The sequence below is a fragment of the Burkholderia cenocepacia genome (genome assembly GCF_900446215.1).
Taxonomy (GTDB): domain Bacteria; phylum Pseudomonadota; class Gammaproteobacteria; order Burkholderiales; family Burkholderiaceae; genus Burkholderia; species Burkholderia cenocepacia.
Genome location: NZ_UAQZ01000001.1, coordinates 57,672 through 113,744 on the forward strand (window position 1 = coordinate 57,672; position 56,073 = coordinate 113,744).

Annotated in this window: 52 protein-coding genes (2 of these 52 running past the window's edge); 27 read left to right on the forward strand and 25 right to left on the reverse strand. The window is 67.8% G+C overall.

Annotation, left to right across the window (positions count from 1 at the left end; all coding sequences use genetic code 11):
* Nucleotides 1-239, forward strand: the final stretch of a protein-coding gene (cobM, locus tag DTA15_RS00200; protein ID WP_006481714.1) for a precorrin-4 C(11)-methyltransferase. The gene continues 490 nt to the left of window position 1, outside the view; 239 of the gene's 729 nt are visible here — the last part of the coding sequence; the start codon falls outside the window, past its left edge; it ends in the stop codon at nucleotides 237-239.
* A 123-nt stretch (nucleotides 240-362) separates the two neighbouring features.
* Here the strand turns inward: cobM and DTA15_RS00205 are convergent, their stop codons facing one another.
* Complete coding sequence (locus DTA15_RS00205) at nucleotides 363-1,541, reverse strand: MFS transporter (RefSeq protein ID WP_012492618.1); 1,179 nt, start codon at nucleotides 1,539-1,541, stop codon at nucleotides 363-365.
* 130 nt (nucleotides 1,542-1,671) lie between these two features.
* On the opposite strand from DTA15_RS00205, the gene DTA15_RS00210 reads away from it, so the two are divergent.
* Nucleotides 1,672-2,175 (forward strand): MarR family winged helix-turn-helix transcriptional regulator, encoded by a 504-nt coding sequence (locus DTA15_RS00210; protein ID WP_006481517.1) that lies wholly within the window; start codon nucleotides 1,672-1,674, stop codon nucleotides 2,173-2,175.
* A gap of 88 nt (nucleotides 2,176-2,263) precedes the next feature.
* On the opposite strand, the gene DTA15_RS00215 is transcribed toward DTA15_RS00210, so the two are convergent.
* The 3 genes from DTA15_RS00215 to DTA15_RS00225 all read right to left on the reverse strand — a co-directional run bounded on the left by DTA15_RS00215 (nucleotide 2,264) and on the right by DTA15_RS00225 (nucleotide 7,192).
* Nucleotides 2,264-2,968 (reverse strand): glutathione S-transferase N-terminal domain-containing protein, encoded by a 705-nt coding sequence (locus tag DTA15_RS00215; RefSeq protein ID WP_034178376.1) that lies wholly within the window; start codon nucleotides 2,966-2,968, stop codon nucleotides 2,264-2,266.
* Between the two features lie 173 nt (nucleotides 2,969-3,141).
* Nucleotides 3,142-4,266 (reverse strand): porin, encoded by a 1,125-nt coding sequence (locus tag DTA15_RS00220; protein ID WP_006481520.1) that lies wholly within the window; start codon nucleotides 4,264-4,266, stop codon nucleotides 3,142-3,144.
* Between the two features lie 232 nt (nucleotides 4,267-4,498).
* The gene (locus DTA15_RS00225; RefSeq protein ID WP_012492620.1) at nucleotides 4,499-7,192 is read right to left on the reverse strand and encodes a winged helix-turn-helix domain-containing protein; all 2,694 of its coding nucleotides are present in this window, start codon (nucleotides 7,190-7,192) and stop codon (nucleotides 4,499-4,501) included.
* A 241-nt stretch (nucleotides 7,193-7,433) separates the two neighbouring features.
* Between DTA15_RS00225 and DTA15_RS00230 the strand changes: the two genes are divergently transcribed.
* From DTA15_RS00230 to DTA15_RS00285, 12 genes are all read left to right on the forward strand, one after another.
* Nucleotides 7,434-8,366: a universal stress protein gene (locus tag DTA15_RS00230; protein ID WP_012492621.1), complete on the forward strand. Its 933-nt coding sequence runs from the start codon at nucleotides 7,434-7,436 to the stop codon at nucleotides 8,364-8,366.
* 18 nt (nucleotides 8,367-8,384) lie between these two features.
* Nucleotides 8,385-9,365, forward strand: a complete 981-nt coding sequence (locus tag DTA15_RS00235; protein ID WP_006490884.1) for a quinone oxidoreductase family protein — start codon at nucleotides 8,385-8,387, stop codon at nucleotides 9,363-9,365.
* 10 nt (nucleotides 9,366-9,375) lie between these two features.
* Nucleotides 9,376-10,224, forward strand: a complete 849-nt coding sequence (locus DTA15_RS00240) for a TauD/TfdA dioxygenase family protein (protein ID WP_006490883.1) — start codon at nucleotides 9,376-9,378, stop codon at nucleotides 10,222-10,224.
* 130 nt (nucleotides 10,225-10,354) lie between these two features.
* Nucleotides 10,355-11,410 (forward strand): beta-keto acid cleavage family enzyme, encoded by a 1,056-nt coding sequence (locus DTA15_RS00245; protein WP_006490885.1) that lies wholly within the window; start codon nucleotides 10,355-10,357, stop codon nucleotides 11,408-11,410.
* 155 nt (nucleotides 11,411-11,565) lie between these two features.
* Nucleotides 11,566-12,894: an MFS transporter gene (locus tag DTA15_RS00250; protein WP_006483575.1), complete on the forward strand. Its 1,329-nt coding sequence runs from the start codon at nucleotides 11,566-11,568 to the stop codon at nucleotides 12,892-12,894.
* 31 nt (nucleotides 12,895-12,925) lie between these two features.
* Nucleotides 12,926-13,501, forward strand: a complete 576-nt coding sequence (locus DTA15_RS00255) for an RBBP9/YdeN family alpha/beta hydrolase (RefSeq protein ID WP_006483577.1) — start codon at nucleotides 12,926-12,928, stop codon at nucleotides 13,499-13,501.
* Nucleotides 13,502-13,811: 310 nt separating this feature from the next.
* Complete coding sequence (locus DTA15_RS00260) at nucleotides 13,812-14,978, forward strand: ABC transporter substrate-binding protein (RefSeq protein ID WP_006483573.1); 1,167 nt, start codon at nucleotides 13,812-13,814, stop codon at nucleotides 14,976-14,978.
* Between the two features lie 49 nt (nucleotides 14,979-15,027).
* Nucleotides 15,028-16,107, forward strand: coding sequence for an ABC transporter ATP-binding protein (locus DTA15_RS00265; RefSeq protein WP_006483571.1), 1,080 nt, complete (start codon nucleotides 15,028-15,030; stop codon nucleotides 16,105-16,107).
* Between the two features lie 49 nt (nucleotides 16,108-16,156).
* On the forward strand, nucleotides 16,157-17,038 hold the full coding sequence (locus DTA15_RS00270) for an ABC transporter permease (RefSeq protein WP_006483578.1): 882 nt from the start codon (nucleotides 16,157-16,159) through the stop codon (nucleotides 17,036-17,038).
* Nucleotides 17,038-17,961, forward strand: coding sequence for an ABC transporter permease (locus tag DTA15_RS00275; protein ID WP_006483582.1), 924 nt, complete (start codon nucleotides 17,038-17,040; stop codon nucleotides 17,959-17,961). Before DTA15_RS00270 ends, DTA15_RS00275 begins: the two co-directional genes overlap by 1 nt.
* Before the next feature lie 121 nt (nucleotides 17,962-18,082).
* Entirely contained in the window at nucleotides 18,083-18,526 is a 444-nt protein-coding gene (locus DTA15_RS00280) for a hypothetical protein (protein ID WP_006483570.1), read from the forward strand.
* A 218-nt stretch (nucleotides 18,527-18,744) separates the two neighbouring features.
* Entirely contained in the window at nucleotides 18,745-18,957 is a 213-nt protein-coding gene (locus tag DTA15_RS00285) for a hypothetical protein (RefSeq protein WP_006497261.1), read from the forward strand.
* A gap of 201 nt (nucleotides 18,958-19,158) precedes the next feature.
* Here DTA15_RS00285 and DTA15_RS00290 read toward each other — a convergent pair whose 3' ends face one another.
* Entirely contained in the window at nucleotides 19,159-20,124 is a 966-nt protein-coding gene (locus tag DTA15_RS00290) for a D-2-hydroxyacid dehydrogenase (RefSeq protein WP_006483568.1), read from the reverse strand.
* A gap of 258 nt (nucleotides 20,125-20,382) precedes the next feature.
* Here DTA15_RS00290 and DTA15_RS00295 point away from each other — a divergent pair, with 258 nt between their 5' ends.
* From DTA15_RS00295 to DTA15_RS00315, 5 genes are all read left to right on the forward strand, one after another.
* On the forward strand, nucleotides 20,383-21,573 hold the full coding sequence (locus DTA15_RS00295; RefSeq protein WP_012492624.1) for a CaiB/BaiF CoA transferase family protein: 1,191 nt from the start codon (nucleotides 20,383-20,385) through the stop codon (nucleotides 21,571-21,573).
* Between the two features lie 21 nt (nucleotides 21,574-21,594).
* Nucleotides 21,595-22,557 (forward strand): hydroxymethylglutaryl-CoA lyase, encoded by a 963-nt coding sequence (locus tag DTA15_RS00300; RefSeq protein ID WP_006483584.1) that lies wholly within the window; start codon nucleotides 21,595-21,597, stop codon nucleotides 22,555-22,557.
* A 34-nt stretch (nucleotides 22,558-22,591) separates the two neighbouring features.
* Entirely contained in the window at nucleotides 22,592-22,975 is a 384-nt protein-coding gene (locus DTA15_RS00305) for a VOC family protein (protein ID WP_006483580.1), read from the forward strand.
* Nucleotides 22,976-23,178: 203 nt separating this feature from the next.
* Nucleotides 23,179-24,006, forward strand: a complete 828-nt coding sequence (locus tag DTA15_RS00310; RefSeq protein ID WP_006483585.1) for an alpha/beta hydrolase — start codon at nucleotides 23,179-23,181, stop codon at nucleotides 24,004-24,006.
* Between the two features lie 95 nt (nucleotides 24,007-24,101).
* On the forward strand, nucleotides 24,102-24,995 hold the full coding sequence (locus DTA15_RS00315; RefSeq protein WP_006483569.1) for a LysR family transcriptional regulator: 894 nt from the start codon (nucleotides 24,102-24,104) through the stop codon (nucleotides 24,993-24,995).
* A 450-nt stretch (nucleotides 24,996-25,445) separates the two neighbouring features.
* Here DTA15_RS00315 and DTA15_RS00325 read toward each other — a convergent pair whose 3' ends face one another.
* Nucleotides 25,446-26,909, reverse strand: coding sequence for an MFS transporter (locus DTA15_RS00325; RefSeq protein ID WP_006483579.1), 1,464 nt, complete (start codon nucleotides 26,907-26,909; stop codon nucleotides 25,446-25,448).
* 818 nt (nucleotides 26,910-27,727) lie between these two features.
* Between DTA15_RS00325 and DTA15_RS00335 the strand changes: the two genes are divergently transcribed.
* Together DTA15_RS00335 and DTA15_RS00340 are read left to right on the forward strand one after the other, a co-directional pair.
* A complete protein-coding gene (locus DTA15_RS00335; RefSeq protein WP_006483567.1) occupies nucleotides 27,728-28,597 on the forward strand; it encodes an RNA ligase family protein in 870 nt (289 codons plus the stop codon).
* A 41-nt stretch (nucleotides 28,598-28,638) separates the two neighbouring features.
* On the forward strand, nucleotides 28,639-29,772 hold the full coding sequence (locus tag DTA15_RS00340) for an AAA family ATPase (RefSeq protein ID WP_006483574.1): 1,134 nt from the start codon (nucleotides 28,639-28,641) through the stop codon (nucleotides 29,770-29,772).
* Between the two features lie 62 nt (nucleotides 29,773-29,834).
* On the opposite strand, the gene DTA15_RS00345 is transcribed toward DTA15_RS00340, so the two are convergent.
* Entirely contained in the window at nucleotides 29,835-30,518 is a 684-nt protein-coding gene (locus DTA15_RS00345) for a hypothetical protein (protein WP_006493912.1), read from the reverse strand.
* 12 nt (nucleotides 30,519-30,530) lie between these two features.
* Entirely contained in the window at nucleotides 30,531-31,169 is a 639-nt protein-coding gene (locus tag DTA15_RS00350; RefSeq protein WP_006483583.1) for a hypothetical protein, read from the reverse strand.
* Nucleotides 31,170-31,349: 180 nt separating this feature from the next.
* Between DTA15_RS00350 and DTA15_RS00355 the strand changes: the two genes are divergently transcribed.
* From DTA15_RS00355 to DTA15_RS00365, 4 genes are all read left to right on the forward strand, one after another.
* Nucleotides 31,350-32,453, forward strand: a complete 1,104-nt coding sequence (locus tag DTA15_RS00355; RefSeq protein WP_006493910.1) for an NAD(P)H-dependent flavin oxidoreductase — start codon at nucleotides 31,350-31,352, stop codon at nucleotides 32,451-32,453.
* Between the two features lie 115 nt (nucleotides 32,454-32,568).
* Entirely contained in the window at nucleotides 32,569-32,940 is a 372-nt protein-coding gene (locus tag DTA15_RS00360) for a GFA family protein (RefSeq protein WP_006482256.1), read from the forward strand.
* On the forward strand, nucleotides 32,937-33,065 hold the full coding sequence (locus DTA15_RS38910) for a hypothetical protein (RefSeq protein ID WP_006493914.1): 129 nt from the start codon (nucleotides 32,937-32,939) through the stop codon (nucleotides 33,063-33,065). The genes DTA15_RS00360 and DTA15_RS38910 overlap by 4 nt, the downstream gene beginning before the upstream one ends.
* Nucleotides 33,066-33,175: 110 nt before the next feature.
* Nucleotides 33,176-33,631 (forward strand): MarR family winged helix-turn-helix transcriptional regulator, encoded by a 456-nt coding sequence (locus tag DTA15_RS00365; protein ID WP_006482257.1) that lies wholly within the window; start codon nucleotides 33,176-33,178, stop codon nucleotides 33,629-33,631.
* 52 nt (nucleotides 33,632-33,683) lie between these two features.
* On the opposite strand, the gene DTA15_RS00370 is transcribed toward DTA15_RS00365, so the two are convergent.
* From DTA15_RS00370 to DTA15_RS00390, 5 genes are all read right to left on the reverse strand, one after another.
* Nucleotides 33,684-34,400 (reverse strand): GNAT family N-acetyltransferase, encoded by a 717-nt coding sequence (locus DTA15_RS00370; RefSeq protein WP_006482265.1) that lies wholly within the window; start codon nucleotides 34,398-34,400, stop codon nucleotides 33,684-33,686.
* 168 nt (nucleotides 34,401-34,568) lie between these two features.
* Nucleotides 34,569-34,898 carry a DUF4148 domain-containing protein gene (locus tag DTA15_RS00375; protein ID WP_006493913.1) on the reverse strand — a complete coding sequence of 110 codons (330 nt, stop codon included), beginning with the start codon at nucleotides 34,896-34,898 and terminating at the stop codon, nucleotides 34,569-34,571.
* Nucleotides 34,899-34,971: 73 nt separating this feature from the next.
* Entirely contained in the window at nucleotides 34,972-35,298 is a 327-nt protein-coding gene (locus tag DTA15_RS00380) for a DUF4148 domain-containing protein (RefSeq protein ID WP_034178614.1), read from the reverse strand.
* A 63-nt stretch (nucleotides 35,299-35,361) separates the two neighbouring features.
* Complete coding sequence (locus tag DTA15_RS00385; protein ID WP_012492627.1) at nucleotides 35,362-35,688, reverse strand: DUF4148 domain-containing protein; 327 nt, start codon at nucleotides 35,686-35,688, stop codon at nucleotides 35,362-35,364.
* Nucleotides 35,689-35,756: 68 nt separating this feature from the next.
* The gene (locus tag DTA15_RS00390; RefSeq protein WP_012492628.1) at nucleotides 35,757-36,176 is read right to left on the reverse strand and encodes an organic hydroperoxide resistance protein; all 420 of its coding nucleotides are present in this window, start codon (nucleotides 36,174-36,176) and stop codon (nucleotides 35,757-35,759) included.
* Nucleotides 36,177-36,573: 397 nt separating this feature from the next.
* Between DTA15_RS00390 and DTA15_RS00395 the strand changes: the two genes are divergently transcribed.
* A complete protein-coding gene (locus tag DTA15_RS00395; protein WP_006482260.1) occupies nucleotides 36,574-37,893 on the forward strand; it encodes an MFS transporter in 1,320 nt (439 codons plus the stop codon).
* 56 nt (nucleotides 37,894-37,949) lie between these two features.
* On the opposite strand, the gene DTA15_RS00400 is transcribed toward DTA15_RS00395, so the two are convergent.
* The gene (locus DTA15_RS00400; protein ID WP_006482261.1) at nucleotides 37,950-38,837 is read right to left on the reverse strand and encodes a LysR family transcriptional regulator; all 888 of its coding nucleotides are present in this window, start codon (nucleotides 38,835-38,837) and stop codon (nucleotides 37,950-37,952) included.
* Between DTA15_RS00400 and DTA15_RS00405 the strand changes: the two genes are divergently transcribed.
* Nucleotides 38,836-40,173: an alpha-hydroxy acid oxidase gene (locus DTA15_RS00405; protein ID WP_006482266.1), complete on the forward strand. Its 1,338-nt coding sequence runs from the start codon at nucleotides 38,836-38,838 to the stop codon at nucleotides 40,171-40,173. The genes DTA15_RS00400 and DTA15_RS00405 overlap by 2 nt on opposite strands.
* A gap of 454 nt (nucleotides 40,174-40,627) precedes the next feature.
* Here the strand turns inward: DTA15_RS00405 and DTA15_RS00410 are convergent, their stop codons facing one another.
* The 11 genes from DTA15_RS00410 to DTA15_RS00470 all read right to left on the reverse strand — a co-directional run.
* Nucleotides 40,628-41,854 carry a dienelactone hydrolase family protein gene (locus DTA15_RS00410; protein ID WP_006482268.1) on the reverse strand — a complete coding sequence of 409 codons (1,227 nt, stop codon included), beginning with the start codon at nucleotides 41,852-41,854 and terminating at the stop codon, nucleotides 40,628-40,630.
* 50 nt (nucleotides 41,855-41,904) lie between these two features.
* Nucleotides 41,905-42,753, reverse strand: a complete 849-nt coding sequence (locus DTA15_RS00415) for an SDR family oxidoreductase (RefSeq protein ID WP_006482258.1) — start codon at nucleotides 42,751-42,753, stop codon at nucleotides 41,905-41,907.
* Nucleotides 42,750-43,388 (reverse strand): cysteine hydrolase family protein, encoded by a 639-nt coding sequence (locus DTA15_RS00420; protein WP_006493911.1) that lies wholly within the window; start codon nucleotides 43,386-43,388, stop codon nucleotides 42,750-42,752. Before DTA15_RS00420 ends, DTA15_RS00415 begins: the two co-directional genes overlap by 4 nt.
* On the reverse strand, nucleotides 43,385-43,921 hold the full coding sequence (locus DTA15_RS00425) for an aromatic-ring-hydroxylating dioxygenase subunit beta (protein ID WP_006491094.1): 537 nt from the start codon (nucleotides 43,919-43,921) through the stop codon (nucleotides 43,385-43,387). Before DTA15_RS00425 ends, DTA15_RS00420 begins: the two co-directional genes overlap by 4 nt.
* Nucleotides 43,921-45,258 (reverse strand): aromatic ring-hydroxylating dioxygenase subunit alpha, encoded by a 1,338-nt coding sequence (locus tag DTA15_RS00430; RefSeq protein ID WP_006491081.1) that lies wholly within the window; start codon nucleotides 45,256-45,258, stop codon nucleotides 43,921-43,923. The genes DTA15_RS00425 and DTA15_RS00430 overlap by 1 nt, the downstream gene beginning before the upstream one ends.
* 22 nt (nucleotides 45,259-45,280) lie before the next feature.
* On the reverse strand, nucleotides 45,281-46,240 hold the full coding sequence (locus DTA15_RS00435) for a PDR/VanB family oxidoreductase (RefSeq protein WP_006491091.1): 960 nt from the start codon (nucleotides 46,238-46,240) through the stop codon (nucleotides 45,281-45,283).
* Between the two features lie 102 nt (nucleotides 46,241-46,342).
* Nucleotides 46,343-47,326 carry an anthranilate 1,2-dioxygenase regulatory protein AndR gene (andR, locus tag DTA15_RS00440; RefSeq protein ID WP_006493918.1) on the reverse strand — a complete coding sequence of 328 codons (984 nt, stop codon included), beginning with the start codon at nucleotides 47,324-47,326 and terminating at the stop codon, nucleotides 46,343-46,345.
* 674 nt (nucleotides 47,327-48,000) lie between these two features.
* The gene (locus tag DTA15_RS00455) at nucleotides 48,001-50,721 is read right to left on the reverse strand and encodes a TonB-dependent receptor plug domain-containing protein (RefSeq protein WP_012492630.1); all 2,721 of its coding nucleotides are present in this window, start codon (nucleotides 50,719-50,721) and stop codon (nucleotides 48,001-48,003) included.
* Between the two features lie 638 nt (nucleotides 50,722-51,359).
* Nucleotides 51,360-51,506: a Tn3 family transposase gene (locus DTA15_RS00460; RefSeq protein ID WP_256597279.1), complete on the reverse strand. Its 147-nt coding sequence runs from the start codon at nucleotides 51,504-51,506 to the stop codon at nucleotides 51,360-51,362.
* Nucleotides 51,507-51,548: 42 nt separating this feature from the next.
* Nucleotides 51,549-54,722, reverse strand: coding sequence for a multidrug efflux RND transporter permease subunit (locus tag DTA15_RS00465; protein ID WP_012492632.1), 3,174 nt, complete (start codon nucleotides 54,720-54,722; stop codon nucleotides 51,549-51,551).
* A gap of 112 nt (nucleotides 54,723-54,834) precedes the next feature.
* Nucleotides 54,835-56,073: the 3' portion of an ABC transporter ATP-binding protein gene (locus DTA15_RS00470; RefSeq protein ID WP_006491093.1), read on the reverse strand. 396 nt of this gene lie beyond the right edge of the window; 1,239 of the gene's 1,635 nt are visible here — the last part of the coding sequence; its start codon lies beyond the right edge, outside the window; it ends in the stop codon at nucleotides 54,835-54,837.

Genomic DNA, 56,073 nt, shown 5'->3' on the forward strand with positions numbered 1-56,073 from the left:
GCGTGCGCCACCTCGCGCGCATCGTCGACGAAGTGCTGCCGCATTACGGCGCCGATTGCCCGGTGGCGGTGATCTATCGCGCGAGCTGGCCCGACGAGGAGCGCGTGACGGGCACGCTGGCCGACATCGTCGGCAAGGTGCAGGGCACGCAGATCGAGCGCACCGCGCTGATCCTGATCGGGCGCGTGCTCGACGCCGAAGGGTTCGCGGATTCGACGCTGTACGCGAGCGCAGGCTGAACACGCCAGCGCCGTGGAGCCGAGTATCTGGACGGGCCGCGAGGATATTGCCGGTGCGCGAGCGAGCATGACCGGGACGACACCGGGCATGCAGACGCCCGCGCCGCTGGTCCGCGGTGTCGCTCAGGCTCGCGCCATCTGCCGCACCCGTTTCGGCGCGAATCCGGCCGCGAGCACGAACAGCGCGACACACAGGCACGCCATCGCGATCCATGCGGGCGTCAGGTCGGCGAGATGCTGGCGCACGATGCCGGCCGCGAACGGGAACAAGCCGGCGATCAAGTAACCGATACCCTGCACGAACCCCGTCAGCGACGCGGCATCGGCCGGCGTCGCCGCATGGTCGACCGTGACGATCAGCGACAGCGGAAACAGCGCGCCGATTCCCGCGCCGACGAGCAGCGCGGCCGGCAATGCGAGCGCTTCCGGTGCGGCCAGCATCACCAGCAACCCGACGAACAGCGACGCGATCGCCGCATGCAGCGCGGGCCGGCGATCGGGCAGACGGTCGATCGTCGCGGAAATCGTCAGCCCCGCGACGACTTCCGCGAGCGTCACGCCGCCGAGCAGGCTGCCGGCCGCGGTCGGCGACCAGCCGAGCCGCATGTAGTACGGCGGCAGCCACGCGAGCACCAGCGTGTAAGCGCCGGTCGCGATGCCGAAGAACAGCGCGAGCCGCCATGCGCGCGGCGAACGCAACGGCCGCGCATTCGATACCGACGCCGGCCCGGCGGCAAGCGCGTCGCCACCGCGGCTCGCCAGCGGCCAGGCCAGCGCCGCGAGCGCCGCCGGCAACGCCCAGCCTGCAAGCGCGGCGAGCCAGCCCCAGCGCGCCGCGGCAAATGGTGCGATGACGCTCGCGAGCACCGCACCGCCCATGATCGACGTCGAGTAGACACCCATCGCCCCGCCGATGCGGGTTGCGAAATGCGCCTTCACGAAGCCGGGCAACAGCGCCTGCACCATCGCGATCCCGACGCCCGCGCAGCACGCACTCGCGAGCAGCAGCCACGCATGCTGCGCACCGACGCGCGACGCGCAAGCCAGCCCGATCAACGCGACACCGAGCCACACGCCGCCCGCGATCCCGGTGAGGCGCTGCAGGCGCCGCGCGCTCAGTGCGCCGAGCCCCATCAGCAGGATCGGGATCGTCGTCAGCAAGCTGGCCGCGCCGTCGCCGATCCCCGTCGCGCGCTGGATCATGTCGAGCAACGGGCCGACCGCGGCGAGCGCCGGCCGCAGGTTCAGCCCGACGAGCACGATCGCGGCGAGCCGCCATCCGGGGGAAGTGAAGCGATTCATTGCAAGGCCCTCTCTATCGGTACGTGGCTGCCAGCGAGGCGCCGCGCGTTTTTCAGGTAAAGTATCTCGACATCAAGATAAACGGTGATTTATCTCGACGTCAAGATAACTGGCAAGCCGAGGAGGGTTAATGGATCGAGCCGAGCATGCGCTCGCGCAATGGCGCGCCGAGCGTCCGGATCTCGACGCAACGTCGATGGTGGTGATGGGGCGGTTGCAGGAAGCCGCGCTCGTGATCGCGCGCGACCGTCTCAATCCGCTGTTCGCGCGCTACGGCATGCAGCCGGGCGAATTCGACGTGCTCGCGACGCTGCGGCGCAGCGGTGCGCCGTTCGCGCTGACGCCGACCGCGCTGTACGACGCGCTGATGATGTCGTCGGGCGGGATGACCGCGCGCATCGATCGGCTGCAGAAGGCGGGGTGGGTCGAGCGCCGGCCGAACCCGGCCGACGGGCGCGGCACGCTCGTCGCGCTGACGGATTTCGGGCGGGCGCTGATCGATGAAGCGGTTGTTGCGCACATCGACAACCAGCGTGCGCTGCTGGCGGCGCTGTCGGAGGCGGAACAGGTGCAGTTGTCGGAACTGCTGGGGAAGTTGCTGGCGGGGCTGAAAGGCGCAGCGGCGGACGCGTGACGCCGGCGCACCACGCGGGCAAAAAAAGCCCGCCGCGTAACGCGGCGGGCCCGAGCCGACGGCAGGCCGCACACGGCGGCCCGCTTGCTCAGCCGCGCGCCGGAATATTGAGCCCGCGCTCCACTGCCGGCCGCGCAACGAACGCGTCGAGCACCCGCTTGACGTGCCGGAATTCACTGAACCCGACCAGATCGCCCGCTTCGTAGAAGCCGACCAGATTGCGCACCCACGGGAAGATCGCGATGTCGGCGATCGTGTAGGTATCGCCCATCACCCACTGGCGGTTCGCGAGATGCGCGTCGAGCACGCCGAGCAGGCGCTTCGACTCGTCGACGTAGCGCTGGCGCGGGCGCTTGTCCTCATAATCGCGGCCGGCGAACTTGTGGAAGAAGCCGACCTGGCCGAACATCGGCCCGATGCCGCCCATCTGGAACATCACCCACTGGATCGTCTCGTAGCGGCCCGCGAGATCCTTCGGGATCAGCTGACCCGTCTTGTCCGCGAGATAGATCAGGATCGCGCCCGATTCGAACAGCGGCAGCGGCTGGCCGTCGGGGCCGTTCGGATCGATGATCGCGGGAATCTTGTTGTTCGGGTTCAGCGACAGGAATTCGGGCGAAAACTGGTCGTTCGTGTCGAAGCGCACGAGGTGCGGCTCGTACGGCAGGCCGGTTTCCTCGAGCATGATCGACACCTTGACGCCGTTCGGCGTCGGCAGCGAATAGAGCTGGAGACGGTCGGGATGCTGGGCCGGCCATTTTTTCGTGATCGGGAAGGCGGACAGGTCGGGCATGAAGGTTCGCTCGTCGAAGTGGATGATCCGCGCAGCGTTGCGCTGCCGCGCCCGAACACGTTCCACGGCGCGGCGGCGGGCCGGAGCGCGCCGAAAAACGCCCACTGTAGCCGATCCGCGGAATCGATGCAGGGCTCGACCGCGCGCCCCCGGTGCCGCCTCGCCCGACGCCGTCAGAAGTTGTGCCGCAGCCCGACCATCGCGGCCGTGGTGCCGACGCCCGGTGCGACCGGCTGCCCGTACACGAGCATCTGGTCCATCGTGCCGCGATTGTTCACGTGGCCGACCTGCGCATAGACCATCGTCCGTTTCGACAAGCTGTAGTCGGCCGCGAGCACGACCGCCGTCGAGCGGTTTTCGGAACGGTTGCGATCCTTCAGGTAGTACATGGCGGACGTGACCTGCAACGCGGGCGTGAAGCGATAGCCGACGCCGGCCGACAGCATGTCGAGGTTCACCTTGTCCGCATGCGACGGATTCCGGCCGTTGCCGTACGACGCCGACACCGAGAAATCGCGGATCGTGTATTTCGCGCCGGCGTAGACGAAGCGATTGTTGTCGACGCCGGTCGGCGCGACGCCCGGCGCCGGATTCGTGTCGTGACCGTTGTAGTAGACGGCCGACAGGTTCAGCCCGTCGTTCGCATACCTGAGCACGACCGATTCGCGCGTGCCGCCCTGAAACTGCCCGGCGACGCCGCCCGGCGCGTATTCGAGCGCGATCGACGCACCCGCGAACGTCGGCGACTGGTAGACGAGCGCATTGCTGTCGTACAGCGCGCCGATCGCGCCGTTGGTGCTCGTGCCCGGCCAGCCGGCGGCCGTGTTCAGGCCGAGCCACGCGGTCAGCACGCTGCCGAAGAACTGCGCATTGCGCACGTCGGTGTCGGCCATCGCGTAGATCATCGGCACGATCTGGCGGCCGGCCGTGAACGTGCCGAACGGGCCCGACACGCCGAGCGACGCGACCTGGTTGAAGATCGCGACGGCGCCCGGCGTGTCGCTCAGCTGCAGCTTGCCGGTACTGCTGTCGAACGAACCCTGCAGCTTGAAGTTGATCTTGTAGCCGCCGCCGATGTCCTCGCTGCCCCGGATGCCCCAGAAGCTCGAATAGATGCCGCCGTCCTTCATGCGGAACACCTTGCCGGTGTTCGGCGCGCTCGGGCTGAACGACGCGGCCGACGTGGTCTGGTACAGCAGGCCCGTGTCGATCACGCCGTACAGCGTGACGGAGGATTGCGCGTGCGCGAGCGCCGAACAGCCGGCAAGCGCCGCGAGCGCGGCCAGTTTCGTCTTCATCGAAGTCTCCAGAATCGTCATGGACCGGACGGGATCGAGCCCGGCCGGGTGAAGCGGGGAAGCAGCGGGGCAGGCGGGAACGCGCGACATGCGCGCCGCCGCGAGCCGTGCGGAAAGACTACGCAACGACGGGCGGCCGCTCCCCCCCATGCGCGGGGGGCAGGGTTGCGGAGAATCGAAACGGGGATGGACAGGCGACTGCGCAGCCGCGGGCGACGGGTTCAGGCCGGCATCAGGGCGCGCTTTCGAGCAGCCCGAGCACCAGCGCGCGGCGCACCGCATGCTTGCGCGAGCTGGCGTCGAGCTTGCCGAACAGGTTCTTCAGGTGCCATTTCACGGTTTCCTCGCCGACGGCGAGCGCGACCGCGATCTCCTTGTTCGACAGGTTGCGCGCGAGCAGCTCGAGGATCGCGCGCTCCTTCGGCGTCAGCACGACGCTCGGCACCGCGCGCGGGCTCGCCGCGCCGCGCGGGGCCGGCGGCACGATGCGCGGCTGCGGCAGCGCGTGCCGCGCGGGGCCGTCGCCGGCGGCCGCCTCGTCGCCGGCGCGGCGCGCCCAGTCGGCAACGGCCGGATGCGCGTCGGCGAGCGTGCGCGTGAGCCCGAACATGTCCGCGAGGTTCATCGCCTCGTCGAGCAGCGCACGGCCGCCGCGCCCCGACTGTTCGAGCGCGAACGCGCTGAGCGCCATGATCTCGATGCGCTCGCGGCCCATGCTCATTTCGCGGGCCAGCACGGCGGCTTCGTCGAGCGCCGCACAGGCGTCGTCCCAGCGGCGCGCGGCGAGCGCCGCGTACGCATGCGCGCTCGCCTGCAGCAGCACGACGGGGCGCCGCCACAGCGGCCCGTGCGCCGGAAATTCAACCGCGGCGATCGTGTCGATCCGCTCGACCAGCGCATGGCAGGTTGCCTCGCGGTAACGCGCCGCGTGAATGCGCACCTGCTCGGCAAGGCTCGCGACCGACAGGCGCGGCAGCCGGCGGGCAACGCCCATCGCGTCGAGCGCCTCCAGCAAATCGATCGCGCGATGCTCGACGCCGCGCAGCAACGCGATGCGCGCGGCCGTGCGATAGCCGAGCAGCACGGTGTCGGGCGTGCCCGCGTGTTCGAGCACGTCGAGCCGGTTCGCGAGCAACGCGGCGGCCTGGTCGACGCGATCGGCCTCGTACGCGAGCGCCGCGCACATCGCCGCGAGCATGCAGGTCAGCGGATGGCGCCGCCCGAGATCGGCTTCCGCGCGCGCCAGCGCCGGCGACAGCACGTCGTCCGCGAGCCGGATCTGGCCTTCGCGCAGGTAGGTCAGGCCGGTGATCAGCTCGCCCCAGCGCGCGACGTAGCCGAACCCGGCCGCCGTCTCGCCGCGTGGCGCCGCCTGCTGGAACCGGCGCGCCTGCGCCGGTTCGCCGACGATGATCGCGCGCGCCGACAGCCGGTTCGCGTGCATTTGCGCGAGCCACGTCGCCGCCGGCGGCATGAAGTCGGCCCACGGCTCGAACAGCGCGACGAAGCGGTCGATCTCGTCGGCGTAATACGCGGCCGCACTGAGGATCAGCGCGCATTCGTAGCGCATCGCGGCCGGCGTGCCGTCGTCGGCCAGGATGCCCGCGATCTGACGTTGCGCCTCGACATGGCGCTCGCCGAGCGCCAGCGCCCACGCGACCGCGATCCGCAGCGTCGGGCGCTTGTCGAGCTCCGTATCGGGCAGCAGCGCGAGCCAGTCGAGCACGTCGTTGATGCGGCCCTGCTTGATCGCATCCTCGAGACAGCGCTGCGCGAGCGCGTACGCGGTCTCGAACTGGCCGGCCGCGTACGCGTGGCGCGCGGCTTCCTCGGTCATCCCGTGCGTGTCGAGCCAGGCGGCCGCGCGGGCGTGCAGCGTGCTGCGCTCGGCGTCGGGACGCGCAGCCAGCCGATCGCGCAGCGTGTCGCGCACGAGCGGGTGCAGCCGGCACCAGTCCGAATCGTCCGACGCGGTGAACAGCGGCGTGTCGCGGGCGAGCCGCGCGAGGCGCTCGGACGCGTGCACGTCGTCGAGCAACGCCGAGCACAGCGACGGATGCAGCCGATCGGCTACGCTCGTGCGCGTCAGGAACGCGGTGTCGTCGGCCGACAGGTTCGCGAGCAACAGCTCGACGAGCCGGTCGCGCGTGCCGTCCACCCGTTGGGCGAGCGCGTCGACCGCCTGGCGCGGATCGGCCGAGCGCGCCATCGCGGCCATCGCGAGCTGCAGCCCGAGCGGCCAGCCGTCGACGCGCTCGAACAGCCGCGCGCACGCGTCGGCATCCACCCGTTGCGCGAAGCGCGCGCCGACCAGCGCGATCGTCTCGTCGAGCGTGAAACGCAGCCAGTCGGCGCCCGCCAGCGTGCATTGGCCGCCCGCGAGCAGGTCGCCGGCCGCGTGATCGAGCCCGCGTCGCGCGGCGACGACGACATGCAGGTTCTGCGGCGCGTTGTGCAGCACGTAGGTGAGCGCGTCGAGGCCGGCGGGCGGCAGCCGCTCCGCGTCGTCGACGATCAGCAGCGCCTCCATCGACAGTTGCGCGACCTCGGCCAGCCACGCGGTCAGGCCGTCGAGCGCACGCGCCGCGCCGGCCGGGATCAGCCGCCCGAAACCGGGCCGCGCGCAGCCGGTCCGCACCGCCTGCACGAGCCCCTGCAGCAGCCGCGGCGCGTCGTCGCGCTCGTCGGCCGACAGCCACACGACCGCGCGGCCGAGCGCGACGGTTTCGCGGCGCCATTGCGCGAGCAGCGAGGTCTTGCCGTAACCGGCCGGCGCCTGCACCAGCGTGACCGGGCGGCCGTCGAACGCCGGCGCGGCGAGGCTCAGCCGTGCGCGCGCGAGCAACTGCGCCGGCACGCGCGGCGCGGTCGTCTTCAGGACCAGTTCGGTGGGGGGCGCGTCGGCGCGATCGGGTGGGTGGGCCATCGGGGCAGCAGTGGAGTCCGGTGGGGCCGTGCGGGCCAGCGTCCGGGGTGGGCGTGCGGCAAGGATCGGTCGAACCGCGTTCGTGCGTCAATCCCCCCCGCGACGAGTGGGGCCGCCCCGGCGCGGCGTCGATAGCATGGGTTCCGATGCATGACGAACGCCACGAGGAGGGCACCCATGAAGATCGTATCGACCGGCGCGACGCGTAGCGCGCCGACCGCCGGCTGAGCGGAGCGACACGATGTACCGCCATCTGCTCGTGACGGTCGACGACGCGCCCGGCGGCATCGACGCGATCGGCGACGCGCTCGAACTGGCGCGCGCGGTCGGCGCGCGGGTCACGTTCGTGCTGCCCGCCGCCACGCCGGACTCGCGTTTATCCGGAGCGCGGCTGCCCGGACACGGTGCGAAAGTGGAAGCCGCCGCGCGGGCGCAGGGCCTGTCCCATGGGATCGCGGGGGCCGGCCATCCGGGGGCCGGCCATCCGGGGGCCGGCGACGCGTCGCCGGGCGTGCTGGCCGGCGAACTCGGCTGCGACCTGATCGGCGTCGCGGCGCTGCCGCCCGACGCCGATGCGGTGGCCCGCGCGCAGCGACGGCAGTTGCTCGCGACGAGCGGCGTGCCGGTGCTCGTCTGCCCGTCGCGGCGGGCGCCCGCCGCGGCGCGCGTGATCGCGCGCTGCCTCGATGCGCATCGCATGGCCGGTGGGCTGCTGCACGCGCTGGCGGCGCTTGGCGACGCGACGAACGAGCCGCATCGGCAAGCGGCCGACGCACGGCGCGCGCTGGCTGCGCTCGCCGCGCTGCAGAACGCCCGGTTCGGCACGGCCACCGAAGCGCGGCTCTTCGCGGCATTGCGCGTCCGTGCGGAGTGCGTCGCGGCCGAACTGGACGAACTCGACCGTCAGCGCCAGCGCGACACGCACGCCCTCGGCGCGCTCGCGCGGCTCGCCGAAGACGGGCTGCCGTCGGCCGCGTTCGACGCCGCGCTGGCCCGCTATGCGCACGGCGCGTTCGAGCAGATGGGGCGAATCGAAGGCGTGATTTTCCCGGCCGCGCGGCGCTACCTCGGCGACGCCGACTGGACCGGACTGGACGAACCCCCGGCGGACAACGCACCCGCGACGACGCCGGACACGAACGAACCCGCCGATGCGCGACGCGCATCGGACTGACGATTGACGGAGAACAAGATGGCACATGCAGTGCGATTCCACGAAACCGGCGGCCCCGACGTGCTGCGCTGGGAGGCGGTCGACGTCGGCGATCCGGGCGCCGGCCAGGTACGCCTGCGGCACGAGGCGGTCGGCCTGAACTTCGCCGACACGTATTTCCGCAGCGGCCTGTATCCGGTGCCGCTGCCGGCCGGCATCGGCGTCGAGGCGGCCGGCGTGGTCGAGGCCGTCGGCCCCGGCGTGACGAACGTCGCCGTCGGCGACCGTGTGACCTACACGGGCTTCCTGAACACGCTGGGCGCGTACAGCACCGAACGGTTGATCCCCGCCGCGCCGCTCGTCCGGCTGCCGGCCGGCATCGCGTGCGAAACGGCTGCCGCGATGACGATGCGCGGCCTCACGTCGGCCTACCTGCTGCGCCGCATCCATGCGTTCGCGCCGGGCGACACGATCCTGCTGCATGCGGCCGCCGGCGGCGTCGGGCTGATCGTGTCGCAGTGGGCGAAGCTGCTCGGGCTCAACGTGATCGGCACCGTCTCCAGCGAACACAAGGCCGCGATCGCCCGCGCGCACGGCTGCGACCACACGATCGACTACAGCCGCGAGGACGTCGCGAAGCGCGTGCGCGAACTGACGGACGGCGCCGGTGTCGACGTCGTGTTCGACAGCGTCGGCAAGGACACCTTCGAAGGCTCGCTCGATTCGCTGAAGCGGCGCGGGCTGATGGTGTGCGTCGGCACCGCGTCGGGCCCGATCCCGCCGTTCGATCCGCAGCGTCTCGCGATGAAGGGCTCGCTGTACCTGACGCGCCCGGCGCTGGCCGACTACATCGCCGATCCGGCCGAGAAGAACGACCTGGCCGGCGAGCTGTTCGCGCACGTCGCGGCCGGCCGCATCAGGATCGAGATCAACCAGCGCTATGCGCTGCAGGACGCCGCGCACGCGCACCGCGATCTCGAATCGCGCAAGACGACCGGTTCGTCGGTGTTCATCGTCTGAGGAGGCGCGCATGCGAGTCGAACCCCTGACCTGCGCGATCGGTGCGGAACTGCTGGACGTGAGCCTCGCCGACGCCGTGCACGACGACGGCCTGTTCGCCGAGATCCGCGCGCAGTTGCTGCGGCATCGCGTGCTGTTCCTGCGCGACCAGGACATCACGCGCGCCGAGCACGTCGCGTTCGCGCGGCGCTTCGGCGAGCTCGAGGATCATCCGGTCGCCGGCAGCGACCCCGAGCACCCCGGGCTCGTGCGGATCTACAAGTCGCCCGACCAGCCGAACGACCGCTACGAGAATGCGTGGCACAGCGATGCGAGCTGGCGCGTGGCGCCGCCGTTCGGCTGCGTGCTGCGCTGCATCGAGGGTCCGCCGGTTGGCGGCGACACGATGTGGGCGAACATGGTGCTCGCGTACGAGCGCCTGCCGGACCACGTGAAGCAGCAGATCGCCGACTTGCGCGCGCGTCACAGCATCGAGGCGAGCTTCGGCGCGGCGATGCCGGTCGACAAGCGCCTCGCGCTGAAGGCGCAGTATCCGGACGCCGAGCATCCGGTCGTGCGCACGCATCCGGAAACCGGCGAGAAGGTGCTGTACGTGAATGCGTTCGCCACGCATTTCACGAACTTCCACACGCCGGCGCGCGTGCGCTACGGGCAGGACGCGAACCCCGGCGCCGGCCAGTTGCTGCAGTACCTGATCAGCCAGGCTTATATCCCCGAATACCAGGTGCGCTGGCGCTGGAAGAAGAACAGCGTCGCGATCTGGGACAACCGCAGCACGCAGCATTACGCGGTGATGGACTACCCGCCGTGCGTGCGCCGGATGGAGCGCGCGGGCATCGTCGGCGACGTGCCGTTCTGAGCGCCACCGCGCGCCGATCGATTCGCCACCCGAGACACGACGCGCCGGGCTCGCCGCCCGGCGTGGCGGGGTACGCACGCCGGTACGGCCTCGTACGCCCGAACCACAACGATTCCCACTGGAGGACGACATGCAATTTCTCGACGATTCGCTGCACCCGGAAAACCAGGACAAGGTGGTCATCACGGTCGCGCCGTACGGCCCCGAATGGATGCCCGCCGATTTTCCGGAAGACATTCCGGTGACGATGGACGAGCACGTGCAGAAGGCCGTCGACTGCTACAACGCAGGCGCGACCGTGCTGCACCTGCACGTGCGCGAACTCGACGGCAAGGGCAGCAAGCGGCTGTCGAAATTCAACGAACTGCTCGGCCGGCTGCGCGAAGCGGTGCCGGACATGATCCTGCAGGTCGGCGGCTCGATCTCGTTCGCGCCGGAAGGCGACGGCGCCGAAGCGAAATGGCTGTCCGACGACACGCGCCACATGCTCGCCGAGCTGACGCCGAAGCCCGACCAGGTGACGGTCGCGATCAACACCGTGCAGATGAACATCACCGAGCTGATGAGCCGCAAGGACATCGCCGGCACGTCGCTGAACGAGGCCGCGCTGTGGGACGCCTATCGCGAGATGACGGTGCCCGCCGGCCCCGGCTGGGTCGACGAACACCTGCGCCGCCTGCAGGCGGCCGGCATCCAGCCGCATTTCCAGCTGACCGGCATGCATGCGCTCGAAACGCTCGAACGGATCATCCGGCGCGGCGTCTATCGCGGCCCGCTGAACGTCACGTGGGTCGGCATCGGCGGCGGCTTCGACGGCCCGAATCCGTACAACTTCATGGAATTCGTGCGGCGCTGCCCGGACGGCGCCTGCATCACGCTCGAATCGCTGATGAAGAACGTACTGCCGATCAACACGGTCGCGATGGCGCTCGGCCTGCATCCGCGCTGCGGGATCGAGGACACGATCATCGACCAGAAGGGCAACCGGATGACGTCGGTGCAGCAGGTCGAGCAGTGCGTGCGGATCGCCCGCGAACTCGGCCGCGAGATCGCGACCGGCAAGGAGGCGAAGGCGATCTACCGGATCGGCGTGCAGTACGACGGCGTCGACGAAACGCTCGCGCAGCTCGGGATGGCGCCGAACCGCCGGCCGGGCCAGGTGAGCGTGCCGCTGCGCGCGGCCTGACGCGCAGCGCCCCGGGCGGCCGCGAGCGCCGCCCGCCGATCGAGGTGGCGCGGCACCCATCCTCGCGCGACGCGCGAGGGCTAGCTCCGGGACACGGAGCGGGGCCGCGCAAGCCGCGCCGGCGCATTGCCGCCCCGGTGCCGGAGGAGACACGCATGTTGATTCATCACATCGAGCCGTCGCTGCAGGACCGGACGGCCACCGAGCGGCGCGCGCCTGCGTATGCGTGGCTCGTGTTCGGGCTGACCGTCGGGCTGCTGCTGTCGGACTACATGTCGCGGCAGGTGCTCAACGCGGTGTTTCCGCTGCTCAAGCACGCATGGGCGCTGTCGGACACGCAGCTCGGTTCGCTGTCCGGCGTCGTCGCGCTGCTGGTCGGGCTGCTGACGTTTCCGCTGTCGGTGCTCGCCGACCATTTCGGGCGCGTGCGCAGCATCGTGCTGATGGCCGCGTTGTGGAGCGTCGCGACGCTCGGCTGCGCGCTGTCGACCAGCTACGCGGAAATGCTGGTCGCGCGCGGCCTCGTCGGGCTCGGCGAAGCCGCGTACGGCAGCGTCGGCGTCGCGCTGATCCTCAGCATCTTTCCGGCCCGGCTGCGCGCGACGCTCACCGGCGCATTCATGGCCGGCGGCGCATTCGGTTCGGTGTTCGGGATGGCGCTCGGCGGGCTGGTCGGCGCGCATCTCGGCTGGCGCTGGTCGTTCGGCGTGATGGCCGCGCTCGGCATCGTGCTGCTCGTCGCGTACCGCTGCGTCGTGACCGAGCGGCGGCTCGCCGCGTACCGCGTCGAATCGTGCCGGCGCGAGGCCGACGCGCCGCGCGATCTGCGCGGCAGCGTGCGGGCGCTGATGTCGGGACTGTTCGCGTCGCGCTCGGTGATCTGCGCGTATCTCGGCAGCGGGCTGCACCTGTTCGTGCCGGGCGCGCTGTTCGCGTGGCTGCCGAGCTACCTGAACCGCTACTACGCGATGGCGCCCGACCGCGCGGCCGTGCTTGCGGCCGGCTTCGTGCTGCTCGCGGGCGTCGGGATGGTCGGCTGCGGCATCGTCACCGACCGCGTCGGCCGGGCCGACGGCTCGCGCAAATGGCTGACCGCGATCACGTATTGCGTGCTCACCGGCGTGTGTCTCGCGGTCGCGTTCCGGTTGCCGCCCGGGCCGCCGCAGCTCGCGCTGATCTGCGCGGGCATGCTGGTCGGCGCGGGCGCGTCCGGCGCATCGGGCGCGATGGTCGCGAACCTCACGCCGGCCGCGATCCACGCGTCGGCGTTCGCGACGCTCACGCTCGCGAACAACCTGCTCGGCATGGCGCCGGGTCCGCTGCTGACGGGATGGGCGGCCGATCGCGCCGGGCTCGTCGACGCACTGCAATGGATTCCGGCCGTGCCGCTCGCGGCGGCCGTGCTGTTCGCGATCGGACGCGCGAGCTATGCGGCCGATCTCGCGCGCGTCGAACGCGAACGGCGCGCGACACGACTGTCCTGAACCTTCTTCCTGACCGCTTCCTGGAGGCTGCATGACCCTGGCGACCGCCCCCACCATCCTGATCGTGCCCGGCTTGCGCGATCACGTCGAAGACCATTGGCAGACGCATCTCGAACGACGTCTGCCGAACGCACGCTCCGTCGCGCCGCTCGACGCCGACAAGCTGAGCCGCGCCGCGCGTGTCGCGGCACTCGATGCGGCGCTGGCCGCGATCGACGGGCCGGTGATGCTGGTCGCACACAGCGCGGGCGTGATGATCGTCGTGCACTGGGCGCGGCAGGCCACTCGCGCGATTCACGGGGCGCTGCTCGCGGCGCCGGCCGATCTCGATACGCCGATGCCCGCAGGCTATCCGACGCCCGGCGCGCTCGCCGCGCACGGCTGGACCCCGGTGCCGACCGGGCCGCTGCCGTTTCCGAGCATCGTCGCCGCGAGCCGCAACGATCCGCTCGCGCGCTTCGAACGCGTCGAGACGCTGGCGGCCGGGTGGGGCAGCCGGCTCGTCGATCTCGGCGAGGTCGGGCACCTGAACCCGGCATCCGGCTACGGCGAGTGGCACGATGCGGAGCGGTGGATCGGGGAAGTGGCGACGCTTCGCGCGGCCTGACGGAAGATCCATCCGCCGTGCGCCGGCCCGACCGGGGCGGCGCGCGCCTGCCGGGGGCCGCCCTGGGCGCCATGCGACCCGACGCGATACCGTTTCGCCATGCGCTGAGATACGACGTCTTAACACGCCGCACCACGCGACCCCACGATCCCCGGCAAGCCGGTCGCCACACAATTCCTTAACAAACGGAAGGTTTTTGTCAGGGAAAGTCCCGCCCCGCAATCCGTGGTTTTTTGTTGACCGACATCGTATAACGCCGTCATGATTTCCTGACAAGAAAGGTCCCATCCACCGACCGAAGTGAGGAGACATGAACACCACCCCGATCGCTCGCCGTGTCCGCCGGATCGCACTCGCCCTGGGCTTCACGCTGTCGGCCGCCGCGGCCGTGGCGGCCCCCGTATCGCTGAACATCGTCGACGTGGCCGGCAACCTACAGCTCACGCAGAAGGCCATCGAGGCGTTCAAGGAGAAGAACCCGACCCTCGTGTCGAACGTCACGTTCACGAATGCGCCCGCGCCGCAGTTGCCGGGCAAGATCAAGGCGATGCAGGCGGCGGGGCGCTCCGACATCGACCTCGTGCTGACGGGCACCGACGCGCTGGCCGCCGGCATCGAGCAGAACCTGTGGCAAAAGCTCCTGCCCGACAACGCGGGGGCGCTCCCCGGCGTGCTCGACAAGTACGCGCCGGGCCCGCGCAAGATGCAGGATCTCGCGCAGGGCTACGGCCTCGAAGTCACCTACATGCCGGCCGGCCCGCTGCTCGAATACAACCCGGCGAAGGTCAGCGACCCGCCGAAGACGCCCGACCAGTTGCTCGCGTGGTGCAAGGCGCACCCGAACAAGCTGATCTATGCGCGCCCGGCGAATTCGGGCCCCGGCCGCACGTTCCTGATGGGGCTGCCGTACGTGCTCGGCGACAAGAATCCGCAAGACCCGATCAACGGCTGGGACAAGACCTGGGCGTTCCTGAAACAGTTGAACGATTGCGTGCCGTATTACCCGGGCGGCACGTCGGCGGTGATGAAGGAGCTCGGCGAAGGCACGCGCGACATGACCGTGACCGTCACCGGCTGGGACCTCAACCCGCGCGCGCTCGGCATCGTGCCGGCCGAATTCAAGATCCAGGCGTTCGACAACATGACGTGGGTAAACGACGCGCACTACATGGTGATCCCGAAGGGGGTGCCGAAGGAAAAACTGGACGTGCTGTTCAAGCTGATGAACTTCCTGCTCGAACCGGCGCAGCAGGCGATGACCTACGACGACGGCTACTTCTATCCGGGCCCGGCGGTGAAGGGCGTGACGCTCGAAATGGCGCCCGCCCACAGCCAGGAAGTGATCAGGAAATTCGGCCGCCCCGAATACGCGAAGCTGCTCGCCGACCGTCCGCACGTGCAGCCGCTCAACGCGCAGGCGATGGTCGCCGCGTTCCAGAAATGGGATCGCGAGATCGGGTCGCAAAAATCGAAATGACGCCTGAACCGGCGGGCGCCGCGGCGCCCGCGTCGATGGAGTTCGCGCAATGAAGCACAGTTTCGAACGGTTGCGGCTCGACGGTGTATGCCGCAGTTTCACCAATACGGAAGGCGCGCAGGTCGCCGCGCTGAACGGGCTCGACCTCGAGATCCGGCGCGGCGAGTTCATCGCGCTGCTCGGCCCGTCGGGCTGCGGCAAATCAACCGCGCTGAACTGCATCGCCGGGCTGCAGCCGCTCACGCGCGGCGGCATCTGGCTCGACGACGTGCGCATCGACGTGCTGCCGCCCGAGCGGCGTGGTTTCGGGATGGTGTTCCAGAACTACGCGTTGTTTCCGCACATGTCGGTGCTCGACAACGTCGGCTTCGGCCTCAAGATGCGCGGCGTGCCGAAACAGGAAACGCGGCGGCGCGCGCAGCAGGCGCTCGAACTCGTGCAACTCGTCGGCCACGAGGGCAAGCTGCCCGGGCAATTGTCGGGCGGGCAGCAGCAGCGTGTCGCGATCGCGCGTGCGATCGTGATCGAGCCGCCGCTCGTGCTGATGGACGAGCCGCTGTCGAACCTCGACACGAAGCTGCGCATCGAGATGCGCGCGGAGATCCGCCGCATCCACACGCAGCTCGAACGCGCGACGATCTACGTGACGCACGACCAGGACGAGGCGCTGTCGATGGCCGACCGCATCGTCGTGATGAAGGAGGGCGTCGTGCAGCAGGTCGCGTCGCCGAAGGACGTCTACACGCGCCCGCACAACCTGCATGTCGCGCGCTTCATGGGCTATCGCAACGTGCTGCCGTTTACGCTCGCAGGAATGGCTGGCGAGTACGTGAACGTCACGTCGGGCGGCGTGCGCCTCACCGGTGTGCCGATGGCCGGCTTCGACGCGAAGGAGGTCGTGGTCGCGCTGCGTCCGGACGACATCGAGCGCGCGGAAGCCGTTGCCGACAACGCGTTCGACGCGACCGTCGAGACGGTCGAATACGGCGGCCGCGACTCGCTGATCCGCGCGATCACGCCGTTCGGTGCGGTCTGGGCCCGTATGGCCGGCGAGTTCACGGAAGGTGAACCGCTGCGGCTGCGCGTCGCGCCGGCGCGCACGCTGGTCTATGCGGGAGACGTCCGATGACCGGATTGCGCCAACCGGCATGCGCGGCGACGTCGCGCCCGGAGGCCGCATGAGCACGCTCGCGACCGGCGGCGCGCCGCGCGACGCGAAAGCCTGGCTCGTCACGCCGGCGCTCGCGTTCATCGCCGCGCTGTTCATCTATCCGTTCGCGTACGGCCTCGTGCTGTCGTTCCAGCCGACGAACGCGACGAACGGCGGCGGCGCGCTCGCGAACTACGTGCAGTTCTTCACCGACACCGCGATGTGGCCGACCGTGCTCGTCACGCTGAAGCTCGCGGTGCCGGCGACGCTGCTCAACGTCGGCATCGCGGTGCCCGTCGCGTTCGCGCTGCGCCGCAATTCGCCGTACCAGAAATTCGTCACGACGCTGCTCGTGATTCCCGTCACGCTCGGCACGGTGCTCGTCGCGGACGGGATGCTCACGTATTTCGGGCCGAACGGCTGGTTCCCGCAGGCGCTGCAGGGGCTGCACCTGTACACCGACGAAGTGCGCCTCACGCACAACTACTGGGGCGTGCTGCTGTCGCTGATCGTGTCGGGTTTTCCGTTCGCGTTCCTGCTGATGCTGTCGTACATCAGCGGCATCGACCCGACGCTCGCGCGCGCGGCCGCGACGCTCGGCGCGAACCCGTGGCAGCAGTTCCGGCAGATCTACCTGCCGCTGCTCGTGCCGGGGCTCACGATGGCCGCGTGCCTGTCGTTCGTGCAGGCGTTCTCGGTGTTTCCGTCGGCCGTGCTGCTCGGCGCGCCCGCCGGGCCGACCCGCGTGATCTCGATCGCGGCCGCCGAAGCCGCGTTCGAAAGCTACGACTATTCGCTCGCGTCGGCGATCGCGATCGTGATGGGTTTCGTGCAGTTGCTGGTGGTCGCGTCGATGCTCGGCGCGCGCCGCTTCTTCTATACGGGCGCGGTGACGGGAGGCAAGGGCTGATGGCGACCGACAATCATGCCGCTCGCACGTGGCCGCCGAAACACGATGCGCCCGACGCGCGGCCCGTCGACACCGGAAAACCGCAGCGGATGAACAACCACCTCGCCGGCCGCGCATGGAAGGCGCTCGTCTGGGGGCTGATGGCGTTCTTCCTGCTGAACGTGATGCTGCTGATCGCGACCGTCGCGGTGAACTCGGTCGCGACGCGCTGGTTCGGCACGCCGTTGCCGCAGGGCTTCACGCTGCGCTGGTATGCGAAGGCGTGGGAAGACTTCCAGCTCGCGAGCGTGCTGTGGGTGACCGTCGAGGTCGTCGGCGCGGTCGTGCTGCTGTCGATCGCGCTCGGCGTGCCGGCCGCGTATGCGCTCGCGCGCGTGCAGTTCCGCGGCAAGCGCTTCGCGCTGCTGGTGTTCCTGCTGCCGCTGATGGTGCCGCCCGTCACGTACGGGATTCCGATGGCGACCGTGATGTACAAGATCGGACTCGCGGGCACGCTGCCGGGCGTGATCCTCGCGAACCTGGTGCCGGCGCTGCCGTTCGTGATCCTCGTGATGACGCCGTTCATCGAGCAGATCGATCCGAACCTCGAAGCCGCCGCGCGCATCTTCGGCGCGAACACGTGGCGCTATTTCCGCTACGTGCTGCTGCCACTGCTGGTGCCCGGCATGCTCGCGGCCGGGCTGCTCGTGCTGGTGCGCACGATCGGGATGTTCGAGCTGACGTTCTTCACCGCGGGCCCGAGCACGCAGACGCTCGTCGTCGCGCTGTATTACGCGGTGTTCTCGACCGGCGTGCGCGCGCCGCAGTCGATCGACGCGATGGCGATGATCTACATGGCCATCACGCTCGTATGGGTCGTGATCGCGCTGCAGTTCGTCAGCCCGACGCAACTCGTGAGCCGCGTGAAGCAGGAGCGGCAGTAGGCGAGGGCGTCGCACGATCGCGCCGGGCCGCCGGGCAGCGTGCAATTGGTTACAAATGGATACCGCGCACGACCCGGGGACGTTGCAGACTACGCGGCGTTCACCCGATCGACGGATATCCATGAAGTTTCATACGCTGCTGACACTCGCCGGCGCCTCGACGCTGCTGGCCGCCTGTAACCTGCTTCACGACGGCCCCGGATCGAGCGACGTCGACGCCGCCGTGCGCCGCGCGCTCGAAGCGGAAAACCACGGCGGCCTGAACGCGCTGTTCGGCCAGCCGCTGCCCGTATCGGCCGACGTCGTGTCGGCGAAACCCGACGGCGACTGCAAGAAGCTCGGCGATCGCACGTATTCGTGCGACGTCGTGGTCACGTGGCGCAACGCCGATTACTCGCCGTCGCGCGCGAACCTGACCTTCGTGAAGGCGGCCGACGGTTCGTGGCAGACGTCGGGCGTCGACGCGGCGCTCGTGACGGGTACCGCGAAGTCGCTGATCGACCATATCGGCAAGGCGTGGCCCGGCAACGCGGCGAGCGGTGCGTCGGCGTCGGCGTCGGAGTGACGTGACGCAGCGGGCCGGTAACGCGTCGGCGGCAAGCCGCTTTCTCGTCCTCGAGCCAGCCCGCCTCGGCCTTGCCGGCCGCCCCGGCCGCATGTCCTGAAAAAAGGGCGCAATCTTCGGTTCCATCTCGTTTGAACGCATCCTCGGTATGCGGGCAGGGTTATAGGGAAAACCCTTATCTCAAGGTATAATTACGGGCTGAGAGAAAGGTCCACACCATGCCTGAACGTTTCCAAACCCTTGAAAAATTTGTGTTTTCCCTCGTCGTGATGTCCGCCGTCGTGTGCTCGGCCTTCCTTGCGTACGAGCGTCACCCCGAGATCAAGATCGCGCTGCACGAAGGCGAAGCGCTGATGCGCGAGAGCGCGAAGTACTCGGTCATCTGCTCGCCGTCCAAGGTCGATCCTTGCGTCGAGATGTCCGCTTACTGAGCGTGCTTTCCGCTTTTCGGACCTGCGCGACATCACTGCCGGTCTGAATACCCTGAAGTCGTCTCGTCACGTATTCGGAAACCCGCAGCAAGACAGCGCGAATGCACGAACCCGTTACGTGCCGGGTCGCTGGCGTAAGCAGCCCCGCATCCTGTCGGCCCCGCTTCGAGCAATCGAGCGGGGCCGTTCCGTTTGTACGTGTCACACGACGTGCCGCGGCTCGCCGTCGGCGAACGCGGCGACGTTGTCGACCAGTTGATCGGCCAGCGCCTGCATCGCCTCGTCGCTCGCCCACGCGACGTGCGGCGTCAGGATGAACGCCGGATGCGACAGGATCGCGTGAAACGGATGCGCGGCCGGCAGCGGCTCCTGCGTGACCACGTCGAACCCCGCGCCCGCGATCTGCCCCGACTGCAATGCGTCGACGAGCGCGCTTTCGTCCACGAGCCCGCCGCGCGCGGTATTGATCAGCAGCGGCCGGCGCGCCATCCGCGCGAATGCGTGCGCGTCGATCAGGTGCCGCGTCGCGGGCGTGAGCGGGCAGTGCAGCGTGATCACGTCGCTGTCGCGCAGCAGCGTGTCGAGCGGTACATGACCGTCACCCGCTGCGTCGCCGTGCGCCGCGAACAGTACCCGCATGTCGAGCGCACGCGCGATGGCGGCCACCGCGCGCCCGAGTACGCCGTCGCCGACGATCCCGAGCGTCAACCCGGCCAGGTCGCGAATCGGATGATCGAAGAAGCAGAACTGTCCGCTGTCGAGCCAGCGCCCGGCGCGCACCGCGTCGCGGTAAGCGACGAGGCTGCGGCGCAGCGCGAAGATCAGCGCGAACGTGTGCTCGGGCACCGTGCGCACCGCATAGCCGCGAATATTGCTCACGACGATCCCGCGCGACGCACACGTATCGAGATCGACGATGTCGGTGCCGGTCGCCGCGATCGCGATCATCCGCAACTGCCGCGCGCCGGCGAGGGCCGTCGCGTCGAGCCGTACCTTGTTGGTCACGACGATGTCCGCGTCGCGGATGCGCGCCGCGACTTCGTGCGCGGCCGTCCGGTCGAACGTCTGCCATGCGTGCGGAAACGGAAACGGCTTCAGCACCGTCTGCGGCGACAGCGTCGCGCGGTCGAGGAACACGATCTTCGCGGGAGAGGAAACGGAAAACATGGCGGGTCTCGCTGGCAAGCGCCGGTGGCGCGGAACGGCATCGATTGTGCCGGCGGCGCGCGCGCCGTCGTTTGACCGTTGCGCGAGCGCGCTTTCCCGCAAGGAAAGGCTGACGCCTCGCACATGGCCGCCGCCGTGCTCGCGCCAACGCGCACCTTTCCGTTTCGGAAAGGCTGGTTGACCATCGATCGATTTTCGCCGGGCGCGAACGCGGTCATGATCGCCGTCATCGACAACACGATTTCATCGGAGACAGTCATGACACGCCCCCTGGACGGCATCCGCGTGCTGGAGCTTGGCCAACTGATCGCCGGGCCGTTCGCGGGCCGGATGCTCGCCGAATTCGGCGCGGACGTCATCAAGGTCGAGCCGCCCGGCGTCGGCGATCCGCTGCGCAAATGGCGGCTGCTGCACGACGGCACGTCGGTCTGGTGGGCCGCGCAGTCGCGCAACAAAACCTCGCTCACGCTCGACCTGCGCACGCCCGAAGGGCAGGACGTCGTGCGCCGCCTCGTCGCCGACACCGACGTGCTGATCGAAAACTTCCGGCCCGGCACGCTCGAGGGCTGGGGGCTCGGCTGGGACGCGCTGTCCGCGATCAACCCGAGGCTCGTGATGCTGCGCGTGTCGGGCTTCGGGCAAACGGGCCCGTATCGCGACCGCCCCGGCTTCGGCGTGATCGCCGAGGCGATGGGTGGGCTGCGCCACCTGACCGGCGAACCGGGCCGCACGCCGGTGCGCGTCGGCATCTCGCTCGGCGATTCGCTGTCGGCACTGCACGGCGTGATCGGCGTGCTGCTCGCGTTGCGCCATCGCGAGCAGCAGGGCGGCAAGGGGCAGGTCGTCGACGTCGCGCTGTACGAATCGGTGTTCAACCTGATGGAAAGCCTGCTGCCCGAATATGCGGCGTTCGGCGCGGTGCGCGAGCCGGCCGGCAGCAGCCTGCCCGGCATCGCGCCGACCAACGCGTACCGTTGCCGCGATGGCAAGTACGCGCTGATCGCCGGCAACGGCGACAGCATCTTCCGGCGCCTGATGGAGCTGATCGGCCGCCCCGATCTCGGCCACGATCCGGCGCTCGCGCATAACGACGGACGCGTCGCGCAGGTCGCGCGCATCGATGCGGCGATCGGCGAGTGGAGCGCCCGCCACGACCTCGACGACGTGCTCGCCGCACTGAACGACGCGCGCATTCCGTCCGGACGCATCTACGACGTGGCCGACATCGCGGCCGATCCGCACTACCGCGCGCGCGACATGATCGTCGACGCCGCGCTGCCCGACGGCACGCCGGTGCTCGTGCCGGGCATCGTGCCGAAACTCGACGCGACGCCCGGCCGCATCGAGCGGCCGGCGCCCGCACTCGGCGCGGATACCGACGCGGTACTCGAATCGCTCGGCATCGACGCGGCGACGCGCGACGACTGGCGCACGCGCGGCGTGATCTGAAACGGCCACCGGAACGAAGACATGAACCTGCATCCGCACCGACTCCATCTCCACGAAGTCGCGACCCGCGACGGTTTCCAGAACGAAGCGGCATTCGTCGACACCGACGACAAGATCGCGCTCGTCGACGCGCTGAGCGCATGCGGCTACGCGAAGATCGAGGTCACGTCGTTCACGTCGCCGAAGGCGATTCCCGCGCTGCGCGACGCGGAAGCCGTGATGCATGGCATCGCGCGCGCACCGGGCGTCGTCTATACGGTGCTCGTGCCGAACGTGCGCGGCGCCGAGCGCGCGCTGTCGTGCGGTGTCGACGAGGTGAACCTCGTGATGTCGATGAGCGAAAGCCACAACCGCGCGAACCTGCGGATGACGCGCGAGCAGTCGTTCGCGCAATTGCGCGACGTGATCGACGCCGTGCGCGGCACGGGTGTCGCGATCAACGTGTCGCTGTCGACCGCGATGGGCTGCCCGATGGAAGGCGACGTGCCGGCCGAAACGGTGCTCGCATGGATGCAGCGCTTCGCGGAGCTCGGCGTGCACGGCTTCACGCTGTGCGACACGACCGGCATGGCGTTCCCGTCGCAGGTGCGCGATTTGTCCCGCCGCGCACGCGAGCGCTTCGGCGCGCTGCAGCTCACGCTGCACTTCCACAACACGCGCGGGATGGCGCTCGCGAACACGCTGGCGGCGCTCGACGCCGGCATCGACCGCTTCGACGCGTCGCTCGGCGGGCTCGGCGGCTGCCCGTACGCGCCGGGTGCGACCGGCAACGCGTGCACCGAGGAACTGGTGCACATGCTCGAGCTCGACGGCTACGATACGGGCATCGACCTCGCAGCCGTGCTCGCCGCGTCGGCACGGCTACCCGCGCTGATCGGGCACGACGTGCCGAGCCAGATCCTGAAGGCCGGCCGCCGCTCGGACCTTCATCCGCCGCCGCGCGCCGACGCCGGCGACATGCTCGCGCAACGCGCTTTCTCGTGAATCATGAACCACCACAGGAACAGGAGCGAATTCCATGGCACTGATTGACCACCTCGATCATCTCGTGCTGACCTGCGTCGATCCGGAACGGGCCCGGCATTTCTACACCGAGGTGCTGCAGATGCAGCTCGAAACCTTCGGCGCGGGCCGGCTCGCGTTCCGGTTCGGCAACCAGAAGATCAACCTGCACGTGCGCGGCGCGGAGTTCGAGCCGAAAGCGCATGTGCCGGTGCCCGGCGCGCTCGATCTGTGCTTCATCGCGTCTGTGCCGCTCGACGACGTGATCGCGCACCTGCGGCGCGTCGACTGGCCGATCGTCGAAGGGCCCGTCGAACGCACGGGCGCGACGCAGAAGATCCGTTCGATCTACGTGCGCGATCCCGACCTGAACCTGATCGAAATCTCCGAGCCGATCTGACCCGTCGGATGCGGTTGCGCGCACGCCGCCATATTCGTTCGCCGAAAGCGGACAGGCACGCGCCGCGCCCGCCGATTCCGGATAGCCGCGCGCGGCCGCGCTGCGGATAATGGCGCAACGGCGTCGGCCAGGCCGCCGCCTTCGCCGCGCGCTCGGGACGACCGTGCCGCGCGCTTCCGCAACCCGATCCAGGCGCTTCCCGAATGACGATCCTCTATCGCGGCATGGACCGCGCGGCGCTCGACGCCGCGTACCTGAACACGAAGGCCGTTCCCGATTTCCCCGCATTGCTCGCGTCATGCCAGGCGCGCAGTGCGGCGCTGTACGCAGCGACGCCCGGCCGCCGCGACCTGCGTTACGGCGCGCAACCCGCGCAGCGTTTCGACTGGCTGCCGTGCGGGCAGCCCGACGCGCCGCTGTTCGTGTTCATCCACGGCGGCTACTGGCAGCACTGCACGAAAGAGGATTTCGCGTATGCGGCGAGCGGACCGCTCGCGCGCGGCTACGACGTCGTGCTCGCCGAATACACGCTCGCGCCGGTCGCGACGATGACCGATATCGTCGGCGAGACCGGCGCGCTGCTCGACCATCTCGCGGCCGACCGCGACGGCCTCGGCATCGCGGGGCGGCCGATCCATCTGAGCGGCCATTCGGCGGGCGGCCATCTGACGGCGATGCATCGCGCGCACCCGGCCGTGGCGTCGGCGCTTGCGATCAGCCCGCTCGTCGATCTCGAACCGATCGCACTGTGCTGCCTGAACGACAAGCTGCAACTCACCGCGCACGAAGTCGACGCATACAGTCCGCTGCATCACATCGGGCCCGGCGCCCCGACCGTCGTGGCGGTCGGCGAGGCCGAACTGCCCGAACTCGTCCGACAGGCAGACGAATACGCGACGGCGTGCGAAGCCGCCGGCGAGCGGATCGCCCGCACGTGGCTGCCCGGCATGCAGCACTTCGCGGTGCTCGACGATCTCGCGACACCCGACGGCGCGATGCTCGCCGCATTGCACGCCATCGCGCCGCGTTAGCCGCGCCGTATCGCACGCGCACGGCCGGGCGTATGATCGGCGTCAGGCCGGCGCGATGGCGGCGTACCCCGCACGGCCTTCCAGGATTCCACGACATGGTGAACCCGCTTCATTTCGATCTGCAGTCGCTGCGCGTGTTCGCGCTCGTCGCCGAGCACGGCAGCCTGACGAAGGCGGCCGAACACGGCCAGCTCACGCTGTCCGCGGTCAGCAAGCGCATCGCCGAACTCGAAAGCGTGACCGGCAGCGCGCTGTTCGTCCGGCATGCGCGCGGCGTCGAGCTGACGCCCGCGGGCCGCGCGCTGCTCGATCATGCGGCGAAGGTGATCGAGCAGGTCAACCGGATGGCGCACGAGATGAGCGACTACGTCGCCGGCGTGCGCGGCCATATCCACGTCTGGACCAACACGTCCGCGATCGTCCAGTTCCTGCCCGCCGATCTCGCCGCGTTCCTCACCGACAACCCCGGCATCAAGGTCAGCCTCGAGGAGCGGCTGAGTCACGAGATCGTCGACGCGCTCGCGTCGGGCAAGGCCGATCTCGGCGTATTCGCGGACAACGTGCCGGCGCCCGGCATCGAACGGCGGCTCTACCGGCGCGACGAGCTCGTGCTGCTCGTGCCGCGCACGCACCGGTTTGCCGCGCGCGACGGCATCCGCTTCGCGGATACGCTCGACGAGGACTACGTGGGCTTGAGCGACGGCAGCTCGCTGCTCGCGCGCATGACCGACGCCGCGTTCGCGGCGGAGCGCTCGCTGAAGCTGCGGATCCAGGTATCGAATTTCGACGGTGTGAGCCGGATGATCGAGGCCGGGCTCGGCATCGGCGTGTTGCCGCGCGATGCGGTGACCGGCGAACGCGCGGCGCGGCTCGGTGTCGTGAAGCTCGACGACGCGTGGGCGACGCGCACGCTGTGGGTCGGCGTGAAAGCCGGCACCGTGCTGACGACCGACGTCGCGAAGCTGTTCGATTTCATGTCGGCGCGGTGAAGCGGAGCTGCCCGCGGTTAAAACGGTTCGGTGCGGGCGCCCGGGAACGCGATCATCGGTTCGCGTTCGAGCCTGTTTCAGACGTTCTGCTCATTTCCTCGAAAGGTTGTTCTGGGGCCGCCCAATGAACGAATCGAGCTACCGCATCATTATCGCCTTTGCCTGCGTAACTTATGGCATCGGGATATCCGCAATCATGGCATTTCTCCCGGAACGGATATTGGCTTTCTATTGCAGATCGAAGGCCTGGCGATGGTCGTACAAATTCTTTTACAACATGTCTCCGGAAGACATCATGTCGGCCACGATGGTTCGAATCACCCGATTCCAGGGGTGGGTGGGGCTGGTGTTCTGTACGGTCCTTATGCTGGGCCTCTTGTTCCGCCGGTAGCGGTGGCGTCGCCGGCTCGCTCATTCAGGAGCGCCATCTTCCCATACCCCACATCGCCGTCAAACCGGATTGATGTCGTCCTGGCTGCGCCGCGTGGTCAGCGGTCCGAGCACGCGCAGCGTGACGGCGACGATGCCAAGCGCGACCGAGATCACGCCGAACATCGCGCCCGCGCCGTAGTGGCCGAGCACCGGCAGCAGCACGAACGGCAGCGCGCCGCTGACGATGCGCGACAGCGCATAGGTACTGCCGATCGCCGTCGAGCGCACGCGCGCCGGGAAGATCTCGGCCTGGTACACGTGATACGCGTTGCTGAACACGTTCGACGCGCACGTCGTCAGGAATCCGAAGCCGACGATCAGCACGGTATTGCCCGAATACGCGAAGCACAGCCCGAACACCGCGATCGACAGGATCGACACGATCACGAGCGTGCGGCGCTCGATCCAGTTGAGCAGCGGAATCGACAGCAGCGAACCGATCGGGTAACCGATGAACGACAGCGCGATGAACAGCGTGCTGTCCGTCACGTCGAAACCGCGGCTTTTCACGACCGTGCCGGCCAGCGTACCGAATCCGTAATAGCCGAAGCCCTGGAGCAGGTGAAAGATCGCCAGCATCACGTAGCGCGCGCCGTACGGTTGGTGGCGCAGCAGCGCGATGCGCTCGCCGAGCCCGAGCGGCCGCTGCGGCTCGACCGGTGCCGCGAAGTGTTCGGGCACGCGCACGCCGGCGCTATCCGCGAAACGCCGCAGCGCCGCGTGCGCGTCGGCCGTGCGGCCTTGCGCGAGCAGCCAGCGCGGGCTTTCCGGCAGCCGGTGCTGAACGAACAGCACGTACACGGCGCCGAGGCTGCCGATCGCGAGGATGATGCGCCACCCGGCGACGCCCGCCACCTGCAGCGGGTTCAGCCACAGCGCGAGAAAGCCGACGAGCGGCACCGCGACATACGAAGTCGTGTAGGCCCACGCCGCGAGCCGCCCGCGCTTGTCCTTCGGCAGGATTTCGGACAGGAAGCTGTCGGCGACCGGATAGATCGCGCCGACGCCGATGCCCGTCAGGAACCGGCATGCCACGAGCATGTCGGCGTTCACCGAAAATGCACCGACCAGCGAGAACGCGCTGTACCACCCGAGCGTGAGCAGGAACGCCTTGCGCCGGCCGATACGGTCGGCCAGGCTGCCGAGGCACATCGCGCCGACGAACATGCCGATGAACGCGGACGCCAGCAATAGCTTGAAATCGGCGCTTTGCCGGCTCAGCCCGTATTCGTGCTGCAACGCGGAGCCGATCGTACTGACGAGAAAGATCTCGTACATGTCGAAGAACAGCCCGATGCCGATCACCCAGACGACGAACCGGTGCAGCGCACCGACCGGCAGATCGTCCATGAAATCGCCGAGCGTGACGCGGCGGCCGGGAAGGGCCGCTGCATCGGCGCCGGCGCCTGCTGAAGCGGCCGGCGGCCGCGCGGATTCAGGTCCGCCGGCATGGCCGCCGAGGTCGAGGGATTGGCTGTTCATCGTGTCTCCTGATTATCGATATGCCGGGGCGCGGGGCCCGGCCGTTCGCGACCGGCGTCACGCGCCGGCCGCGCGACGCGACGCGACGGCAGGCATCGCCGGACTCGTGCAAGCGCCGGTCATGCCGGCTGCGCCGATCGTCCGACACATGGTGGGCAAATCGGCGGCACGTGATAATTGCGGATGTTTCAAGCGTCCTTTCCTGAGCAGAAAGGGTCGGGCGCCCGCGGCAGCCCGTATTCGCCCGGCAGGCCGTTGCAGCCTGCGTGGCGGGCGGGGGCGTATCGAAAACGATGGGCCCCCCGCGCCATCCTGCGGGCCGGGAAAACCATGACGTCGGTTGCGTGGCCGCCGGCGCAACCGCCGCCGACGGCCACGCAACCGACGCAGCAAGCGAACGGCACGATGCCGGCGATCGCTTCGGCACCCGATGTGGCGAAAAACATACACATAGGATTCCGGATCATTCATGCATCGATCACGCGTGCGGCGCGTCGCAGCAGGCGCTCAACGCGTTCGAAAGGCCGTAACGAACTCGTCCGGTCGTGCTTGACACCGCCGGAATCGTTTCGTAGCATCCGCCTGCTTCATCCCTGAACCCTCATCGAATCGGTGATCCAAGTGCCCGCAATCATTCGTCCCTTCGCCTGATACGCCGACGACTGCCATCCCGGCCGCGTCGTCCTGCCCGGTTCCGCTCGCGCCATCGCGCCGGAACGGTGATCGCAGGGCCGCTGCCGGACTCGCACTGACACCGCAACGCACTCCTGTCCGTTCGTTCACGTCGTCGGCTTTTTCCCTGTTTCCGGAGAAAGACCATGACGCTGGATTTTCGCGCCTACGCGCAATCGCTCGACCTTGCACGCTACCCGCGCACGCCGCACCTTGAAGGTTCGCGCCTGCAGGACGGCGACGAAGGTCACGACCACGTTCCCTATCGCACCCTCGCGGGCGCGCACCTCGTCGTCGAGGAAAAGCTCGACGGTGCGAACACGGGCATCAGCTTCAGCCCGGCAGGCGAACTGCTGTTGCAGTCGCGCGGCCACTATCTGGCCGGCGGCGGCCGCGAGCGGCAGTTCGGCTTCGTGAAGACGTGGGCGGCGGCCCATGCCGGCTGGCTGCTCGAGCGCCTCGGCGATCGCTACGTGATGTACGGCGAGACGATGAGCAAGAAGCACGCGGTGTTCTACGACGCGTTGCCGCATCATTTTCTCGAATTCGACGTGTTCGACCGTGCGACCGGCCGCTTCCTGTCGACGCCTGCGCGGCGCGCGCTGCTCGCCGACGGCCCCGTACTGTCGGTGCCCGTGCTGTACGAGGGCGTGGCGCCGGCGCGGCTCGCGGACCTCAAGGCGCTGCTCGGCCCGTCGCTCGCAAAAACGCCGGACTGGCGTCACGCGTTCGAGCACACCGTGCGACGGCAGGGGCTCGACCTCGCGCGCGCGTGGCAGCAGTGCGACAAGTCGGAGCAGTCCGAAGGGCTCTACGTGAAGATCGAGACCGACGACACGACGACCGCGCGCCTGAAGTGGGTGCGCCACGATTTCGTGCAGGCGATTCTCGATTCCGCGCGCCATCACTCGGAGCAGCCGTTCATCCCGAACCTGCTCGCGCCGGGTGTCGACCTGTATGCACCGCGTCCGACGGTGACGTGGGGGCCGAGCCCGGCTGCGCATCCGAACCAATGAATGCGAAGCGGCCGCCTGCCGCTTCGACAGGAGTCTCGATCATGAAGTACGAACATCTGCAGGCGCTCGTGCCTGCGCCCGGCCGGCAGCCGGACTATCGCGCATGCCTCGCGGCGTTCCCCGCGCTGGAACACGCGAAAACCACCCCGCAGGAGCCCGCGCATCACGGCGAAGGCGACGTGTGGACGCATACGATGATGGTGATCGATGCATTGCTCGCGCTGCCCGGTTATCGGACGGCGTCGCGCGCCGATCAGGAAATCGTGTTCCTGGCCGCGCTGCTGCACGACATCGCCAAGTCGAGCACGACGGCCGTCGATCCCGTCACCGGTGCGATCGGTCATCCCGGCCACTCGCGCAAAGGGGCGATCGACGCGCGTATCGCGCTGTGGGATGCCGGCGTGCCGTTCGCGGTGCGCGAGGCCATCTGCCGGATGATCGCCGTGCACCAGGTGCCGTTCTTCGCGATGAGCGGCTCGCGCCGCGGCACGCCCGAGTTCATCGCGCGCGAGCTGTCGTGGCAGGTCAGCCTGCCGCTGTTGTGCCTGCTCGCCGAAGCCGACATTCGCGGGCGCATCTGCAACGACACGCAGCGTGTGCTCGACAATATCGAGCTGTGGCGCGAACTGGCGCGGGAGGACGGCTGTTACGGCCAGCCGCGTGCATTCGCCGACGCGCATACCGCACTCAGCTACTTCCGCGGCGCGGACGTGCATCCCGACTATCCGCTGTTTCGCACGCCGGGCTCGCCGGTCGTCGTGATGGCGGGCCTGCCGGCATCGGGCAAGAACACGTGGGTCGCGCGGCATCATCCGGATCTGCCGGTCGTGTCGTTCGACGATGCGCGCGATGCGTTGGGACTGCGTCACGGTCGCAACGAGGGCGCGGTCGCGCACCATGCGGTCGATGCCGCGAAGGCGTTGTTGCGCGACCGGCGGCCGTTCGTGTGGAATGCGACGAACCTGTCGCCGCTGATGCGCAAGAAGACGCTCGACCTGCTGTATGCATACGGCGCCGACGTGACGCTCGTGTACCTCGAACGGCCGCGCGCCGAACTGTTGCGCCGCAATGCGCGGCGCGACACGTCGCTGACGAACCGGGCGCTCGAGGCGATGCTGCTGCGCTGGGATCTGCCGCTGCCGACCGAAGCGCATGCGGTACGCTACGAAGTCTGACGGGCGATGTCGTCGTGCACGCCGGTACGCCGCCTGTCATCGCGGCGTACCGGCGGCGCACCTCATTTCAGTTCCGGATTCTGCTGCGTCGCGCACGCGCGCAGCGCGGCCACGCGCTCGCTGTCGCCGAGCTTCTCGAACAGATCGGCCATCTCCATCTGCGCGACCGGATCGCCTTCACGCGCCGCGCGCCAGCGCAACGACGCGATCATCCCCCTCACGCGTTCGCCGGGCGTTTCGCCGTCGTAGCCCGACATCGCCTGCATCACGTCCGCGAGCTTGTTGTATCCGGCCGGTACCTGATGCGCGAGCAGCCACGCGACCGCCGGCTGCGCGCCTTCCCAATCCTCGTCCTCGAGCGAACTGTTGACGAGTCGCGCCGCCGCGCGCCACGCGCCGAGCGACGCGGCTTTCGCGTACGCTTTGTCGGCATCGCGACCGCGCGACGACGGCGCCGCGTCGAACGCCGCCTGCGCAGCGGCCGACGGCGGCGGCACCGCGAGCTTCGTGCAGCGGAACGCGCCGTCATCGGGCGCGTTGCCGGGCAGACGGGCCCAGCGCAGCTGGTCCTTCAGCGCGCGATCGAGCGTCGGCCGCACGTCGCTTTCCTTCATCGACGCGAATACCCAGGAAGTGCGCACCTGGCGGGCGGCGTCCCAGTCGTCGTCGGCCACGGCGTGTTGCGCGAATGCCAGGCAAGCGGCCGCGCAGGCGATCCGGAGCAGTTGTCGTGCAGGGGATGTCATCGTGGACTCCCCTCAGCTCGCGATGACGATGAAGGCCGTCAACGCAATCGGGAACAGTGCGAGGCCAAGCAGGCCCAGCGCGCCGTCCGCCGCCATCGTGATCGGCGACAGGGCGAGCTTGGCGCCCTTGCCGAGTACCGATGGCCGCTCGATGACCTTGACGTCATACTCGTGATTGAACGCCTGCGGGAGTGACGACGGCGTGACGTCGTTCGGCTGGTAGCGCTTGCCGCTGATCGTACCGCTCTCCGTCAGCTGGTGGCGCTGGTCCTTGAAACCGTCCGCGAGCGCACGCTCGCGAAGCTCGGAGCCGGGAGGCGCATCCTCGCGCGCAAGCCGCAGCACGTAACGCCCGGAGATCGTATCGCCGTGCGTCTCGAAATCGTCGAAGTCGGTATACAACTTGGGACGGTAGGGTGCCGTGAGGTTGACGGCGAGGGCCGGCGGCACATCGAAAATGTAGTGATACTGCTTGCCGATCACGACGAGCTTTTTCCCGTCCGCGCTGATCAGGAACGCCGAGAGCGTTTCCCGGTATTCAGGGTCCTTCATCAGGCGATGGGTGACGGGCCCCAGGTCGGCGCTGGAACAGCCGGCCAGCATGCCGGACGCCGCCACGGCGGGCAGCGCGAGAAATGTTCTTCTTTTCATGGATGGTGTAATGGTGTTGTTCGTTATTCGGCCAAACCGCATGAATGTCGGGTGAAGCGTTCGACGAACGCTGCACGGTGACGGCCTTGGACGCGGTTTCGCCGTCCGCTATTCTAGGGATGAAACCGGCAATGCGATACGTGCGGCCGGCATTTCGGCTGCCACCAGGAGACCAGCACCATGCATCAACCGACCGACCGCCGGGCAACCCTGTTGCGCACGCTCGGCATCCGCGCGCCGATCGTGCAGGCGCCGATGGCCGGCGTCAGCACGCCGGCGCTGGCCGCCGCCGTCTCGAACGCGGGCGGGCTCGGCTCGCTCGGCGTCGGCGCAACCGATTCCGACGGCGCACGCAAGATGATCCGCGACACGCGCGCGCTCACCGACCGGCCGTTCAACATCAACGTGTTCTGCCACCGTCCGGCGCAAGCCGACGCGGCCGTCGAGCGCGCGTGGCTCGACTGGCTCGCCCCCGCGTTCCGCGCGTATGGCGCGACGCCGCCTGCATCGCTGTCGGAGATCTACACGAGCTTCGTCGCGGACCACGCGATGCAGGCGATGCTCGTCGAGGAAAAGCCGGCGGTCGTCAGCTTCCATTTCGGGTTGCCGTCCGCTGACGTGATCGCCGCGCTCAAGCGCGCGGGCATCACGCTGTTCGCCACGGCGACGAATCTCGACGAAGCCCGCCAAGTTGCCGCCGCCGGCATCGACGCGATCGTCGCGCAGGGCATCGAGGCCGGCGGGCATCGCGGCGTGTTCGACTCGACCGCGCACGACGATCGCCTCGGCACATTCGCGCTGACGCGCCTGATCGTGGGCGAATGCGCGCTGCCGGTGATCGCCGCCGGCGGCATCATGGACGGCGCGGGCATTGCCGCCGCGCTCGCGCTCGGCGCGCAGGCCGCGCAGCTCGGCACCGCGTTCGTCGCGTGCCCGGAGACGTCGATCGACGACGGCTACCGCCGCGCGATCCTCGGCGAGGCGGCGCACCGCACCACGTTCACGCACGCGATCTCGGGCCGCGTCGCGCGCGGCATCGCGAACCGGCTGACCGCGCTCGGCGACGACCCGCGCGCGCCGGCCACGCCTGCGTATCCAATCGCCTACGATGCGGGCAAGGCGCTGCATGCGGCCGCGAAAGCGCAGGGCGAATTCGGTTACGGCGCGCAATGGGCGGGGCAGGCGGCGCCGCTGGTCCGCGCGCTGCCGGCGGCCGAGCTGTTCGCGGCGCTCGAACGCGAAACGCGGGCGGCAATCGAGCGGATGCAGCACGTGCTGGACTGATCGCCTGCCGCGGATGTGCAATGTTCTGTATCCGCGCCGCGCGCGGATACAGTGCGATACAACGCCCGCGCGCGGCTTCGCTATAAAGCAGGCATGACCTCTTTCGGAGCCCGTCATGTCTGCCACCTGGTTCAAAGGGTCCTGCCATTGCGGGGCCGTCAAGTTCGAAGTCACGGCGGCCATTGCGCCGGCCGTCCGCTGCAACTGCAGCCTGTGCCGCCGGCGCGGCGCGCTGATGAGCCCGATGTTCGCCGCCGCCAACCTGACGATCGTCGAAGGCGAGGGCGCGCTGACCTGCTATCAGTTCAACACGCACACGGCCCGTCACTATTTCTGCAGCCGGTGCGGCGTCTATCCGTTCCACCAGACCCGCAAGGACCCGGCATGCTGGCGCGTCAATCTCGGCTGCCTCGACGGCGTCGATCCCTATGCGCTCGACGCGACGATCGCCGATGGGGCGAGCCTCTCGGTCGTGGAGGACGCATGAAACGCTGGCTGATGATCCTGCTGTTTGCCGCGGGCGGGCTCGCGACCGAAATCGCGCATCCGGTGCAGTGCACGTTACTGTCGGTCAGCCGTCAGCCAACCGGCAAGCGCCGCGAGCCGGGCTGAGCGAGCGCGGCGCGCGTCAGCCGATCGAGACCGATTATCATGCCTCCGATAAAATCGCATGCGATATATAATGCGTTGTCTGCGACCGTTCGCGTCGCTGGAGGAAGTCCATGAAACCGACCGAAACCCCGTCGCCCGCCGCGCCGAAGCTGTCCGAGTTCCTGTGCTTTGCGATCTACTCGGCGAACCTTGCGTTCGGCAAGGCGTACAAGCCGATCCTCGACGAGCTCGGCCTCACGTATACGCAGTACATCACGATCATTGCGCTGTGGGAGCAGGACAACCAGACCGTCGGCCAGCTCGGCGAGAAGCTGTTCCTCGAATCCAACACGCTGACGCCGATCCTGAAGAAGCTCGAGGCAATGGGCTACCTGGAGCGGCACCGTGATCCGTCCGACGAACGCCAGGTGCTCGTCAGCCTGACGAAAAGCGGCCGCCGCGTGCGCGAGAAGGGGCTCGACATGAACCTCGTCGAAGCCACCGGGCTGAAGCCGGACGAATTCGCGAAAGTGCAGAAGGCGATCGTCACGTTGCGCGGCAACCTGATCCGGTCGACCGAAGCATAAGAACGCTCAGGCCCGGCCAACGGCCGGCGCGGGAATCGCGCCGGCCGCGTTGTCACGTGTGCGCGTCGCCCAGCACCAGCAGGTGCATCTCGCGACGGACGACGAAACCGAGCGCGAGATAGCGCTCGATCGCCACCTGGTTCGTCGTGAGGACGTGCAGGAACGGCGTCTCCGCACGCGCGCTGATCGTCGCGATCAACGACCGGATCAACCGCGCGGCCAGCCCTTGCCGCCGAAACGCGGCGTCCACGCAGACGGCGCTGATCTCGGTATACCCTTCGACCTGCATCCGCTGGCCGGCCATCGCGGCCAGCCGGCCTTCGCTGCGCACGCCGATGTAGTGGCCAAGCTCGAACGTGCGCGGGCCGAACGGGCCCGGCTGCGCGGCGGCGGCTAGCGCGAGCATGTCCGGCACGTCGGCTGCGCCGAGCGGAACGGGTTCCGCTTCGTGCGCCGCGTCCAAGGTTCCTTGCCAGGTCATTTGAAGCAACGTCGCGCGCCGGATCGCCGACAGGCTCGCCGGCGCCTCGATCTCGTCCGGCGTGACGAGCGCCGCCGGCCCGTGTGCGGCGATCAGCTCGCACAGCGCGTCGAACGACGCCGGGCTCGTGTCGTCGATCGCGGCAAACGGCGCGATGGCCGTCGGGAACCGCCGCGCGCGACCCTCGCCAAGCGCAAAGCGGCGCTGCCGGCCCGTGAGCGCATGCCAGACGACCCGGTCGAGCACGTGCGCATCGGCTGTCGCGTTTCCGGTCATGGCGTCCGGCATCGGCGGCTCCTTGGTGGAAGATGGGGAGCCGCACAGAATAATCCCGGACAGGGCGAACGGGTAGCGCTGGCGATACGGTCCGGGACAATACCAATAAAAAAGCGCACGCGATTACATCGCATGCGCTTTATATGGCAGAGGTCGGCGAGTGAATTCGCCGTACCGCGCTCAATGGCCGAAATAGATCGAGCGCTCGGCGGTGCGCACCGTGTTGCGGCTGCCGGACTGCGTGGCGCCGCCGGCATCGCTGCCGTAACCGGCTGCCTGCGTGTCGGCCGCGACGGCACCGTGGTCGCGAATCCGGTTCAGCGCCGCCTGGATATTGTCCGGATAGTTCGGATCGTTGGGACGATTCGGCTGGTAGCCGGCTTGCTGCAGCGCGGCCAGTTCCGCACGCACCTGCGCACGCGTGACGGTGCTTTCACTTGCAAAAGCCGGCGCGGCGACGGCGGCCGACACGGCAACGAGAACGGTGGCAATCAGTTGGGTCTTCATCATTTACCTCGACAGGATTCGGGAATTCGGGAGTTGTGCACCACACGCCGACTATCGGCGTCGTTCGCGCGTTCGTTCAATGACCGAAGTAGATCGAGCGTTCGGCGATTCGCGTCGCCGGCCGGCTGCCCGACTGCGTAACAGCGGCGGCATCGCTGCCGTAGCCGGATGCCGACGTATCGGCCGCCACCGCGGGACTCGCGTGAATGCGCGTCAATGCGGCCTGCAGATCGTCCGGGTAGTGCGGATCGTTCGCGCGGCCCGGCCGATAACCGGCTTGTGCCAACTGGACGAGCTCGGCGCGTACCTGGGCGCGGGACACGACGGCTTCGTCGGCGAACGCCGGTGCGGCGGCGGAAGCGGAAACAGCAACGAGAAGGGCAGCGATCAGGCGGGTTTTCATCATGCACCTCGACAAAATGGAATCAGCGATAAAGGGAATCAGGTTCACGTACCGGGCGGGCGCTCAGTGACCGAAGTACACCGAGCGCTCGGCCACGCTGACGACATGCCGGCGGCCGGATTGCGTCGCGGTGTCACCGTTGCCGCCGTAGCCGGCCGCCGGTGCGTTGGCCGCGACGGCATCGTCGGCGCGGATCTGCGTCAGCGCGGCTTGCAGATCGTTCGGGTAGGTCGCGTCGGTCGCGCGGTTCAGCGGATAGCCGACGTGTTGAAGCTGCGCGAGTTCGGCGCGTACCTGCGCACGCGTCACGGTGGCTTCATTGGCAAACGCCGGAGCGGCAACGGCAGACGAAACAGCAACGAGAAGGGCAGCGATCAGTTGGACTTTCATTTTTTTCACCTCGATGGAAAAGGAATCGGGAATTCGGGAGGGCGGCGCTCGGCCGCCCGATGCAACGCTCAGGCGATCCGGATGTCGACGTCGATGTTGCCGCGCGTCGCCTTCGAATACGGGCAGGTCTGATGCGCAGCGTCGACGATGCGTTGCGCGACGTCGCGCTCGAGCCCCGGCACGCTCACGTTCAGCCGGGCCTGCAGGAAGTACGCGTTACCCGCCGTGCCGAGATCCACTTCGGCGTCGACCGCGAGATCGGCCGGCAGCGTCACCTTCGCGGCGCGCGCCGCAAGCTGCATCGCGCCGATGAAGCAGGCCGACCAGCCGGCCGCGAACAGTTGCTCCGGGTTGGTGCCGGTGCCGGCGCTGCCCGGCGACGACAACTGGATGTCGAGGCGGCCGTCGGAACTGCGCGCGGCGCCGTCGCGGCCCCCGGAAGTCGTATGCGTCTTGCCCGTGTACAGCACTTTCTCGATCTTGCTCATCATTTGCTCCGTCGGTTGGTTTGTCTCAGATGCGATTCGATCGCATGCGACGCAGTTTCCGCCTGACGGCCACCCACGTCAAGCGGATTCGATTAAATCGCATGCGATATTTTGTATTTCAATGTATCCGGATCGTGTAGCGCCTCGCGGGACAAGGCTTTCCGGCGATTCGGCATCGATTGCCGGGCATCGACGAACGGCGACCGATTCCGGAAAGGCGGCGGGAGAGCAGGGTAGCCCGCCGATCGATGTTTCCAGAAAGCGAACAGGCTCCTTGTCATTATTTCGCTTTCTACAACGCACCGTCTCTTCTAACCTTGCCGGACCCGATCGCGAGCGGCCCACCCACGGCCAGCGCTTGCACGGACAACGAGCACATTCGAAACGGAGACATTACGTGTCGCGCGCCAGCCCTCTTGCAACGGCCACGGATTCCCGGCCGACCGGAACCCTCGCGAACCTGCGGTCCATCTTCAGCGGATCGGTAGGCAACCTCATCGAGTATTACGACTGGTACGTCTATTCGGCGTTTTCGCTGTACTTCGCGAAGGCGTTCTTTCCGAACGGCAACCTGACCGTGCAATTGCTGAACACGGCGGCCATCTTTGCCGTCGGTTTCATCATGCGTCCGATCGGCGGGTGGCTCGTCGGCATGTACGCGGATCGCAAGGGGCGCAAGGCCGCGCTGCTCGTGTCGGTGCTCGCCATGTGCATCGGCTCGCTGATCATCGGGCTGACACCCGGCTACGACACCATCGGCATCGCCGCGCCCGTGCTGCTGGTCATGGCGCGGCTGCTGCAAGGGCTGAGCCTCGGCGGCGAGTACGCCAGTTCGGCGACCTATCTGAGCGAGATGGCCGCCCCATCCAGCCGCGGTTTCTATTCGAGCTTCCTGTTCGCGACGCTGTCGCTCGGCCAGTTGCTCGCGATGGGCGTCCTCGTGGTGCTGCAGCAGTTCTTCCTGACCACCGCGCAGCTCGAAAGCTGGGGATGGCGCATCCCGTTCCTGCTCGGATCGCTGCTCGCCTGCAGCGCGATCTTCCTGCGCAGCAACATGAAGGAAACGGCCTCGTTCGAGCAGCATCGCCAGAGCAAGCGTCGCCACGCGTCGCTCGCCGACCTGTTTCGCCACAAGCGCGAATGCCTGATCGTCGCCGGCCTGACGCTCGGCGGCACGGTGGCCTTCTATGCGTACACGACGTACATGCAGAAGTTCCTCGTCAACAGCGCGGGGATGAGCAAGGCCGACGCGTCGATGGTCTCCGTGCTCAGCCTGCTTGCGTTCGTCGCGATGCAGCCGATCTTCGGCAGCCTGTCCGATCGCATCGGCCGTCGTCCGCTGCTGATCGCGTTCGGCATCCTCGGCACGCTGTGCACGGTGCCGATTTTCCAGGCGCTGCGCGGGGTCCAGACGACCGGCAGCGCGCTGGCGCTGATCATCGGCGCGCTGCTGATCGTCAGCCTGTATTCGTCGGTCAGCGCGGTGGCCAAGGCCGAGCTGTTCCCGGTCGGCGTGCGTGCGCTGGGCGTGGGGCTGCCTTACGCGATCACCGTCTCGCTGTTCGGCGGCACGGCCGAGTATGTCGCGCTATGGATGAAGAGCATCGGACACGAAGCGTGGTTCTTCTACTACGTGTCGGGATGCGTGCTCGTGTCGTTGCTCTGCTACCTGTGGATGCCCGACCCGAAGCGCGTCTCGCGCATCGACGAAGCCTGACGGCCACGCGCCCGTTCCCGGCCGCCCGCGCGTGACGCGCGGCGGCCAATCGCGCATCAGCGGAAATCCGCATACTGCCGCACCAGCGACAGCATCGACGGTATCAACCCGCGCACGTCGCCGCGACGCCACTGGAACGCATACTGAAGCGGCGTCAGCGGCGGCTCGCTCGTCAGTTCGACGAGATCGCCGCCCAGGCGCGCACGCGCCCAGTCGACCGGCAGGAAGCCGATGCCGACGCCTTCACTCAACATCCCGGCCACCGCGCTCCAGTTGTTGCACGCGATCCGGCGCGCATGATTGATCCCGCATGCCAGCAGCCAGTCGTCGAGAATGCGCGTCACGCCCGAACCGGACGGCAGCAGTACCAGCGCATGACGGGCGATCAGCGCCGGCGTCAGATCGCGTTCGCTGCCGACCAGCGTCTCGGCCGCCATCCACGCGAACCGCGCTTCCGCCACCGGCTGCGACATCACGCTGCCGCGCGACGAACGGCCGGCGATCACCGCGAAATCCAGCTCGCCGGCGTCGACTTTCTCCTCCAGCGCCGCGCCCACGTCGACATACGGCTCGAGCGCCAGCTTCGGATGCAGCTTCTGGACCGCCGCGACGAAGCGCGGCAGCCACGTCAGCGCCGACAACTCGCCGACGCCGAAGCGCAGCCGGCCGCTCAACCCTTCGTCCCGCGCGACCGATTCCTGCAACGCGGCGACGGACTCGAGCACCCGCACCACGGCGGGCAGCAACGCCTCGCCGTCGTCGGTCAGCACGGCACGATGGCCGCTGCGGTCGAACAGCGTGCGCTCGACCACCTGTTCGAGTTCGTTGATGCGCTTGGACAACGACGACACCGACAGATGGAGCCGTTGCGCGGCGGTCGAGAAGTTGGCGCAGGTCGCCGCCCAGTAAAACGCGTCGAGTTGCTTGAGAGTCGGAGTCGCCATGGTCTTTCGCTTTTATCGAACAAATTCCTTGGAAGATTATCGCTTTTTAAGCGCCTCGCGCGACCCTAAAATTCCCGCATCGATTCGACAACAGGCCGCAGAAATGACCCCGTCCGCCTCATCCCGTCCCGCAGCCAGCCGTCCGCTGGCCGATACGCGCCCGCCGCGCGTGCTGCGAAACATGCTGAGCCTCCACGATTTCGAGGCGGCGGCGCGGCGCGTGCTGCCGCGCCCGATCTTCGGCTATGTCAGCGGCGCGGCGGAGGACAACCGCACGCGCGACGACAACCGCGCCGTGTTCGACGAGTACGGATTCGCGACGCGTGTGCTGCGCAACGTTTCGCAACGGCAACAGACGGTCGAGCTGTTCGGACGGCGCTATGCGTCGCCGTTCGGCATCGCGCCGATGGGTATCCATGCGCTGTCGACCTATCGCGGCGACATCGTCTTGGCGCGGGCCGCGCAGCGCGCGGGCATCGCGTCGATCATGAGCGGCTCGTCGCTGATCCCGCTGGAAGAGGTGGCGGCCGCCGCGCCGGGTACCTGGTTCCAGGCGTACCTGCCCGGCGATCCCGATCGTATTGCCGCGTTGCTCGAACGCGTCGCGCGCGCCGGCTACCGGACGCTGGTGATCACGGTCGACATTCCCGTGTCCGCCAATCGCGAGAACAACGTGCGGACCGGCTTCACCACGCCGCTGCGCCCCGGGCCGCGCCTGTTCTGGGACGGCATCACGCGGCCGCGCTGGCTCGCGGGCACCTTCGCCCGGACGCTGCTCGCGCACGGCATGCCGCATTTCGAAAACTCGTTTGCGACACGCGGCGCGCCGATCCTGTCGTCGACCGTGCTGCGGGATTTCTCCGCGCGCGACCATCTCGACTGGGGCCACCTGAAACGGATCCGGCAGGAATGGAAGGGCGAACTGGTGATCAAGGGGATTCTCAGCGTGGACGATGCCGTGATCGCGCGCGACATCGGCGCCGACGGCATCATCCTGTCGAACCACGGCGGCCGCCAGCTGGACGGCGCGGTGTCGCCGATGCGGATCCTGCCTGACGTGGTCCGGGCGCTCGGAGCGGATTATCCGGTGATGATCGACAGCGGGTTTCGTCGCGGGTCGGATGTGCTGAAAGCGGTTGCGATGGGCGCGCGCATGGTGTTCGTCGGGCGGCCGTTCAATTACGCGGCGGCCGTGGCCGGGCAAGCCGGTGTGCTGCATGCGATCGGCCTGCTGCGCGACGAAGTGGACCGGAACATGGCGATGCTGGGCGTCGGGCAATGCAGCGCGTTGACGCCCGACGTGCTGATTCGGAAAAGTGGATCGTCGGCGGCGTAGGTGGCCAGGTCGCAGCCGGACGGGCTCGGCGGACGCTTCGACCGGTTCGCGGCAGGGCAGGTGAATCGAAGGTCTGCGGCTGTTGCCGCGTAAGCCGATGGCGGATGGCCGGTACCCGTCAGCGGGCGGCTGCCTGTTGCGTCTGCTGCCCGGCAAAGCGGCGCTCGACGTTGTGTTCGCGCGAGCGCGTCGACGCGCTACGCGCGAATATCGACGCGCGGTGGGAACGCATCGACGGAACCGGTTTTCCGGTGGTTTAACGCGCCGATCCTTTTATCGAGGAACACGTAGTTGGAGCATATGATGGCGCTATAAGGATAACTTTTCTTATCACAATAGCTCGATTCAGTTTGCAAACTGGCCGATTCGAAAACGCGCCGCTGCCGGTCACGAAAACCGCCGATGGCAGCGTCACCACCGGCGAAGGAGGGCGCGTCGTGGCCGACAGGCGCCGCTATCGCGCCGGTTCGCTCTCGCGCCAGCGCACCATCAGCGTATTCGACGGCAACGTTTCGTCGCGCAGCTTGCGCGCGACGTCGACGCCCCCGACCGGCAACCCGTGCGGATCGAGCAGCCCGAGCTGCACAAGCACGCTCGCCTGGTCCCAGTAGATGTGCTCGTTGTAGAGCTTCGGCCCGCGGAATTCGACGACGACGACCATCGGAATCTCCACGCGCTTGCCGGTCGGCGCGACGCCGGGCAGCAGCCAGTCGATCTCCCGGTCGTGCGTAAACGTCAGGATGAACTCGTCCACCATGCGATCGACGCCGACCACGCGCGAGATCGGCGCCATCGCCATGTCGGCCGGGTTGCCGTGGATGAAGTGATGCGTGTAGAAGCGCTTCAGTTCCGTGTACCCGGTGCCGCCCGTCATGGTCGGCACGTGATTCACGTACGGTTCGGGCACCATGGTCCGCATCGTCTCCTCGGGATCGCGCGCGGAGAATTCCAGATGGAAGTGATGATCGGCGAGCGCGCCCAGATCGTAGTCGGGGCCGAGCACCTTGCGAAACACCGCAAGACTGCGTGTGTGCGCGGACATCGCGGCCGCCTTGACGAAGGTCGGCCCGCTACGGCTGAAGGCATGGCCGGCACCGTCGTACGCGTAAAGCTTCAGGTTCGGCTTGCCGTCCAGCGCCGCGCGGATCGCCGTCACGATCGCGGGCGGATTGAGCGGATCGTCGGCGCCGAAATGCAGTGCGAGCGGGCACGCGATGCGCTCGGCCAGTTCGAGCGACTGCTCGATGCCGACACCGTAATAGCCGACCGCGCAATCGACGTCGCCCTGCGCCGCGGCGAGCCACGCGAGCTTGCCGCCGAGACAGAAGCCGAGCACGCCGACCTTGCCGGTCGATTCGGGCAGCGTGCGCGCATGGGCGATGGTCGCACGGATATCGTCGACGGCGCGGGCCACGTCGAGCCGCGTGTAATAGTCGAAAGCCTTGGCATGGTCGGCGTCCCCGTAACCAAGTTCGATGTTCGGACCGAACGGGTGGAACAGGTCCGGCGCGATGACGACGTAGCCCTCGGCCGCATAGAGATCCGCCACTTTGCGCATTTCGGCGTTCACGCCGAAGATTTCCTGCAGCAAGACGATGACCGGGCCGCGGCCCGCTTCCGGCAGCGCGAGATAGGCGTCGAACGCCGTGTCGCCCCGTTCGATTCTGATGTGCTTCTTCATGGTTGAAGTCCCGATGGAAGAGGGGGAAGGAATGCGAGCCGAACGGTTCGCTACTGCGCTGCGTGCCGTTCGAACCATTCGCGCGGCGAGCGGCCCTGATCCGGCCCGAGGATCGAAAAACCGCCGTCGACCGGTACGTCGATCCCGGTGATCCACGCGGCATCGTCCGAACAGAGAAACGCGACGACTCGCCCGATCTCGTCGCCGCGACCGACGCGGCCGAGCGCATGCAGCGGCCGGCCGACGCGGTCCGCGACGTCGACCGACCCACCCGCGAGCCGCTCCAGCGACGGCGACCACGTCCAGGCGGGCGACACGCTGACCGCCCGCAGGCCATGCGGCGCCAGCTCCACGGCGAGATTGCGTGTCAGTTGCAGCAGCGCGGCCTTCGACGCCGGATACAGCGCGCGGGCGGCCGCGCCGAACTTGCCGCCGACGCTGCCGAGGTTGACGATCACGCCACCGCGCCGCAGATGCGGCGCGGCCTTCTGCGCGAGGATCGCCGCCGACACGAGATTGACGTCGAGCAGGCGCGACCATTGTTCGCGCGTCGACGCGAGGCCTGCATCGTCGTAGCTGCACGCATTGTTCACGACGATGTCGAGACCGCCGAACGCGGCGAGGGCAGTCGCGATCGTGCTGTCGAGTCGCGCGTCGTCGGTGACGTCGGTGTGTGCGAAGCGCGCCGATGTGCCGATCGAGGCGGCCAGCGCGTGGCCGGCCGCGTCATCGAGCCCCGCGATCAGCACGCCGGCGCCTTCGTTCGCGAGGGCGCGCGCGATGTCGGCGCCGAGCCCCTGCGTCGCGCCGGTGACGATCGCGACCTTGCCCGCGAGGCGTGCGCGCGTGCCAGCCGGGCTCGTCTGCGAGGACACTTCGGAAGCGTGCGAGACGTTCATGTGCCCTCCGTGTGCGACGCGTGGCCGAACAGCTCCGCCACGCTGGAAATACCCGCGATCAAGCGCATCGACTCGAGCGATGCATCGTGCTGCCGACGATCCGCGCACGCGCAGGCGTCGGCCGCGACGGTCACGCGATAGCCGAGATCGGCGGCATGGCGCACGGTCATTTCTACGGTCGAGTGCGTGGCGACGCCGGCAACGATCAGGTGACGCACGTCGTGCGCCGCGAGGATCCGTTCCAGCGGCGTACCGATGAAGCCGCTCGTGCACTGGTGATGGATGACATGGTCGAGCGCGCGCGCCGGATCGGGTTCGAGCGTCGGGTAAAACTGCGCACCCCAGCTGCCGTCGCGTAGCGCGCCGAGCTCGGCCGTGCGCACGAAAATCGGTGCATTGCGCGGCAAGTCCGCGTAATCCTCGCGGAAGGCGATGCGGACATGCGCGATCGGCAAGCCGAGCCCGCGCGCGCCGGCCAGCAGCGCGCGGGCCGCGTCGAGCACCGCCGCGCGGTCGGGCGGGTCCGCGTCGAAGCCGACGCGAATCTTGCCGCGCGGATCGAGCACGTCGTTCTGGTAATGCAGCGCGATCACGGCGGTGCGCGCAAGCGGTATCGACGGCGATGCGGCGTTCACACGAATACCTCCAGGTTCGCGAGCGCATCGGTCGAGTTGATGAGATCGACGCGCTTCAGATAGATCTTCCAGTCCGGGCCGCGCGTATCGAGCTTGTGCGTGACGAGCCCGGCGAGCGTGCGCTGCCCGATGCGCCATTCGTTGACGATCAGCGTCGAGTGGACCACCAGCCGGCCGGCCGCATCGCGGCCGTCGACGATCACGTTGCCGACGATGCGCGCGGTGCGCGTCGACGGCTGCTGCGACCAGTTGCGCCGGTTCGTCACGCGGGCCGCGCGCACTTCGCGCAGCGTCGCATCCTCCCAGAAGAGCGAGATATGGTCGTGCGGGCTGGTCTGGCCCGGCTCGTGCGGCAGCCAGTACATGCCGTCGGGCGTCCACAGGTCGAGCCATGCGTCGAATGCGCGCGTATCGAGCAGCCGCGCCTCGCGAAACAGAAACTGTGCCGCCTGCGCGTGCAGCGCCGCGTCGGCGGCGAGGGCAGGGGCGTCGACCGCGACGGTCGACAGGTCGAAAGCCGGATCGTGCAGCATCAGGCGTCTCCTGCGCGCGTGCGCGCGGGTGGGGCGGCCTCGTCGACCATGAAGCGTTTCCACGCGGCGAACTGGTTGCGCATCGGCAATTCGCTGGTGCCGTTGATCGACACGAAGCCGTCGTCCGTCGCGCGATCCGTGCCCGCGTAGCGATGCATGCTCACCCACTCGCCGCCGCGGGTCTGATTGCCTTCCTGGCAGCGTGCGTAGACTTCGACGTCGTCCGGCATCACGTTCGACGACGGCGAATTGATCACGTTCGCGTAGGTCAATGCGCGATCGAACACCGCGTCGGGTGCACCTTTCAGGCGAAACAGCTGGATTTCAACCAGTGTCCGGTCCACCGCGATCGGACGAATCACGCGGAACTGCTGAAACACCGTATGCGGGGAACCGCTGCCGTAGATCACGGTGTTGTGGCGATTCATCCCGAGAATCCGGCGTGCGCGTTCGTCGCCATAAGCCTGCGCGAGCACCGCGAAATGCGCGTTCGACACCGAATCGCGTTCGGCCGCCGCCGGATCGAAAATCCCTTCCATGTAGCCGTGGCCGTATGCGTAGGCGCGCAGTTCCAGTTTTTCCCAGAATTCGTACGGCTCGCCGTTGCCGTCCATGATGAGCAGCTCGAACGGCATCGCGCCCATTTCCTCGGCCTGCGCGCGGGCCGACATCACCGACGATTCATGCGTGACCGGCGCATGCATCGTGTCGTGCAGGTTCTCGTAGAACACTTTCCAGTTCGAGCGCTGCAGGACGCGGAACACGCCCCCCGTGACCTCGACCTCGCCGACCGGGGAACGGTCGCACAGATTGTCGATCGACGACACGACGCCATTCAGGAAGGTCCGCAGATCCGGGCCGTCGTCGCTCTGGCTCGCGAACACGAAGCCGCGATAGCTGTCCACGCGCGCGACGCGGCGCATCGAGAAATCCGGATGCTTCGGGTCGAAGCAGGTGTTCTGCAGGCCGTTGCGCAGCGGCGCCGACAGGTGCGTGCCGTCGTGCCTGAAGGTCCAGGCATGATACGGACACCGGAATAATTTCCCGACCGAGCCGTCGCCGTCGGGTACGACTTTCGCGCCCTTGTGCGGACACCGGTTGTAGATCACGTGGATCGTGCCGTCGGATGCACGCACCATCACCACGTCCTGGTCGCCGATACGCGTCGTGTGATAGTCGCCGGCCGTCTTGACCTGGCTCTCGTGGCCGACGTAGATCCACGCACGACCGTAGATCCGTTCCATTTCCAGCGCGAAGATCGCGGGATCGGTATAGAGGCGCTTGTGCACGCTGTCGGGGCGCACCAGCCCGGCCAGCGTCTCGTTGGTAACGCTCATGGGGTTTCCTCGATGGGAAGGGTCAAAGATCCAGCACGAGATGCGCGCCGTGCGCGCGCGACACGCATGGACAGAACGCGCCGCTCGCGTGGTCGTCGTCGCTCAGGCAGATGTCGCGGTGATCGGGATCGCCGTCGAGCAAGCGCACCGCGCACACGCCGCAATCGCCGCGCCGGCAGTCGTAGAGCGGATCGAGGCCGGCTTCGATCATCGCGTCGAGAATCGACGTGCCGGGCGGCACGTTCAGCACGTGCCCCGAGCCGGCGAGACGCACTTCGACCGTGGCGTTTTCCGCCGTCGCGACCGGCGCGGCAAAGCGTTCGCAGTGCAGCGCGTCGTCGCGCCAGCCAAGATGCCGCGCGGCCGCGAGCGTCGCCTCGATGAGCCCGGCGGGCCCGCACACGTACAGATGCGTGCCGCGCTCGGGCGCGCCGATCGCGTCGGCCAGCGGCAGGCCGCGCGACGGTTCGCCGTCGTCGAACCAGCATGTCGCACCCGGTAGCGCGGCAACCTCGTCGCGATAGGCCATCGACACGGCATCGCGCGCGGCGTAGTGCAGCGTGAACGGCCGCCCGCTGCTCGCCAGTTCGCGCGCCATCGCGAGAATCGGCGTGATGCCGATGCCGCCGGCCACGAGCAAGTGCCGGCGTGCGCGCGCGACGAGCGGAAAATCGTTCCGGGGCGGATCGATGTCGAATTCGTCGCCGGGCGCACAGGCGTGCATCCACTGCGAACCGCCGCTGCCGGCCGCTGCGTGCAGCACCGCGATTTCGTAACGATCGATCGAATCGGCGCGGCCGCCGGCGTTCACGAGCGAATATGCACGCCGTTGCGAACGAGGGGAGAGGGGCACGTGCACGCCGATATGCGCGCCGGCCGTGAACCCGGGCAGCGGGCCGCCGTCGGCGGCGACGAGATGCAATCGGCGGATTGCGGGCGTCAGCGCATCGATGCGCTCGACGCGAATTCTGAGCGGGGACATCCAGCGGCTCCGTTGAATTCAGAGGAGGCCACTGTATGCGGGCGAATGTGCCGCGAATATCCGGCGAGCGCAGCGCCTGTCCGGCGCGCGCAGAATTTCCGCTCAGCCAGCGGACTGGCGCGCGCGCCGCAACGTATCCGACGGCGATTCCCGGAACGTTTCGCGGTACAGGGCGGCGAAGCGGCCCAGATTCGCGAAGCCGCAACGGAGCGCCACGTCGGCCACGCGGTCACTTTCGCGGCCTTGCAGCAATCGGTCGCGTGCGCGTTCGAGACGCCGTTCGCGGACCAGCTGCATCGGGCTGCCGCGCGAGAAACGCTGGAACCCGTCGAGCAGCGTACGCACCGGCACGTCGGCCGCCAGCGCGATATCGGCCAGCGTGATCGGCTCGCACGCGTGCTCGTCGATATAGGCTTCCGCGCGCTTGACCGTGCGCGGCACGAGCGCCGTTCCGCCGGGCCGCGTCTGGCAGTGATGCGGCTGCCCGGCGAGCAGGAGCGAGATCACGAGCCGCTCGAATTCGAGTGCGATACGGCGGTCGCGCTGCGCGAGCGCGACCGTCTCCGGCGACGACGCCATGACGCGCAACTGCATCAGCCACGGCACGAGTTCGGAGCGGGAGAGATCGAGCACCGGCTCGATCTGCAGATGGTCGTAGCCGGTGTGAGCCAGGATCGCGCGCTTGTCGACGCGCACGAAGAACTGCTCGCAGTCGCGGGAGAACGTGCCGCCGAAATGGCTGGCCGGGCTGACGATGACGCCCTGCGCCGGCCCGATGATCACGCGCCGGCCGCCGACGCTCACGTCCGCATAGCCGCCGAGGCTGAGGATCGCGAGATAGTAATCCTCGATTTCCCCGGCATCGACGCCCATCGCGACGTCGTAACCGATCGTGCCGAACCCGACGCTGTCGATCCGCACGTAGTCCATGTACGCGGAATAGCCGCCACGCGAGCTGCCAGGGATGAGTCGATGCGGCTGCAGCACCGCGGCGATCCGTTCACGCGTGTCGTCGATATCGACCGATTCGAAATAGCGGTATCGACGGAGCAGGGTCGGCTCAATCGGCAAGGAAGCATTGGGCATGGCGAATCTTCTTTGCGTATGCGGGGAAACCCGGGGCGCGACATCGAACGATCGCCGTTGTTTTCCGGGGCACGTTCACTGTACACGTTTGCGACAAGGTCAATAAAACGGCCAATATCGGCCTCCGGATACTTGCGGGAATCGGACAGGCAGCCGTGTGCGGCTGCGTTTATTGGCTGGATATCGGCCGGATGGTGAGCGTCGGCGGACGTCATATTCGCTCGGGTCGCCACACGCGCCGGACGATGCCGGCGGAAATCCTCACGTTCGCGTGGGAATGGATGGCGACTTCATCCTGCGTCCGTGTGGCGTCGCCTGATCACGACGAAACCGAGCGCATGAAGACGATGCCGGGCGCTTGGTCGCGAGTTGGGATCGGCCCGAGGTCGGTCGCGTGATTGGATGCGACGAGTAGCGACTCTGGATAGCTTGCGACGGGTCGAAAAGCGGACATTTCAATCTAGCTACTACAACATAAACTGTCGATAATTATGATTATGTCAAATACAAAAAATCGACGGCACGAGGGGCTGCTGGCCAAGCGTCCTCGCGTTCAAACCTTGCACCTCTGCACTTGACCTTGACTGAGGCCGGCTGCCGGTCCAGCTCATGCTTCGTCGTCCCGGCGCGGGCCGCGCACCGGGACCGGTTGCCGCCTGGCGGCTTCCTCCCTGTCAGAACCGGTACGTCGCCCCGACCTGGAAGAAACGACCAAGGTTCGTGTAGAGCGACTGGTCATAGCCAGTGATGTCGGGCACGGCTTGCCACTCGACGTCGAACGGCGGCTTCTTGTCGAAGAGGTTCGTGATGCCGCCGTAAATCGTCCAATGCTTGAAGCCGCGATAGTTGAACATGAGGTTGAACTGGCTGTACGACGCCACCGATCCCGTACCGCCGTCGCCGAATTCCGCGGCCACGGCGTTCGTATACGGCCCCGTGTATTGCCAGGTCAGCGTGGTGGTCAGTTGCCGGTAGTCCCAGCTCACGCTCGTATTGCCCTTCCAGCGCGGGTTGCTCGCGCCGAACGGCTGCAGCAGCGCAAGGTTGTTGCCGGCGAAGTCCTGCGGTGCGGTTCCGGGGCTGTGTAGCTTGAAGTGCCACACATAAGTCCAGTCGCCTGCGAGCGTGAACGTGCCGTACTTGGTGCGCAGCGCTTTGCGGAAATTGAGATCGAAGCCATCAGTGTCGAGCGCACCGAGGTTCACGAAATGCTGAACGAGGTAACGCACCGACCCGTCGGCGTTGCGCACGACGCGGGAGGGATCGTTGGCGACGAGCACCGCGTTCGGATCGTCGGTGCCGATGACGCCGTCGATGCGGACCTTGTAGAACGCCGCGCCGATATCGGTCATCGCATCGGGCGAAAGCTGGAAGCCGATATTGTAGTTCTTCGTGTGCTCGGGCTGAAGATTCGGATTACCCGCGACTTGCTCCGTCGTGAAGTGCTTCGTCGGCACACCGCTCGGATCATTCGGATCGACGAGGTTCTGGTGAGAGAGATAGACGGCCTGCGAGTTTTCGACGAGGGTCGGCGCGCGGAAGCCGCGACTGTACGATGCATACGTCGTCAGCATTTGCACCGGCTGGAAACGCAGCGCAAAACTCGGCGAAAACGCCCCACCGAAGTCGCTGTAGTGATCGTAGCGGCCCGCCTGCGTGAACGTCAGGTTGCGCAGGATCGGAATGTCGACCTGGTAGAACGCGGCGGCGACGTTGCGCGAACCCTCCACCGTCTGCACGTTCGCGGGTGCGGATACGCCCTGCGACGCGAGCGTCTGCGGGTTGATCGTCGACGATTCGTGACGGAACTCGGTGCCCAGGCCCAGGCCGACCGGGCCCCCGGGCAGCGTGAAGAGATTCGACGTCGAGGCCTTCGCTGTCACGCTGTCGACCTTCGAGATGGCCTGCTGATCGTCGTCCGTGAAAACGCCGTTCAGGCCGTTTGGCGTGGCGGCCGGGTTCGAGAAGTTGTAGGTGCCGTTCGCGAGCATGTTCTCGAGGCCCGCGACGTTGATCCGGTTGCGATACGTCGTATCGACGGTGCTCTGCGAGTGGCCGTAATCGGCCGACCAGTCCCACGCGCCGAATCTGCCCGTGTCGAACGAACCTTTGACGCCCGTGTTCGCCATCCAGAACGTCGATACCGTGTCCGCCCCCACGACGTTGCCCGGGAAGGTCAGGTTGATCGCCGTCGGCACGCCGAACGGGTTATAGGGGTTGCTCACCGGTACGGTGCGCGGCAGCGGCGAAACGGACCCGGTCGAAGGGTTGTAGACGTTCGTCGTGCTCGAGATCGAGGCCGGTCCCTGCAACTGGACGGTTTCATCGCGGCTCACCCAGAAGCCCGCATAGGCCTGCGTGTTGTCGTCGATCTTGAAGGTGGCGCGCACCTTCGCGTTCAGGCGCGTCGTGGATGGAACGAGCGATGTCGACGCGGCCGGGTTGTACGTGCAATTGGTCGCGCTCGTCTTGCTGCCCGGCGGGCACGGCGAAAGCGGCACCCTGGAGCCGTCCGCCAACGACCAGTACGATTGCTGGTTCGGCCCGAGCGGCGCTGCCAGCCCGCCGGGATATTGCGTGAAGTCTTGCGCCGACGTCATGTCGCGATCGCCGAGCGTCGAGCCCGAATCGCGGTAATAGCTGGCGGCCGCGGTGACGTTGAAGCGATCCGAATTCAGGTCGCCGAAGCCGGCCAGTACACTGAAGTTGCCCTGCCCGTCGCCCGGATGCTGCGCCTTGCCGAGTTGGCCGTCGATCTGCAGGCCCTGAAAGTTCTTCTTCGTAATGATGTTGACGACGCCCGCGATCGCGTCCGAGCCGTAGACGGACACCGCGCCGGTCTTGACGATCTCGACGCGCTCCACCATGTTCAACGGGATCGCGTTGACATCGAAGAACGTGTCGGTGAAGTTCACCGACTGCGCATAGTTCGCGACGCGCTGGCCATCGACGAGCACGAGCGTGTATTTCTCGCTGAGCCCGCGCAACGCCATGCCGGCGCCGCCGGGGGCCGAACTGTTCATCGTCGTCTGGCCCCAGCTGCTTGCGGAATTGGCCGAGGTCGAACGCAGGAAATCGGCAACCGTCGTGTATCCGCTTTGCTGGATTTCCTTCGCGGTGATGACCTGCACTTCGGTGTGACCGACCTTGTCGGATGTACGGATCAGCGAGCCCGTCACTTCGAACTTGTCGAGCTTTTTCACGGTCTGCCCGCCCGCGGCGGTGCCCGACGCCGGAGCGGGTGCGGCGGCGGTCGCGCTGCCGGCTTGCTCGGCGGCGACGTTCCCGTCGACAGGCGTTGTCTGCGCGTAAGCGGAGGTACCCAAAGCCGCCGTCAACGCGACTTCAGCCCATACGATGCTGCGTATTGCCGATCCCAAAGCCGTTGGTTTCATAACACCCCTCTGTCGTCGCAAGGCCTCACCTTTTTGTATGCGCGGAGATTCGCCGGCCTTTAAATAGCGTTGCCCCGCGTTCCTGATTCGTCATCTGGCGATCACAACCATTCCGTCCGCCCGTTTATTTATTTCAAATTTATTTCTTCAACTTCGGAGTGGAATGAATTTGAAATAAATAAACGGCGTTCCTATGGAATTAGGATGCCTAATTACATGAATCGATCTTTTCGTGTATCGAACGGCCTCATACAAGATGTCCCTGGAACATTCGCATCATGGCGCTTTGTCAATTAGCGCGTACGCGTTGCCAGGAAAGGCAGTCGCTCGTTGAAGGGCTGCTTTACGTCTTCACTTTGAAGGTCTTAATGTACGGAATCTTCATTACCGTTCACTACCAAAGTTTTACGTTGGACGCGAACATAGCAGGACAGAATCGATGCGTCAAAAAATATTTGATGCAGCATAACTTTGTTTAGGTGCAATGGACGCACCCGGTTGGTGCCGAATAAAAATCGATATGGTTCATACGCCGCTACCGTTGTTCTGTCTTCCTTGTGCGGCTGCCTTTTTCACCCGCTCGCGCATGCGCCGCAATGGAGCACGCGGCCGGTACTCGCCAGCCCGAATTTTTTTGTTTACCAGAGAGGAGACACGAATCCTTGGCATAGAAACAGTCCGAACATGTGATCGATGAATCCCGTCGTGTCGGCATAGTGTTCCGCGATCAACAGATCGGACTCCTGATAGTGCATCCCTTCGAGCACGTACTTGGCGTCGCGCAGCCGTCATCCCGTGATCGCACTGCCAACGCCCCGTCGCGACCATCAATCGATCTCCAGATTTTCAGCCGTTTCCACGCGCTGCACGTCGCGCTTCGTCACCGCGGCATGCCGCCCGCGCCGGCCTACGGATACCACCACCCGAAACGCCACCGGCGCGAACACGAGCCCGAACATCGTCGCGGCGAGCACGCCCCCGAACGCACCCGTGCCGATCGACCGCCGGCTTTCCGCACCCGCGCCGGTCGCCAGCACGAGCGGCACGACGCCCAGCAGGAACGCCATCGACGTCATCATGATCGGCCGGAATCGCGCGGCGGCCGCGTCGACCACCGCCTGCCGCAACGGCACGCCGCTCCCGGCCAGATCGCGCGCGTACTGCACGATCAGGATCGCATTCTTCGCAGCCAGCCCGACCACCGTGATCATCCCGACCTTGAAATACACGTCGTTCGGCATCCCGCGCGCGAGCGCCGCCGCGATCGCGCCGATCATGCCGAGCGGCACGATCGTCAGCACGGACAGCGGGACCGTCCAGCTTTCGTACAGCGCGGCAAGCGCCATGAAAACCGCGAGCACGGACAGCCCGACGAGCAGCGGTGTTTGCCGCGCGGCAACCTGCTCCTCGCGCGCCGCATCGACCCAGTCGAAGCCGATCCCGACTGGCAGTGCGCCGGCGAGCCGCTCCATCTCCGCCATCGCCGCGCCCGAACTCGTGCCGGTCGCCGCGCGGCCGCTGATGTCGAGCGACGGATAGCCGTTGTAGCGATTCAGCATCACCGGGCCGACCGTCCAGTGCGGCGCGGCGATGGCCGACAACGGAACCATGTCGCCGGTGCGGTTCGGCACCGTCAGCGCCATCAGTTGCGCATCGGTCGCGCGCGCGACCGGGTCGGCCTCGATGATCACCCGCCGCATCCGGCCCGATGCCGGAAAATCGTTGATGTAGTTCGAGCCGAACGTGCCGCCCAGAAGGCCCGCGATTCGCTCGAACGGCACGCCGAGCGCATACGCCTTCGCACGATCGACATCGAGTTCGATCCGCGGCGCGTCCGGCAGGTCTTCGAAATGCACGGCGGCGAGCAACGGATCCGCTTTCGCCCGTCCGGACAACTGCTCGCGAGCCGCCTTCAACGCATCGAGCCCGACGCCGCCGCGATCCTCGAGCCGGAACGTGAATCCGTCGGAATGCCCGATGCCGCGCACCGACGGCGGCAGCGACGCCTCGACGTCGCCGTCGAGGATCGTTCCGAAACGCCCGTTGAGCCGGTCGCGCAACGCCATCGCGTCGACGTCGCGCCGCGCCCAGTCCTTCAGCTCCACGAACGCCATCCCGACGTTCTGCCCGCTGCCCGCGAAACTCCAGCCGATCACGCTCGTCACGTTCGCGATCGCCGGCTCCGCGCGCAGGATCGCCTCGACACGCTCGACGACCGCGAGCGTGCGCGCCTGCGTGGCGCCCGCCGGCAGCTGAATCATCACCTGCAGTTGCCCCTGGTCCTCGGTCGGCAGGAAGCCGCCCGGCATCATCCAGTACAGCAGCCCGCATGCGATCACGAGCGCCGCGTAGACCGCCACGATCATGCCGGTGCGGCGCACGGCGAACACGGCGAGACGGCGATAACCGGATTCGACGCGCGCGAAGAACGCACCGAAGCAGTCGGCCAGATGCGTGCCGATGCCACGTCGCCGCGCGTGGCCGATTCCGCCGTCGTGTCGCGCGACCGGCTTCAGCAGGTTCGCGCACAGCGCGGGCGTGAGCGACAGCGCCATGAACGACGACACCAGCATCGATGCGATCATCGCTACCGCGAACTGCCGGTAGATGCCGCCGACGGCGCCCGGAAAAAACGCCATCGGCACGAATACGGCGGTCAGCACCGCGGTCACCCCGACGATCGCACCGCCGATCCGCTTCATTGCGCGGCGCGTGGCGTCGCGCGGCGACACGCCCTCCTCCATCACCCGGTGCACGCTCTCGACGACGACGATCGCATCGTCGACAAGGATGCCGATCGCCAGCACGAGACCGGACATCGTGAACACGTTGATCGACAGTCCGAACGCCCACATCGCGACGAACGCACCCATCAGCGTGACGGGAATCACGACGGTCGGCACCAGCGTGTAACGCAGATCGCGCAGGAACAGCCACATCACGCAAAACACCAGCACGACCGCCTCGACGAGCGTCAGCACGACCTCCCGGATCGCGATCGTCACGAAATGGGCGCCATCGAACGGAATCTCCATCGCCACGCCCGGCGGCAATACCCTCGACAGTTCGGCAAGCCGCGCACGGATCGCGTTCGAGGTTTCGAGCGCGTTGCCGCGCGGGCCGAGCTGGATGCCGACGGTGGCCGCCGGCCGGCCGTTCAGCCGTGAATAGAACGAGTAGTCGTCGCGGCCGATTTCGACACGCGCGACGTCGGCGACGCGCACCACCGAACCGTCCTGCTTCGACTTCAGCACGATCTGGCCGAACTCCTCCGGCGACGTCAGCTGTCCCTTGACGACGATCGTCGCGGTGAGCTGCTGGCCGCGCTCGAACGGCGCATCGCCGATCGCACCGGCCGTCACCGTCGCGTTCTGCACGCCGATCGCCGCGATCACGTCATCGGCGCCGAGATCGTATTCACGCAATTTGTTCGGATCGAGCCAGACCCGCAGCGCCTCGCCGGCGTCCCACAGCTCGGCCGCGCCGACGCCCGGCGCACGCTTCAGTTCGCGCAGCACGTAGCGGTTCAGGTAATCGCCGAGTTGCGCGGAATCGCGCGTGCCGTCGGTCGACGTCAGCGTGACGAGCATCAGGAACGTGTTCGCTGCCTTGAATACGCCGATCCCCTGCTGGACGACCTGCTGCGGCAACCGCGGCTCGACCTGCTTCAGCCGGTTGTTCACGTCGACGAGCGCGATGTCCGGATCGGTGCCGGGCGAAAACGTGACGTCGATCTCGAGATTGCCGTGACCGTCGCTGCTCGTCGCGTAATACAGAAGCCCGTCGGCGCCGTCGAGGCTTTCCTCGATGATGCTGCCGACGTCGCCGTCGACCGTCTCGGTCGACGCGCCCGGATACGCGGCCGTGATCACGACCCGCGGCGGCGCAAGCCGCGGATATTGCGCGATCGGAAGCTGCGGAATGGCGAGCATGCCTGCGACGACGATTGCGAGCGCAACGATCCACGCAAAGACGGGACGATCGATGAAGAACGATGGCATCGGCATGTGTCAGCGAACCGCCGGCGTTTCGGCGCGGGACCGCGGAACGGCATCACCGTCGACGCCGCCGCACGGCGTGTGGGCGGCCTGGGCGTACTTCGCCCGGTTCACGTCAATCATCGGCTCTCTCTTGTGTGCCGCGCACCGGAGCCAGCATCGACGACGCGAGCAGCGCGCGTGTATACGGATGGGACGGCGCATGCAGCACGTCGAGCGTATCGCCCTCCTCGACCACCCGCCCCGCCTTCATCACCACGACCCGGTGGGCCATTGCACGCATCACCGCGAGATCGTGCGTGATGAACAGGTAGCTCAGCTTGTACTTCTTTTGCAGATTCGTCAGCAGATTCAGCACCTGCTTCTGGATCGACACGTCGAGCGCGCTCGTCGGCTCGTCCAGTACCAGCAGCTCCGGCTCCACCGCCAGCGCGCGCGCGATCGCGATGCGCTGGCGCTGGCCGCCGGAAAATTCGTGCGGATAGCGAAGCATCGCTTCGGCCGGCAGGCCGACCTCCTGCAGCAGCGCGGCGACCCGCGCGCGCCGCGCGGCGCCGGCTACCTGCGGCCGGTGCACGGCGAGCCCCTCGCCGACGATCTGCTCGACCGTCATGCGCGGCGACAGCGAGCCGAACGGATCCTGGAACACGACCTGCATCCTGCCGTACAGCGCGCGCCTGCCGCCCGTCGTCCGCAGCGCGTCCAGCGGCATGCCGTCGATTTCGATCGAGCCCGCGGCCGGCCGCTGCAGGCCGAGCACCGTCGCCGCGAGCGTCGATTTCCCCGAGCCCGATTCGCCGACGATTCCCAGCGTTTCGCCGCGCCTCAGGTTCAACTTCACATCGTGCACGGCGCGGAACGTCGTCTTGCCGAGCACCGCGCGCCAGCCCTTCGCCGCGACGCGGTAATCGACGGCGAGGTCCTGCACGTCGAGAATCGTCTGCGCGCCGGCCGCGACCGGCTCGACGTCCCGCTGCGGGGCGCTGTCGAGCAGCCGGCGCGTATAGGCGTGCCGCGGCGCGGAGAACAGCGCGTCGGTCGTGTTCGTCTCCACGAGCACGCCCTGCTCCATCACGGCCACGCGCTGCGCAAAACGCCGCACGAGATTCAGGTCGTGCGTGATCAGCAGCACGGCCATCCCGCGCGCGGCGGCCTCCTGCTCCTGCAGTTCGATCAGCAGATCGACGATCTGCTGGCGCACCGTCACGTCGAGCGCCGTCGTCGGCTCGTCGGCCAGCAATAGCCTCGGCCGGCATGCCAGCGCCATCGCGATCATCGCGCGCTGCCGCTGCCCACCCGACAACTGATGCGGAAAGCTGTCGATGCGCCGTTCCGGCTCCGGAATCCCGGTGCG

What these genes read in the sequence shown, in the direction of transcription:
- DTA15_RS00205 (WP_012492618.1), bottom strand. Translation starts at nt 1,541, where the DNA reads ATGAATCGCTTCACTTCCCCCGGATGGCGGCTCGCCGCGATCGTGCTC.
- DTA15_RS00210 (WP_006481517.1), top strand. Translation starts at nt 1,672, where the DNA reads ATGGATCGAGCCGAGCATGCGCTCGCGCAATGGCGCGCCGAGCGTCCG.
- DTA15_RS00215 (WP_034178376.1), bottom strand. Translation starts at nt 2,968, where the DNA reads ATGCCCGACCTGTCCGCCTTCCCGATCACGAAAAAATGGCCGGCCCAG.
- DTA15_RS00220 (WP_006481520.1), bottom strand. Translation starts at nt 4,266, where the DNA reads ATGAAGACGAAACTGGCCGCGCTCGCGGCGCTTGCCGGCTGTTCGGCG.
- DTA15_RS00225 (WP_012492620.1), bottom strand. Translation starts at nt 7,192, where the DNA reads ATGGCCCACCCACCCGATCGCGCCGACGCGCCCCCCACCGAACTGGTC.
- DTA15_RS00230 (WP_012492621.1), top strand. Translation starts at nt 7,434, where the DNA reads ATGTACCGCCATCTGCTCGTGACGGTCGACGACGCGCCCGGCGGCATC.
- DTA15_RS00235 (WP_006490884.1), top strand. Translation starts at nt 8,385, where the DNA reads ATGGCACATGCAGTGCGATTCCACGAAACCGGCGGCCCCGACGTGCTG.
- DTA15_RS00240 (WP_006490883.1), top strand. Translation starts at nt 9,376, where the DNA reads ATGCGAGTCGAACCCCTGACCTGCGCGATCGGTGCGGAACTGCTGGAC.
- DTA15_RS00245 (WP_006490885.1), top strand. Translation starts at nt 10,355, where the DNA reads ATGCAATTTCTCGACGATTCGCTGCACCCGGAAAACCAGGACAAGGTG.
- DTA15_RS00250 (WP_006483575.1), top strand. Translation starts at nt 11,566, where the DNA reads ATGTTGATTCATCACATCGAGCCGTCGCTGCAGGACCGGACGGCCACC.
- DTA15_RS00255 (WP_006483577.1), top strand. Translation starts at nt 12,926, where the DNA reads ATGACCCTGGCGACCGCCCCCACCATCCTGATCGTGCCCGGCTTGCGC.
- DTA15_RS00260 (WP_006483573.1), top strand. Translation starts at nt 13,812, where the DNA reads ATGAACACCACCCCGATCGCTCGCCGTGTCCGCCGGATCGCACTCGCC.
- DTA15_RS00265 (WP_006483571.1), top strand. Translation starts at nt 15,028, where the DNA reads ATGAAGCACAGTTTCGAACGGTTGCGGCTCGACGGTGTATGCCGCAGT.
- DTA15_RS00270 (WP_006483578.1), top strand. Translation starts at nt 16,157, where the DNA reads ATGAGCACGCTCGCGACCGGCGGCGCGCCGCGCGACGCGAAAGCCTGG.
- DTA15_RS00275 (WP_006483582.1), top strand. Translation starts at nt 17,038, where the DNA reads ATGGCGACCGACAATCATGCCGCTCGCACGTGGCCGCCGAAACACGAT.
- DTA15_RS00280 (WP_006483570.1), top strand. Translation starts at nt 18,083, where the DNA reads ATGAAGTTTCATACGCTGCTGACACTCGCCGGCGCCTCGACGCTGCTG.
- DTA15_RS00285 (WP_006497261.1), top strand. Translation starts at nt 18,745, where the DNA reads ATGCCTGAACGTTTCCAAACCCTTGAAAAATTTGTGTTTTCCCTCGTC.
- DTA15_RS00290 (WP_006483568.1), bottom strand. Translation starts at nt 20,124, where the DNA reads ATGTTTTCCGTTTCCTCTCCCGCGAAGATCGTGTTCCTCGACCGCGCG.
- DTA15_RS00295 (WP_012492624.1), top strand. Translation starts at nt 20,383, where the DNA reads ATGACACGCCCCCTGGACGGCATCCGCGTGCTGGAGCTTGGCCAACTG.
- DTA15_RS00300 (WP_006483584.1), top strand. Translation starts at nt 21,595, where the DNA reads ATGAACCTGCATCCGCACCGACTCCATCTCCACGAAGTCGCGACCCGC.
- DTA15_RS00305 (WP_006483580.1), top strand. Translation starts at nt 22,592, where the DNA reads ATGGCACTGATTGACCACCTCGATCATCTCGTGCTGACCTGCGTCGAT.
- DTA15_RS00310 (WP_006483585.1), top strand. Translation starts at nt 23,179, where the DNA reads ATGACGATCCTCTATCGCGGCATGGACCGCGCGGCGCTCGACGCCGCG.
- DTA15_RS00315 (WP_006483569.1), top strand. Translation starts at nt 24,102, where the DNA reads ATGGTGAACCCGCTTCATTTCGATCTGCAGTCGCTGCGCGTGTTCGCG.
- DTA15_RS00325 (WP_006483579.1), bottom strand. Translation starts at nt 26,909, where the DNA reads ATGAACAGCCAATCCCTCGACCTCGGCGGCCATGCCGGCGGACCTGAA.
- DTA15_RS00335 (WP_006483567.1), top strand. Translation starts at nt 27,728, where the DNA reads ATGACGCTGGATTTTCGCGCCTACGCGCAATCGCTCGACCTTGCACGC.
- DTA15_RS00340 (WP_006483574.1), top strand. Translation starts at nt 28,639, where the DNA reads ATGAAGTACGAACATCTGCAGGCGCTCGTGCCTGCGCCCGGCCGGCAG.
- DTA15_RS00345 (WP_006493912.1), bottom strand. Translation starts at nt 30,518, where the DNA reads ATGACATCCCCTGCACGACAACTGCTCCGGATCGCCTGCGCGGCCGCT.
- DTA15_RS00350 (WP_006483583.1), bottom strand. Translation starts at nt 31,169, where the DNA reads ATGAAAAGAAGAACATTTCTCGCGCTGCCCGCCGTGGCGGCGTCCGGC.
- DTA15_RS00355 (WP_006493910.1), top strand. Translation starts at nt 31,350, where the DNA reads ATGCATCAACCGACCGACCGCCGGGCAACCCTGTTGCGCACGCTCGGC.
- DTA15_RS00360 (WP_006482256.1), top strand. Translation starts at nt 32,569, where the DNA reads ATGTCTGCCACCTGGTTCAAAGGGTCCTGCCATTGCGGGGCCGTCAAG.
- DTA15_RS38910 (WP_006493914.1), top strand. Translation starts at nt 32,937, where the DNA reads ATGAAACGCTGGCTGATGATCCTGCTGTTTGCCGCGGGCGGGCTCGCG.
- DTA15_RS00365 (WP_006482257.1), top strand. Translation starts at nt 33,176, where the DNA reads ATGAAACCGACCGAAACCCCGTCGCCCGCCGCGCCGAAGCTGTCCGAG.
- DTA15_RS00370 (WP_006482265.1), bottom strand. Translation starts at nt 34,400, where the DNA reads ATGCCGGACGCCATGACCGGAAACGCGACAGCCGATGCGCACGTGCTC.
- DTA15_RS00375 (WP_006493913.1), bottom strand. Translation starts at nt 34,898, where the DNA reads ATGATGAAGACCCAACTGATTGCCACCGTTCTCGTTGCCGTGTCGGCC.
- DTA15_RS00380 (WP_034178614.1), bottom strand. Translation starts at nt 35,298, where the DNA reads ATGAAAACCCGCCTGATCGCTGCCCTTCTCGTTGCTGTTTCCGCTTCC.
- DTA15_RS00385 (WP_012492627.1), bottom strand. Translation starts at nt 35,688, where the DNA reads ATGAAAGTCCAACTGATCGCTGCCCTTCTCGTTGCTGTTTCGTCTGCC.
- DTA15_RS00390 (WP_012492628.1), bottom strand. Translation starts at nt 36,176, where the DNA reads ATGAGCAAGATCGAGAAAGTGCTGTACACGGGCAAGACGCATACGACT.
- DTA15_RS00405 (WP_006482266.1), top strand. Translation starts at nt 38,836, where the DNA reads ATGGTCTTTCGCTTTTATCGAACAAATTCCTTGGAAGATTATCGCTTT.
- DTA15_RS00400 (WP_006482261.1), bottom strand. Translation starts at nt 38,837, where the DNA reads ATGGCGACTCCGACTCTCAAGCAACTCGACGCGTTTTACTGGGCGGCG.
- DTA15_RS00410 (WP_006482268.1), bottom strand. Translation starts at nt 41,854, where the DNA reads ATGAAGAAGCACATCAGAATCGAACGGGGCGACACGGCGTTCGACGCC.
- DTA15_RS00415 (WP_006482258.1), bottom strand. Translation starts at nt 42,753, where the DNA reads ATGAACGTCTCGCACGCTTCCGAAGTGTCCTCGCAGACGAGCCCGGCT.
- DTA15_RS00425 (WP_006491094.1), bottom strand. Translation starts at nt 43,921, where the DNA reads ATGCTGCACGATCCGGCTTTCGACCTGTCGACCGTCGCGGTCGACGCC.
- DTA15_RS00430 (WP_006491081.1), bottom strand. Translation starts at nt 45,258, where the DNA reads ATGAGCGTTACCAACGAGACGCTGGCCGGGCTGGTGCGCCCCGACAGC.
- DTA15_RS00435 (WP_006491091.1), bottom strand. Translation starts at nt 46,240, where the DNA reads ATGTCCCCGCTCAGAATTCGCGTCGAGCGCATCGATGCGCTGACGCCC.
- andR (WP_006493918.1), bottom strand. Translation starts at nt 47,326, where the DNA reads ATGCCCAATGCTTCCTTGCCGATTGAGCCGACCCTGCTCCGTCGATAC.
- DTA15_RS00455 (WP_012492630.1), bottom strand. Translation starts at nt 50,721, where the DNA reads ATGAAACCAACGGCTTTGGGATCGGCAATACGCAGCATCGTATGGGCT.
- DTA15_RS00465 (WP_012492632.1), bottom strand. Translation starts at nt 54,722, where the DNA reads ATGCCATCGTTCTTCATCGATCGTCCCGTCTTTGCGTGGATCGTTGCG.